This is a genomic window from Halomonas stenophila (genome assembly GCF_014192275.1).
In the GTDB taxonomy this organism is placed as follows: domain Bacteria; phylum Pseudomonadota; class Gammaproteobacteria; order Pseudomonadales; family Halomonadaceae; genus Halomonas; species Halomonas stenophila.
Map to the genome: position 1 here is coordinate 623,269 of NZ_JACHXR010000001.1, position 57,671 is coordinate 680,939.

Below are 57,671 nucleotides of genomic sequence, written 5' to 3' on the forward strand. Positions count from 1 at the left end.
TGATCCGCATTCTGTTCGCGATTTTTCTGCCTCCGGTAGGCGTGTTCCTCCAGGTCGGTCTCGGCCTGCATTTCTGGCTCAATATCTTACTGACGCTGCTGGGCTACATTCCCGGCATCGTGCATGCGGTCTGGATCATCGCTCGGCGGTGAGGCGATAGCCGCCAATCGGCGACACGACAGATCCCTGTGAAAGGAGACGGTCGGCATGTGTCGGCCGTCTTCTTGACGTTTCAGTTCTCGCGGCCTCGGGGTTCGCGCCCGGGTTAGCCGGGGAGCGTGCGGCGGCCGAGCCTCTCGGCCGCCTGCTGTTGGAAACGCTCGCTGTCCAGACAAGCTGCTGTGGGGGAGCCGGCGGATCTTCTCGACCATCCGGGGAGCGATCTGATGTCGGAAGCGTTCCCGGTACTGATCGTAGCGCTGCCCGAGGGGCGTCCCGAACGCTTCGATGGTGGGATGTGGCGTGATCAATCGGCCGGCTTCTCCCTGGGCGTTGGTGGAGGCTAGCGCTCGGGCAGGATTCGGGCCGTACTGTCCGTTTTTTCCTACAGCGGAGCATCTGCCGCCGGTCTATGCTTCTCATTTACTCAACATCCACACCTCCACCTGGTGCAGGGTAACCCATGAATGAGATCGTGATGATGCCGGAACCATGCGCCGGCGGATGGATCATGATGTGCCCATGCGGCACGACCGAGATTCGGCAGACATCACTCAAGACCTGGGAGGAGTTTCACGTTACCTCAAAGCGACAACATCGGTATCAACTGACATGTCTGAACTGCGGCCGTTCGACTGAATATCACATGATGACCGAAGAGGCTCCAGTGGAACCGCATTCCAGAGTGCTCGACACTCTGGACAAACTGCTCTTGCGCACGCGACGGCACCAATCTCGTGCGTGTACCACGATGGCATGGGCTCGCTCCGGCCATGGGCGGCGCAACTCCGATGACGGACAATCGGGGACAGACCCCAATGAGACTCGGCCTACCCGGTTCTGATGGGTGTCAAGGTGTGGCCTGGAGCTGTTCATGGGCAAACGCGAGAAGCGAGCGGTAATCGCGTTGGCGAATGATCCCCTTGACGATTTCGGCATCCAAGTTCGGGTAGTCGTGTACCAGGGCGTTACGCAGGCCAATGACCTTGTTCCATGGCGTTCCGCTGCTGTCATGGCCCAGGCTCTGGAGTTTGGTGAATGCCTGTCGTGCATCGCTCGGCACGACCATGCCGAGTGACTTCAGCGCATCGATATATTCGATTTCCATGTGAGATCGGCCCGTCCCTTCAAGCATGGTGGCGTTGATGATACAGGTGGTCGATCTCCCACATCGACGTGATCCGGTTTTCTTCCCGAATGAGTCGCAGTCGATCGTTGGCGTGAAGCACCTGACCGGTACGGATGACGGCGTGGGACAGGGGCAGCGGAGCCAGGTTGATATTGATGATGGAAAGCTGTCCTTCGTGCATGCCCAGGGCATCCTGCCAGTCTTGGGAAATTGGGGGCAGACCCCAGTTAACCCCCCCCCTCCAGGCTTGCGGCCGGGTTTGCCGGGAGTGGTGCGGCGGCCCAGCTGGTCGGCCACCTGCTGCTGGAAACGCTCGCTGCCCAGGACCAGGCCGCTGTGGGTGGTCTGGCGGATCTGGTCGACCATATCGGGGGCGAGTTGGTGTCGGAAGCGTTCCCGGTATTGACCGCAGCGCTGCTCGAGGGTCGGCCCGAGCGCTTCGACGGAGGGATGGGGGGTGATCAATCGCTCGGCCTCTTCCTGGGCGTTGGTGCGATAGCTGGACCAGCGGTAGTCGCCGGGGTGGGCGACCATCCCGGCGCGGACGGAGTTCAATTCGATATAGGCGTGGCAGGCGAGCAGGTAGGGCGTCTCTGCCACCAGGCAGGAGCGGAAGCGCCCCTCGAAGAGGGTGCCGGTCCAGGTAGCTTCGGCAGTCGTCATCCTCGGCAAAGCAGACACTGCGATTGTTGCCACGCTGGATCAGGTGCAGCGGCGTATCCGGCAGCAGAAGGCGGGCCTGGCGTGCCATGGGGATGATCTCCGAGGACCCTCGATGCCCTCAGCGTAGGCGTCAACCGCAGAGCCTCCTGTAGGCGATCGCCTACAGGAAGAGGGAGATCTGTACCCGTCCCCGATTAATCTTTTACGATGGATGATCGCCATTCGCCTGCATGGGTGTGATGTATGGTTATGTTTTTGCAGGATATTTGGTAAATGTGTCTGTGCTGTGAAGCTTGTTGTATCCTTCTTGACTCGAGCTTGGTTATTGTCTAATCCTTTTATTACCCCACAAGGATTTAGCGCGGTATTTGCCGTGCGCCGTTGGTTATTCTGCATTGTAACGAGTCGGCACATGCACCAGGATCCCATTCTCAAGGTGGAGGGCGACATGAATACCATGAAAGCGCTACTGTTCTGTATATGGATTTTACCAGTCCTTGCCATGGCGCAAGAGTCGGACTCCGAGAAAGCGACGACGTCACAGCAGGCTGGCACCGAGACATCAGAAAAGGCTCAAGGTGGCTCCAACGGTGGCAGCCAGGACCAACCGGAAGAATCCCAGGAGCAAGCAGCATCCGGCGGTCAGCAGGAGGAGCAAGCAGCATCCGGTGGTCAGCAGGAGGAGCAAGCAGCATCCGGCGGTCAGCAGGAAACGGAGGCGGCAACCACCAGCGGTGAACCGTTCATGACCGAACAGGCGAGTGACCAGATTCGCTCTGACCAGCTCGTGGGCAGCGCCATCCTCAACGTCTCGGGCGAGGAAATCGGCAAGATCGATGACCTGCTGCTGGATCAGGACGGCCAAGTGGTCGGCATCGTCGTGGGGGTCGGCGGTTTTCTGGGCATCGGCGAGAAGCATGTCGCCCTATCATGGCAATCCGTCGAGATTACCAGCGCTGAAGAAGGTGCTGGCTATCAGGTCAATACGACCGTGGACAAGGCCGCTCTCGAGAATGCGACGGCTTTCAAGACACAGGAGCAACAGGAGGCCGAACAGCAGCAACAGGAGACCGAACAGCAGCAACAGCAGGCTGAAGAGCAGCCAGCCGAGCAGGAGCAACAGTAATCATCCTTGGCGGGATGCCGGTACGAGCTGCCTTGTGCCGGCATCCTCCTTTGTCGTCAAGAAAGCTGTACCCGTCCCCGATTACGATCGTCAGTCTTGTTCATGACGATCGATTTTTGGTCAGCACGATGATGTTCCCATCGCTTGCCAGCCGAATCAGGTTGCGTGGCCTCTCGACGATATCGATGCCGATTGGGGTGAGGTAAAGCGCCGCTACGCCAGCGGTGCCCTGGAGAAAGCGGCGCCGGCTGAGGGTGGGTACCGAGCTGGTCGGTGCGCGGTCTGGCTTGTCACGATGTCGATCCATACTGTTAGTCTGCCACAGTCGGTACCTGGAGTCAGGTCGTGATGATGGTTTGAGTGCCAGGAACGGCGCAATCTTGTTGTGGGCCTTGTCGCTGCCGTCGTCGAACTTAGCCTGGGCAGTTGGTTATCAGTGCAGGCGATCAGGGCGCTGCCGGCGGGAGATCTGTATCCGTCCCCAATTCGTTTCTTGAATGCCAAAGGGCGGCCTCTCACACCAAGTGGTCGTAGGCGGTGGTGAATCCAGTCTTGGTGGCGATGCCATGAGAACGGTTCACAAACAGCGTATCGGCGGCATCATCCACCCATCCTTCGAGTCGCAGCGGCGCCGCATTGGTATTGAGGCTGGCCAGACCGGATATGTGTTGCGCATCTGGTACTACCGTATCTGTGGTGGTGGTCACGCTGAGGCTAATCGCCGTATCGCTCTCGACGACGATCTCGCATGTGGCACTCCAGGGTCCTTCGTAGCCGGCCGGCATGGTGATGCTGCCGAAGCCTTGCCCCTGAAACCGGAACTGGAAGCGCTTGGAATTCCCGGTACCACTGGCATTACCAGACGCATGGGCACGAATCACATCGCCCGGTTTCAGGCTGCCGGCTGGATAATTGGCGACAGCCAAGGGATTGGAAGGCGTGGTCACATTGATCCCCTGGCGCCCCACCTGATGGAAGTTGACCCCCGAAACGGCTAGCGATGCATCGGACGTATTCCCATGGATGGTGTTGTTTCGCAGGATGTCATCGGTCAGGCCGGATAAGCCGCCCGGGATGTGGTTGCCGGTTACCACGAAGCCAGTGATACCTGCCAGCAGATTCAGTGCGCCGCTCTCGAAGACATTGTCGATGATACGCCCATCAGTGCCGTCCACCTCACCGGCATCTACAGTGACTGCACCATAGAAGTTACACCCAACGATGAACGGCTTGATGATGTTCCCGTTCGATTGCTGCATGCGGAAGAACCGGTTCAGCGAACCTCCGTAGAAATCTACGTGCTTGACGCCATTGTCCTGACAGAGCGGGGTGGCCCCTGTCCCGCCGGATACATTCTGATCCTGGAAGAGAAGAAGATGCGTCGAGGCCTGATAGGCATAGATGGTTGAATGGCTGAAACTGTTTCGCCTCCCCGCCCCGAACTTCACCACACTGGTCGTTTCATTGAACGGGCCACAATTGATCGTGACATGGATGACGTGGCAATTCCGTGTGTTCTCATGGAAAGACAATAGCTGGTGGGCGGACTGTCCTCCTGGGACATAGCTCCAGTTGCCCCCATTGAACGTGCTGTCGTGACAGTTGTTGGCCAGTTCTAGGAAACGCTCTTTTGCTGAGCCGGATAAATTGCGAATGGAGACGAAGCTCAGCGAGTTGATCACCATTAGTTGGCGACCACCCGAACACTCGATGTCGACGAACTCTCCCCGGTATACGCCGCCCCGAGCGATGGTGACCGCAGCCTCTACCCTGATGTCGCGTACCTTGGTGTTGCGTGCGATGAAGAAGGGCACGCCCTCCGGTGCCGTTAAGGTCTCGGTGGTGATGTTGGCCATCTGCAGGTCGGTGACAGCTTCATCGAACGCATCGCGAAGTGTGACACTGCCGGATCCGACGGCAATCACCTCCGTCAGCATCTGGTAGAGGTACTTGCGATGGCCATTCTCTTCGTAGTAGCCGCCGCCTCGAATGACTACCAGATCACCGATGGTGTAGTTCGACTCCTCGCCTGGAATCTCCATGGTGGCCTGTTGCTCGCCGGCATTCGCATCGTCGATGCCGTGATAGGTAAGTAGGTTCCAGGTGTAGGGGTGGGCGGTGCCGGGGATGAGGCCGATCTTCTTGAAAAAGTCCGGCTCGCTCTCATCCATGGTGTTCTTGATGCTGGCACCACTGATCTTCGCTAGCGATGCCAGGAACAGCGCCTCCTGGGACTCCACGACACCGCGGCCACCGTCGACCGACCTTCCCGTGAGGGCCGCTTGATTGATGGAGGCCTGTAAGGTTTGCACGCTCAAGGGGTAGGGGATGCAAATGCTGTCGGCCAGTCGCCATTCATTGCCATCGAACACATAGTCGCCGTTGTTCGCGCCATCCGACGTGACACGGCCTGGCTGCCCGATTCTCAGCGTCTCGGCCGGTAGCGCATGAAGCTCGGCAAGCGTGTCCTTGGAGATCAGACGCTGGTTCAGGGCATCCTGCAGCGACTCCGTCCCCGTGGCCGAGTCGACTGGCAGCGTGCCGCCCTCGCTGGCATCGAAGAACTGCACCCCGATGCGGTGATCCCGACCCGAGCTCGAGACGCGAATGTCGTACTTGCCATTGGGCGCGGCGACCTTGATCTGGCCATCACTGTCGGCCTGAAAGGGATTGTCAAGGGGGTTACCATCTTCGTCCTCGAGTCCGGTGGCCAAGTCGGTGGTGCCGGGATAATAGACGTAGACGATGGCCCCAGGTATGACGTTGCCGTCGACGTTCTGGGCGAAGAATGTCTTTAATTCCATGGCTGATCTTTCCTCAAAGGACGATGGCCAGGTTGTTGGCGATAACACGTACTTCGCTGAGATGGGACCTCAAGGATTCGATAGGTTCAACCATGGTGGGCACCTAATCGATAATCTCGCCGTTGGTTCGGCTTGGTGATAGGTGATGGCCACCTCGGCGCCGAGGTGGGTGGCGATGCCGCGGTGGTGCTGTGACTCGCTGTCGGCCGAGACAGGTATCTCGTTGTGATGAGATCTTGATGACTTCGTTCACTCGAACAAGGTCAGCACTTGCTGGATGGCCCCGACGGCGGCCTGGCGGACCAGTTCGGCGTCGGGGGCGCCATCGTCGCTCGACCTGGAAGTTGGCGCCGATCCAGTCGAGGTTGCTGCCCTGGGGTTAGGCGAGCATGACGCCGCGGTTGGCCTCGTTGGGCCCGCTCTCACCAGACCAACAGCGGTAAGCGTTCTCCTGCAGGAGCCACAGCAGCTGTTCGGGGTCGATCTCGAGCAGCGCGGCCAGGTTGGCCGGCTCGTCCTCGGCGTAGAGAGATCAACGCCGACTTGCGCTGCTCAAGGTATGATCACGAAATCTCGATCCTCTTCCTGCTGAGGGGCCGAAATGTACCCGTCCCCGATTAATCCCAGCTGTCTTGGTAGTTTTCCCAGTAGCGGCCCATGTCACGGTCGTTGGTGATGCCGTACAGCTGGTACTGACGGCTCAGGCGGGCGCCGCCGTCACGCGTAAGGGGTTGCCAGGCGATGGTGGAGCGGCCACGACTGGAGCGCACGAAGAACGCATCCAGGGGAATGGAGACATAGAAGGCCTTGTCGAAGCTGCCCTCGCCGTAGGCATCGCCGGCGTCGGTGAAGGTCGTCCAGGCGCCGACGCGCACGCCGTTGTCGAACTCTCGCGATACGTCCAGGGTGGCGCCATAGTCGCCGGCGAGATAGCGGCCCACGCTGAGCTGGGCCAACATATCCTCGAAGCCGGTCTCCCAGTAGGCGGTGGCGTGCCCGGTCCAGGTCTCGTAGTCGCGCAGGCCGAACTGCTGGTCGAACTCACGCTGCTGAACCCAGTTCATGTCCAGGCCGAGTGCCAGGTCGCTGTTGAAGGGGCGGTAGAGCAGCTCGCCCCCTGCGCCGGCGTACATCGTCTCGAGCAGGCCGCCATAGCCCATGGCATACAGGTCGTCGCCCAGCTGCGCCGTGCGGGTGTATTGCAGGTTGCTGATCCCGACGTCGGCCTCGGCCAGGTAATCGCCGATATGGGTGCGTACCCGAGGTAGGTCCGACTCGGCGATGTACTCGTACTCGTCGAGGTTGTCGGCCAGGGTGGCGGTCAGGCTGCCGGAGAACCAGCCATTGGGGTCCGTCGTGTATTCGGCCGAGGCGAAGGCGGAGAGGCGATACAGGTAGCCATCCGGGCCACCGAAGTTCTGCTCGATGGCCGGCCCCGTGCTCCAGGAAAAGCGCTGTGGGTCATCCTGATAGAGGGTCTCGCCGGTGGGCTCGTTCAGCAGCGCTCGAGAGTAGATACCGTAGCGGTGGGCGGTTTCGGCCTCCTGAGAGCTGGTGGCTGCGACCAGTGCCGAGCGGTCGTGAACGTCCTCGCGTAGCCCCAGTCCACGGTTCTGCCAGCGATAGTGGAAGGTCTCCACGGCCTCGTCGGCATTGGCATGCAGGATGCGTCCGGCGCGGCCTTGGCTCTTTGCCAGGTTGCGAAAGGTCACGGGCTCGCCGGAGACGATCAAGTCCTCGCCATCCTGGCGAATCTCGTCCACCCGGATGCCGGCGTTATCCTGCAGCTTGGCGGCCACGGCCGGCCAGTCTTTCTCCGGTGGCGCGTTGATGGGCGCCGGCGGCGGATCGCGCTTGACCTGACTCAAGCCGGCGAGATTGGTGGAGAAGGTGATCCCGGCCATGGCGGTATTGCCCCGCTGCCAGCCGGCATGCAGCTCGAAGTTGTCCGTCAGTCGGTATCGCGCCCCCAGGTTGAAACGCGAGTCCTGGGGCTGGTCGTTGTCCAGCGGCTCGTTCGCATAGTCGTTGCCCTCGTATTCGAGCTGCAGCACCAGCGGGTCCCAGGGGGTCTGGTATTCGATGCCGCCAAAGAAGGCGGTGTTTCCGCTGAACAATTGATCGATCTGGAAATCACCCGCCTGGTCGCCACCTTCGCCTTCTGGTCGGTTCCTGAAGCGATTACTCACCAGCGAGAGGGGGGAGTCCATGTCGCCACGGTTGCCCAGGTAGCCCCATCCAAGACCCAGGCTGAAGTCGAGGGAATGCCAGCGCTTGCTCGCCACGATGAACTCGGAACCGAAAAATGTGGTACCGCCGAGATCGCGGACTCCCAAGGCCAGTTCCGGCAGGTAACGGCTTTCCTTATGAAGTCTTATCTTTGCATCGATGCTCTTGTCCAGGTAGTCGCGATCGCCTGCGATGCTGGGGCCGTACAAGCGATTCTCGATCGAGGTGTAACGAAAGCCGCCCTCCAGCCACTCGGTGGGTTGCATGAAGATCGAGTAACGTCGGTAGGGAGACGTTCGACTGGCATTGATAGCGAAATCACCGGCCGGGGCCATGCGGGCCGTCGGGGTCTGCATCAGGCCGATGCCGCCGAAGTCGCTCTGGCCGCTGCCCAGGTTATTGGCCGAGGCCGGGGAGGCCATCCATAGCAGCATCGGGGCCATGCCCCAGGGGAGAGTCCGTCCTTTCATTCCACATCCCTGATGGTGCAGTCATCGCCGGGAAGGCGGGTGGCGAGCCAGGCGGCCAGTTCGCGATTGACGAGGTCACCCTCCACCGTGCCGCCGAGGCCACGCTGGGGCAGTCGCGAAACCAGCCGTGAGCCGGGCGCGAGGGGGGCGGCCTCGTGGTTCCAGGCGGCGATGCCGAGGTCGCGGGTTTCGCCGAGTGGCGTGACCAGCGTGACCCGGTCGATGCCCCGGGTGGCGCCGGCCGGCAGTGATGCCAGCGCCTGGTCTGCGGTCATTCCCGGTGTCCAGGGGAGCCGCTCGACGCCCTCGAGCGTCCAGGTCTCGATCCAGGCGGGCGGTTGGCAGGTGCCCAGCGCGGCGATGTCGCCCATGGCCGGGTTGCGGCGCAGGTCGCTCGCCAGGTGCGGCAGGCCCAGCCGCCTCGGGGAGCGGGCGGGGAGTGCCGGCAGGGAAGACAGGGCCCGTTGCCAGTCGGTCAGGGCATCGGCCGTGTCGCTATCCCTTGCCAGCGCCAGGGCATTCGAGAGCACCTCGAGCTCGGCGACAAGGCGCCTGCGCCGCTGCTCCAGTCCTTGGGCATCGTTCGCCTTCAGGGCGAAGCTATAGGCCCAGTCGAACGCCGGCGCCTGGCGGGTCTGGCGCTCTTCCTGCCAGGCCAGCCAGGCCTCGAGCAAGGTGGGGGAGGCGGCGACGGGTTGCGCCTGCGCCAGGCCGGGAAGCATCGCCAGCCAGCCAAGGGCCACGAGAGTCAGGTTACGCATGAAATGGATGCCTTGCGAGTTACCACCAGTGGCGGGCCACTTGCCACTGCATCGTTGGAGCGCCGGGCCACGGGGTCTCATCGACGGCCCACAGCCGGTGGGAGCTCGGGTCGCGCCACAGGGTCGAGGTCGTCGTCGTGCCATCGGTCCACTCGAGCACGAGGGAGCAGCGCTCCAGCTTTCGCTCGGCGAGGGGCAGGGTCAGCATTTCGGTGGCATCGCACCTCAGTTGCCCCTGTCCGCTGCCCTGGATGACATGCCCCTCGGCGTCGCGCCAGCGTCGCGTGATCTCGACGCGTGCAGGCGCCTCGCGTCGCCAGGGCGGTGGCCCCCCGTAGTGCGTGCCGAGCAGGTTGGCCTCGAGCCCGCTGGTGGCATGGAGCCCGCCGTCCCTCAACTCCAGTACCACGCCCTCGGGAGAAGGCCAGTAGGTCATCTCGCCGGCCTGGCTGCCCATGACCATGAGGCCGCGGACATCGCCCAACTGGACGGACAGGGAGGCGTAGGGGATCTCGGTCGCCTGGCGAGCGGTGGCCTGGTCGTCGGGGAAGAGCTCCGCCAGCGATGCCGACAGCGGCGTTGTCCCGCCGCTGGCGCAACCCGCGAGCAATACTGCCGGTATGGCACACGACAAGACCGCCCGCAGGCGGCCTTGAAATCTGCCTTCACGTGGACGATTGGGCATGGTCAGAAGGTGCCGGTCGTCCCCGTGGTGCCGGTGGTACCGGAGGTGCCGCTGCTGCCACCGTCGTCATCGTCGGAGGCGATGGAACTGAGGCCGGCGCCGACGGCCACGGCCCCCACGACCGCAATGCCGGTCAAGGCGGCGGTGGAGAGGCCGGTCGCAGCCCCGATGCCGGCCGCCCCACCACCAGACGCGGCTCCGCCGGCGGCTGCGCCACTGGTGGTGGTTGTGGTGGTGCTCCCTGAACCAGCGGCGCCTTCCGTCTGGGCGCTCGCCAGCGGTGCGCCCAGCATCCCGACGATACCGATCAATGCAAACGTTTTACGTAACATCCTGATTTCTCCCGTCGCGTTGTGTGTTGCGGCCAGAGCTGCTGCTAGCCAATCCTAACCTCTCGACGGTTCGTATGGTAGGCGGTCAGCGCGTCCATGTCTTGTCGAGGACCAGATTTTTCATGAAATCATCATGAAATATATCAACCTTCTTACGCTGATGTAAGCGATCTCCTACAGGGGGGCTGCGCTAAGCTTTTAGTACTAGAGCAGACATGAGAATGTCATGTAGACTCGCTACTGTTGCTGCACGGCAACAACTATTCATTTTCATACGATACAAACACTTGCGCGTTGCCATATGGCGACAGGCCTCGGGGAAAGCCATGGGATCCCGGGGCGGTAGCGTGCCCGAACGTCCTGGCGTTTCACCCTACAGGCATTTCCTTATGCGTCATTCCTCGCCCCGTACCCTCTTGCTCGTCCTGTGTTCTGCGGCCTGGCTATCCGGCTGCGCCTTCGCGCCCGGTAGCCATGTGGATTACCAAAGCGAGAGCGCCCCCATCGATGACCTGGTCGACGTCGAGCCCATCACGCTCGGACTGATCAATGCCCAGCGTTCGACCGCCACCGGCACAGACTTGCGTCAGGCCGGCGAAGAACAGCGTGCCGCGCTCGAGGATTACGACTATCGCATCGGCAGGGGCGATGTGCTGAGCATCATCGTCTACGAACATCCCGAGCTGACCATTCCCGCCGGAGGAGAGCGCAGCGCCGAGGAAGCCGGCAATACCGTCCACCAGGATGGCACTATCTACTATCCCTATGTCGGGCGCCTCGAGGTGGCCGGCATGACCACGACGGAGGTGCGCGATGCGCTGACACGCCACCTGAGGTCGGTCATCCCCGAGCCCCAGGTGGAGGTCAAGGTGGCGAGCTTCAATTCGCAGAAGGTGCTGGTGACCGGCGAAGTCCAGGAGCCCGGGCGCCTGCCCATCACCAACGTGCCGATGACCGTGCTGGATGCCATCAGCCATGCGGGCGGCCCCCGTGAGCTGGCCAACTGGCACGAGGTGCAGCTGACCCGGGATGGCCAGACGCGCACGCTCTCCCTCTATGACATGCTCAATGATGGCCAGCTGGCCCAGGACCTGCTGCTGCAGGATGGCGATGTGCTGCATGTGCCGGATCTGGGCAACCAGAAGGTCTTCGTGATGGGCGAGGTGGGCGAGCCGCAGTCGCTGCCGATGGGGCGCTCGCGCTTGAGCCTCACCGACGCCCTGACCCAGGCGGGTAGCTTCGATGAAGCCCAGGCCGATGCCAGCGGCATCTTCGTCATCCGGCGCAAGCCGCAGGAGAGTGACAAGCTGGCCACGGTCTATCAACTGGATGCTCGCAACGCCACGGCCATGGTGCTGGGCACCGAGTTCCGGCTCCAGCCCACCGATGTCGTCTATGTCACCACCACCCCGCTGGGGCGCTGGAACCGCGTGATCAACCAGCTGCTGCCGACCGTGACGGCGTTCTACCAGGTCACCCGTGCGGCGAGGGATGCCAACGATCTCCGGGATGACATCTGATGTTCCGGCGCATCCTGGTCGTGTGTGTCGGCAATGTCTGTCGTAGCCCGGTGGCAGAGGCCAGGCTGCGGCGTGCCCTGCCGGATCGAGACATCAGTTCCGCCGGACTCGGTGCCCTGGTGGATCGGGGCGTCGAGCCCACGGCTCGCGAGTTCGCCGAGGCCGACGGGCTGGACGTGAGCGAGCACCAGGCCCGGCAACTGACCCCGGACATGCTGCAGGAGGCCGACCTGGTGCTGGTGATGACGGAAGGCCAGCGCCGCGCCGTGGCAGAACTCGCGCCGGCGGCGCTGGGCAAGACCATGCTGCTCGGGCGCTGGCTCGATGACGGCCAGGGGCGAGAGATTCCCGATCCCTACCGCAAGAGCCGCGAGGCCTTCGTGCATGTGCACCACTTGCTAGCTGAGGCAACCTCATCCTGGGTTGGCAAGTTATAGGTTCATGCTGGCGCAATCCCTCTCGCTCTTCGCTACACTTGGCACTTTTTCCATCTTCAACCGGTATTCGCATGTCTGACGCATCCCGTAGCCCTTCTCCTGCCGATGACGAGATCGATCTCGGTCGACTCTTCGGCCTGCTTCTCGATCACAAGTGGTGGATTGCCGGCACGACGCTGGTCTTTGCCTTGATCGGGGTGACCTACGCCCTGCTCGCCACACCTGTGTACCGGGCCGAGGCCCTGGTGCAGGTGGAAGAGGAAGCTCCCGGCATGAACCCGCTTGACGATGTGACCAGCCTGCTGGGCGGCGAACCGCCCTCCCAGGTCGAGATCGAGATCATCCGCTCGCGCATGGTGCTGGGGGACGCGGTCAATCTGCTCAACCTGGATATCGTGGTCGAGCCGCAGCGGTTGCCCCTGGTGGGCGATTTCCTGGTCCGCCATGATATCGAGCGGCCGGGCTTCGCCGACGGCTGGGCGAGCACCTGGGCCGGCGAACGAATCGCCATCAGCGAGATGCCGGTGACCGATGCCTGGCGCGGTGAGCCCCTGGAGCTCGAGGTGCTGGAGGGTGACCGCTACCGCCTCTTTTACGACGGCGAGAGCCTTGGCGAGGGGCAGGTCGGGCAACTGGAGAGCTTCGAGAACGGCGAGGTGTCGCTGCGGGTCACCGACCTGGCCGCCGCGCCCGGCGCCCGGTTCGAGATCACCCACGTCAAGCATATGACCGCCTTTCTCGATCTTCGCAGCCAGATCGCGATCAATGAGCAGGGGCAGGAGACGGGGATCCTGAACTGGTCGATGACGGGCCCCCAGCCCGAGGCCCTGCAGACGACCCTCAATACCGTGGCCGATATCTACGTCTCCCAGAATGTGCGCCGCCAATCCGAGGAGGCGCGCAAGAGCCTCGAGTTCCTGGATGAGCAGGTCCCCAAGGTCCGCGCCGACCTGCGGGCCGCCGAGAATCGCCTGAACGCCTACCGTGCCGACCAGGACAGCGTCGACCTCTCCCTCGAGACCCAGGCGGTCCTCGAGCGCCTGGTCAGCCTCGAGAGCCAGCTCAATGAGCTGGAGTTCACCGAGACCGAGATCTCCCGGAACTTTACCCCGGGCCACCCGACCTATGCGGCGCTGCTCGACAAGAAACAGCAGCTCGAGCGGGAGCGGGCCAAGCTCAACGAGCAGATCGACGGGCTCCCGGAGACCCAGCAGGAGATCCTGCGCCTGCAGCGCGACGTGGAGGTCAGCCAGGAGATCTACGTTCAACTGCTCAACAAGGTGCAGGAGATGGAGATCGCCGAGGCGAGCACGGTGGGCAATGTGCGCATCCTCGACCAGGCGGCCACCCTGCCGGAACCCGTCAAGCCCAACAAGCCACTGATCGTCGTGGTGGCGACCCTGCTGGGCGGCATGCTGGCCGTGGGCGGTGTGCTGCTGCGGGCCGCCTTCCACCGTGGCGTGGAGGCGCCGGAGCAGATCCAGGAGACCGGCCTTTCCGTCTATGCCACCGTGCCCCTCTCCGAGGAGCAGGGCAAGCTCGTCAAGCGCATCAAGCACCGCAAGGATGGCCATGGAAATGCGGTGGCAACCGCCGTGCTCGCTGAGCGAGCCCCGGCCGATACTTCCATCGAGGCCCTGCGCGGGCTGCGCACCAGCCTCCACTTCGCCATGCTGGAAGCGGGCAACAAGCGCCTGATGATCACCGGCCCCAGCCCCGGTATCGGCAAGAGCTTCATCACGGTCAACCTCGGCGCCGTATGCGCCCAGGCGGGGCAGCGGGTGCTGGTGGTGGATGCCGATATGCGCAAGGGCCATATCCACCATGCCTTCGGTCATCCCAGCGAAGGGGGGCTCTCCGACCTGCTTTCCGGCAAGAGTGCCCCGGACGAGCAGATCCGCTCCACCACGATGGATGGCCTGGATTACGTGGCCCGCGGCACGGCACCGCCCAACCCCTCGGAACTGCTGATGGGCGAGCGCTTCACCGCCTTCCTCGAGGAAGCCGAGGCCCGGTATGACCTGGTGATCATCGACACCCCGCCGGTGCTGGCGGTGACGGATGCCTCCGTGGTCGGCGCACAGTGCGGGACCACCCTGATGGTGGCGCGCTTCCAGCTCAACCCGGCCAAGGAGATCACCATCGCCAGGGAGCGGCTGGAAAACGCCGGCGTCACGGTCAAGGGCGCGATCCTCAACGCCATGGAGCGCAAGGCCGCCACCAGTTACGGCTACGGCTACTACAGCTACTCCTACAAGTAGGTGGATGGCTCGCCACTGGGTACATTTCGTGCCCAGTGGCCTTGGGAAGAACAGATAGAACAGAAAGAACGCTCGCGACATAAACCATATAAATGCGAGTGGATGCGAGACAGGGACGAAGGCACGCCAGCCGAAACGCGCTCGTCGGGAGAGTCCCGCCGAGCATGTGGCGTCGCGCACTTTGTGCGTCGCGCCTGACTGCCTGTGGCGAGCTTATGTCTCATTCTTCGCGCAATCATCTTTTGGATAGATAACCCATGGATTGGGACGCTTATCTCTCGATCGCCGTCGTCGTGGCGGTACTCGCAGGGCTCGTACTGACGCGCGTCGCCCCCGACGTGATCCTCATGGCGGCCCTGGCAACCCTTGCCATCACTGGCGTACTGACCCCCGTCGAGGCCCTGCAGGGCTTCGCCAACCCGGGGGTGATGACCATCGCCACCCTCTATGTGGTCGCCGCCGGGCTCAAGGAGACCGGTGCCGTCCAGTTCATCGCCCACCGGCTGCTCGGTCAGCCGGCCACGCTTCGACGCGCCCAGCTGCGCATGCTGGTACCGGCCGGCGGCCTCAGCGCCTTCATGAACAACACCACCGTGGTGGCGATGTTCATTCCCGCCGTTCAGGAGTGGGCCTACCGGCTCAAGCTCCCTCCCTCCAAGCTGTTACTCCCCCTGAGCTATGCCGCCATCCTCGGCGGCACCTGCACGCTGATAGGCACCAGTACCAACCTGGTGGTCGATGGCCTGCTGCAGAGCGAGCGCGGCATCGCCCTCGGCATGTTCGAACTGGCCTGGGTGGGCGTGCCGCTGCTGGTGATCGGCGGCGGCTTTCTGTGGCTGTTCGCCGGGCGGCTGCTGCCCGATCGGGAGAGTGTCATCGAGCAGTTCGACCAGGCCCGCGAGTATTGCGTGGAGGTGGTGGTCGAATCTGCTGGCCCGCTGGTGGGCAAGAGCATCCAGGAAGCCGGGCTGCGCCACCTGCGCCATGGTTACCTCGCCGAGATCCAGCGTGGCGACAGACTGCTGACCGTGGTCTCGCCGGATACCGACCTCCAGGCTGGCGATATCCTGATGTTCATCGGCGCCCCCGAGTGCGCCCGCGAGCTCCGTCGCGTGCATGGCCTGAAGCCCGCCAACGGCGACGTGCACAAGCTGGATGTGGCCCATCATCGGCGCTGCCTGGTGGAGGCGGTGATCGGCCCGGACTTCGCCGGCCTGGGCCAGACGATTCGCGAGTCGCGCTTCCGCTCGCGTTTCCAGGCGGTGATCCTCTCCATCTCCCGTGAGGGCCGGCGCCTGCCCGGCAAGGTGGGCGACATCAGGCTGAAGGTGGGCGACACCCTGCTGCTGGAGACGGCCCAGGATTTCGTCGACCAGTACCGCTACCGCAAGGACTTCCTGCTGGTCAGCGCGCTGCATGACTCCACGCCGCCGGATTATCGCAAGGCGCCGCTGGCGCTGGGCATCCTGGGGCTGATGGTGTCGCTGAGTGCCTTCGGCGTGCTGAGTATCCTGGAGGCGGCGATGCTCGCCGCGGGCGGCATGCTCACTAGCCAATGCATCACCCCCAGCAAGGCTCGTCGCTACGTCAACCTGCAGGTGCTGATCGTGATCGCCGCCTCCTTTGCCCTAGGCGCCGCCATGACCGAGACCGGCGCGGCCCGATCCATCGCCTCGCTGCTGGTAGGCGGTGTGACCGCTCCCTGGTTGGCACTGGCGCTGGTCTATGCGCTCACGGTGCTGTTCACCGAGCTGATCACCAACAACGCCGCCGCCGTGCTGATGTTCCCCATCGCCAGCGCTGTCGTCGATCAACTGGGCGTCGACTTCATGCCGTTCGCCATCGCCATCATGGTCGCCGCCTCCGCCAGTTTCATGACCCCGCTGGGCTACCAGACCAACCTGATGGTCTACGGCCCCGGGGGTTATCGGTTCAGCGACTACCTTCGTATCGGCTTCCCGTTGAGCGTGCTGGTCGGTGTCACCGCCGTTGCCCTGATCCCCATGGTCTGGGCATTTTAAACCCCATACTTCAAACGCCGAACCCTACTAAACCACATGCCCCAAACCCCACTATGCTAACCAAGCTCTCACAACGCCTTAAGGGCAACCTGATTCTCCCCCTGGCCCGCACTTTCATCGCCCGTGGCATCGCCGCTCTGGGGGGGCTCCTGCTATTGATGGTGCTCGGTCGCCTGTATGGCCCGGTGGGCGTCGGTGTCTTCGCCCTGGCACAGAGTGTCTATCTGGGTGCCGGCATCCTGGCCCGCTATGGCATGGACAACGCCCTGATGCGCTACGTAGGGCAGGACCACGCCTCCAGCGCAATCAAGACCTACCTGCGCTGGGCCGTGACCCGGTCCTTCGGTCTGAGCCTATTGGCGGCGGTGATGGTCTTCCTGCTGCGCAACCATTTCGCCGCCTGGTTCGATGCCCCCATGCTCGCGGGTGTACTGCCCGGCATCGCCCTGACCATCCCGGCCTTCACCGTGGCCTTCGTGCTGGGCGGATTCATGAAGGGCATCCGTAGACCTGCTACAGCCTGCCTACTGGAAAACGGCAGTATTTCTCTGATTGCTAGCGTCCTTGTGCTGGTTCTGCATCTCCTCTCGTCGTTGGGTATCGCTAATGCCGGCTGGGCCATGGCCCTGGCCGCCTGGCTGGTGTTGGGGCTGGGCGCCTGGCATGCTCGGCGCTGGTTTGCCCAGCAGAGCTTGCAAGTTGCACACAAGCCGACAACGCGTCAGGAGTTCGCGGAGAGTTCTCGTGCTTTCTTCGTGATGAGCCTCGCCCAGTTCATGCAGCAAGTCCTCGGCATCTTGATAGCTGGCTGGTTGCTGGGTAGCGCCGAGCTGGGGCTCTTCCGGTCCGCCGAACGCTCGGCCTTCCTGATCACCTTTATCTTGTTGGTCATCAATGCGGTACTCCCCCCGCGATTCGCCACTTTGTATCGGCAGGGCAACCTTGTCGGCTTGAATGCCTTGGCACGCAAGGGGGCTCTGCTGGGGGTGGCCATGGCCTCGCCTTTGCTGCTGGTTTGCCTACTGGTGCCACACTGGGTACTAGGCCTGTTTGGTCCAGAGTTCTCTGAGGCTGCCAACCTGCTGCGTATCATCGCCATGGCACAGCTGGTCAACGTGGCCACCGGCTCAGTGGGCTTTCTACTCAATATGACCGGGCATGAGAAGCTGATGCGGAACATCGCCCTGAGCTGTAATGCCTTGGGTCTCGCCATGTTCTTTATCCTGATTCCCTTGCTGGGTGCCTTGGGTGCCGCCGTGGCTTTGGCGCTGGTTCTGGTGTTGCAGAACCTTACCGCGTTGGTGTTCGTGTGGCGCAAGCTGGGTATCTGGATGCTCCCCATTCCCAATATTCTCAAATGGATGCAAATCGATCGCCAGGAGGCACTGTGATGAAACGCCCAAACCTTGAACAACGCCAGGCCTTGCTCACCGGCGTGGAAGCTGCCGGGTGGAAGGTGCTGGAGGTTTACCGCCGAGACTTCGACGTCGAGACCAAGGAAGACGAGAGTCCGCTGACAGAGGCCGACATGGCATCTCACCATGCCCTGGTGGCCCTGCTAGAGGGGATGACTCCCGAGTTACCGACCCTCTCCGAAGAGTCCGCCGAGATTCCGTTCTCTACCCGCCAGTCCTGGGAGCGCTACTGGCTGATCGATCCGCTGGATGGCACCAAGGAATTCATCAAGAAGAACGGAGAGTTCACCCTCAATGTGGCGCTGATCGAAAACGGCGTCCCAGTGTTCGGCATCGTGCATGCGCCGGCACTCGGGGTGAGCTGGTGGGGCCAGGTAGGCGAGGGCGCCTGGAAGGTGCAGGGCAACCAGTCCACCGCGATACAGGTGCGGGATCTCCCCGATCCCGAGCAGGCACCATGGAAGGTGGTGGGTAGTCGTTCCCATGGTTCCGAGGAGTTCGAGGCATTCTGTTCTCGTCTGCCACATCACGAACGCGTTTCCATGGGCAGCTCGCTGAAACTGTGCCTGGTCGCCGAGGGTGAGGCCGATTTATATCCCCGATTGGCGCCTACCTGCGAGTGGGATACCGCCGCCGCCCAGGCTGTGGTCATCGCTGCCGGCGGGGAAGTCCTGAATGCCCAGACATTCGAGCCGCTGCGCTGTAACCAGCAGGACAGCGTGCTCAACCCGTTCTTCATCGTCTGTGGACAGCGTGACGAGCGCTGGGAAGAGGCACTTCACGCGAGTCTGAAGAAGTAAGATAAAAGAAAGAAGGAGAAGGTGTTTCTTATCTCTTCGGCCGCGAAGCGGCGTCTTCCCTCTGATCGCCGATACATCCACTTTTTGAGGTCACTGTTATGCCTGAATTATCCGCCGAGAGGCAGACTCATCTGAAACAACTCGAAGCCGAGTCGATTCACATCATCCGTGAGGTGGCCGCCGAGTTCGCCAACCCGGTGATGATGTACTCCATCGGTAAGGACTCCTCGGTGATGCTTCACCTGGCGCGCAAGGCCTTCTACCCCGGAACGCCCCCGTTCCCGCTGATGCACGTCAACACCACTTGGAAGTTCCGCGAGATGATCGAGTTCCGCGACCGCATGGCCGCGGAAGCCGGGATGGACCTCCTCGAGCACATCAACGAGGAAGGGCGCGAGGCCAACATCAACCCCTTCGATCATGGCAGCGCCAAGTATACTGATATCATGAAGACCGCGGCGCTCAAGCAGGCGTTGGACAAGCACGGCTTCGACGCCGCCTTCGGCGGGGCGCGACGCGACGAGGAAGCCTCACGGGCCAAGGAGCGGGTCTACTCCTTCCGCGACAAGCACCACCGCTGGGACCCCAAGAACCAGCGCCCGGAGCTGTGGAGCGTCTACAACGCCAAGGTCAACAAGGGCGAGTCGATCCGTGTCTTCCCACTCTCCAACTGGACCGAGCTGGATATCTGGCAGTACATCTACCTGGAATCGATCCCCATCGTGCCCCTGTATTTCTCGGCACCGCGCCCGGTCGTTGAGCGCGACGGCATGCAGATCATGGTCGACGATGAGCGGCTGCCCCTCGAAGAGGGCGAGGTCCCTGAGGAGAAGTGGGTGCGCTTCCGCACGCTCGGCTGCTACCCCCTGACCGGCGCCGTGGAATCCAGGGCCGCGACCCTGCCCGAGATCATCCAGGAGATGCTGCTCACCCGCACCAGCGAACGCTCCGGCCGCGCCATCGACCACGACCAGGCCGGCTCGATGGAGAAGAAGAAGCGTGAGGGGTACTTCTAAGCGCGCGAATGGTCGTTGAAACCAAGGAAATCGCCGCCATGCTGTCAGGACTGATTCGCAAGCAGTCCGACTTCGACGCAGGCTGATCGGGTTTCCTTCCTTCTTCCCTTATCTCTCTTCTCTCTTATATCTAAGGTCATGACATGTCCCACCAATCTTCCCTGATCGCCGACAACATCGAGCAATACCTCCACGAGCACGAGAACAAGGACCTGCTCCGCTTCATCACCTGCGGCAGCGTCGACGACGGCAAGTCGACGCTGATCGGCCGGCTGCTTCACGACTCCAAGATGATCTACGAGGATCAGCTGGCCGCCATCACCCAGGCCTCGAAGACCAGCGGCACCACTGGCGACGCCGTGGACCTGGCGCTGCTGGTCGACGGGCTGCAGTCCGAGCGGGAGCAGGGCATCACCATCGACGTGGCTTACCGCTTCTTCTCCACCGACAAGCGCAAGTTCATCATTGCCGATACGCCCGGGCATGAGCAGTACACCCGCAACATGGCCACCGGTGCCTCCACGGCCAGCCTGGCGGTGATCCTGATCGATGCCCGCCACGGCGTGCAGACCCAGACGCGCCGGCACAGTTACATCGCCGACCTGCTGGGCATCCAGCACCTGGTGATCGCGGTCAACAAGATGGACCTGGTCGACTATAGCCAGGAACGTTTCGAGGAAATCGTCGCCGAGTACCAGAGCTTCGCCGAGAACCTCAACGCTTGTGACATTCGCTTCGTGCCGCTCTCGGCGCTGGCGGGCGACAACGTCGTCAACGAAAGCACCAGGATGCCCTGGTTCCATGGTGAGCCGCTCCTCTCGTTGCTGGAGACCGTCGAGATCGCTCATGACAGCAATCTCTCCGACCTGCGGTTACCAGTGCAGTACGTCAACCGCCCCAATCTCGACTTCCGCGGCTACTGCGGCACGTTGGCGTCGGGCATCCTGCGACCCGGCCAGGATGTCAAGGCACTGCCGTCGAAAAAGACCTCCAAGGTTTCCCGCATCGTCACCTTCGACGGCGACCTGGAAGCGGCCTATCCCGGCCAGGCGATCACCATGACCCTGGAGGACGAGCTCGACATCTCCAGGGGTGACTGGATTGTCGCTGTAGATGCTGAAGTACCTCTCTCTAACGCTTTCGAGGCCGATATCGTATGGATGCACGAGGTACCGCTGGAGCCAGGCCGTCTCTATGACTTCAAGCTGGCTACCCGGGATCTCTCCGGGCAGGTCCAGTCCATTGTGCATCAGGTCGATGTCAACACCCTGGCGCACAAGGAGGCGGAGCGGCTGGAGCTGAACGCCATCGGCCGCTGCCTGGTGGAGCTGACCGCCGAAGTGACGGTGGACGACTACCGTAAGTGCCCAGGCACCGGCAGCTTCATAGTTGTCGACCGGCTGAGCAACATCACCGTGGGGGCCGGCATGATCCGTGGCGTGTCGCAGGGCAGTGGGCAACTCGCCGGCAAAGTCGACTGGGAGGCCTTCGAGGTTGACCTTAATGCTCTAATCCGCAAGCATCTCCCTCACTGGGAAGCAAAGCATATTCATGACCTATTAGAGTGACAAACTCTAGGAAAGGTAGTGTGAATTAACTTAAAGCTGTTTTGGTGGTCTAAAGCTTCGTACATTTGCAGACTAATAGTTGATACTAATAATGGTCCCTATTTTTATATTTTCTCTTCCAAGATCTGGGTCTACACTGTTGCAAAGATTGATCAATAAGAGTGATCAAATCGCAACGTCCCCAGAGAGTTGGCTTTTCATAACGACCCTGTCCTGTAGAAGTGAGTTGATAAATAGTTATTCTGTTTACAGTTCTGTGCATGCAAAAAATGCTATCAACGATTTTATAAAAAACTACGTTGGGGAGTCTGAGTTTAATAGTAAGTGTAAAAATTTCTTCAATGACGTGCTCCAAGTGGCAGCTAAAGATAAGAGTTTTTTCATTGAAAAAACCCCAAGGAATTTGTTTGTCGCAAAAGATATTATGAGCATCTATGGAAATGGCGCCAAGTATCTATGTTTGGTTAGAAACCCTGCAGCAATCGCATGTTCTATGATTTCAACCTGGGGTAAAGGGAGGTGGAACATATATGCTTTCGAGCAAGACTTTATGCTTGGAATTGATTGCATGATAAAGGTGATGAGTAAAGATGCATGCTTGTCAATAAAATATGAAGATTTGTTAAGTTTCGAAGATCAGGAGACAGAAAGGGTTTCACGGTATTTAGGGATAGGGCTTTCTGAACTTAAAGATAAAAAAATTGAAGTTATTGAAGGCAGGATGGGTGATCCTGTCGGCCAGTATAAATATAGTAAAATTGAAAAAACAAGGAGTAGTGAATGGAAGAAGACGATAAATACATTTACAAAAGTGGCTATGCTGAAAAGTTTGATTAGGCGAATCGGAAACGACAAGCTGGAGAAATTAGGGTACAGTTATGCTGAAGTTTTAGAAAGTATTAAAATACATGGAAAGTATTCGGCGAGAGATGAGGTATTTGATGCCTCGCTGGTCGTTTATGGTGTTTTATATAAGATTTTTCAGCCGTTTATTTTAAAAGAAGTGATTGTTAATAAATTGAGGTTTGCCCTGAGGTGAATGATGAAGAAATATGCAATTGGGCTTATATATATTTCCTTAAAGCTAGTTTCGGTGATGCCTAGTCATCATGTCAGGGATTTTTTTTATAAATCCATGAGGTTGAAAAAAAGTAAAAGGTCAGTGATATATTCAGGTGTTGAGATTAGAAATCCATGGAAGATAACGATTGGAGAGAATTCAATAATAGGCGAAGGATGTCTTTTGGACGGAAGAAGAAAAATTGAAATTGGAAAGAATGTAAACATTTCCTCGGGAGTATGGATCTGGACGCTTCACCATGATTATAATTGTCCAAGCTTCTCAGCTATAGGTAGTAAAGTGACAATAGGTGATAGAGCATGGGTTTGTGCGAGGGCTACAATATTGCCAGGTGTTACTGTTGGTGAGGGGGCAGTAGTTGCTGCTGGAGCAGTTGTTACAAAAGATGTCGCAGCATATTCGGTTGTAGCTGGTGTACCTGCAAAAGAAGTTGCTGAAAGACGTCAAGACCTAACGTATCAAACGGGATACCGAATACCTTTTATATGATATGAAAATCGATAATTTGTTCTTTGCAAAAGCTTCCTTCTTTCTAGCGATTATATATTGCCTTGACCCAACAGGAAGAGGTTGGGGTACAGATAATATATTTATTCTAAAATTTTCACCTGTTTTGTTTTTGTTTGTGTTTTTTTGCGCCAATGCGCTGAAAAATATTGAGCTTCAGAATAGGAAGGCTGTAAAAAAATATCAAATCCCTTACTACATAATAACATTTGTTATGTTGTTCGGCTCTCTATTAGCATATTTTGAATATGGCCAAGTTAGTTCCTCATTTCTTTCAAGAGGTTTGTTGATAGCGCTTGTCTGTGTATCGTTCTTCCACTTGCCATTTAATCAGTTGGATGATCTTGTAAGCTTTTTAGGGAGGTTGTCATTTTACTCGTTGTTCTTTATATCATCTATGGTTGTTTTAAGTAAGCTTAATGTCAATGGGTTTTCAAATTTCAAAAACATATATCACGAAGAAGTTTCAATCATTTTCTTTGCTGGGCTATTTGCTTTTTTGTCAAAAAGCAACACTATCAAAGTGTTGGGTGTACTGTTAGCTATTGTTGCCTTGGGACTATCGGGTAAAAATACAGGCTACTTAACTTTAATGATTCTCTTAGTATACGTTTTTCTGGCAGTCTTAATGTATACAAAGAAACAGCAAAAATTATTTGTTACTTATATTATCGGTGCTTTGCTTATTTTTATGGCAGGTGCCGCCTTCATAGTTGTTTATTTTTATTCGCAATACTTGCCTTCAGGCTCTCCTGGGGTGCGCCTTGTAACTTATAATGAAAGGTTCAATCAGTTTTTGAGCAGTCCATTTGTGGGAGAATTTTTCACATTGAACATGTTGTTTGAGCTGCCTACTAAAAAAGGGAGTATTGTGGTTCCTTCTCACTCTGATTTGTTAGATATAGTTGCTGCAGGGGGTATAGTCACAATATATTATTTTATAGCCAAACCTGTGCTTTTATCTATATGGATGTCAATCAAATGTGTTATTGAGAAGAGGGGAGATAAAAATATATTGTTGGTTTCAGGGTTGTTTTTATCTAGTTTTATAGCCCTTTCCTTTAACCCGATCATCAACCAACCACGGCTTGCTATATTTCTTTGGTTTTCATTGATTTATGTGCTTAGAAGGAATAAAAGTTATGAAAATTCTAGTCTCCGGGATGCATAGGAGTGGAACGACTCATTTGGGTAATCTACTTCACGTGGCAAACCCTGCTCTTGGGTTATTGCATGAGCCTGCTAACAAATTCTTGGGAGTGAAAGAAATAAACCATTGGTATCCTGAAGTTAATGAAATTAATATGCCATCATGCTTTATCGAGAAGCTTTTTTCATTAAAGTTTAATAGAAGGAAGTGGCCTAAAAATGGCAATGAGAGCTTTTTTCGAACGTTAGGTAGAACGCTTGGAGGTGGAGAGTTTGTAAAAAGTGTCAGGGCGTCTAAAAAAATGGCAGGAAATGGGTTGATTATTAAAGACCCATTCTTGATGAATTTCTCACCACTGATGATTGAGCATGATATTCAAGTGGTAATAATTTACAAGCACCCTTTGTCAAACTTGTTCTCTATCGAGCGACAGCAATGGGATGTTCAGTTAAGGGATTTTTCGGAAAAGTATAAGTACTACCATGAAGAGCTAGAAGGACAACTAATAAAAGAGTTTTCTTTAAGTCAAGCAAAAATTCTAACTTTGTGGTACTATCTGCACAGGAATTTAATGGATAAGTACAATGAAAATATTGCAATTGTTTCTCATTCAGATTTTTGCAATAGCCCCAAGAAAGTAGTGAGCTTGTTGCATAAAAAAGGCTTTATAAAAAGTCATGAGCGGGCATTAGGCTATATAGATAAAACTATGCTCGTCGAAAGAAAAGAAAGGAATAATAAGCTTCATGACTTTGTTAGAAGTTCACAGGCCGTCGATGAAAAATGGAGAAGAACTTATAGCGAAGAACAGATAAGTGTTATTGATAACGTCTTTGGCGAGCTTATTAAGGAGCTTGATAACCAAAAGGTAAGCATATGATAACAATAATAACTGTCACGTATAATAATCTTGAAGGATTGAAGAGAACGGCTAGTAGTATAATCAGTCAAAGTTTCCAAGGGTTTTTTTGGGTTATCGTTGATGGTCTTTCAAGCGATGGTACAGCACAGTATATAGATGAGCTAAGCGTGCAGTGTTCTGGCAAAATATTAGCTGTGTCAGAAAAAGATTCTGGTCTTTACGATGCCATGAATAAAGGTTTACGTTTAGCTCCAAGTGACGGGCATATAATTTTTTTAAATTCTGGAGATAGTTTTTATTCAAATGATACGCTGTTATATGTATATGACAGCGTGATATCTAAGAAAAGTGTAAAGCTTATCGCTGGAGAGAGTGTAAGATATAGTAATAATGCTGAGATCAAAAAAAAACCAAAATCTATCGAAAAGTTGAATTATGGAATGTTTTGTGAGCACCAAGCAGCTTTCTTTGAAGCTGGGCTAGCGAAGTCGACTCTTTACGATACAAGATATTCATTGTCAGCGGATTACGATTTCTTTATCCAGGTTACAAAAAAAATCGAGAAAGATGATGTTTCTTTCATTGATTTCCCGGTGTGTTATTTTGAATTTGGTGGTGTTTCTTACAAGAAAAGATCTGAGGCAATACTGGAAGATGCCTTAATAAGAATAAGAAGATATGACATGGGTTTTTTAAAGTCATTTTTCGTCTGTTTCATACAATATTGGAATCATCGTGTTAAAAAAAAGCTTGGGGTTATAAGGTGAATAAGTTTGGTAGTGAAAAAATATTCGGCATTGATGTTTTCTCTGGAGAATATGGTGAGTTTTGTGACTTAGTGATTGATGAAGCTGCAAAGCTCAAAAGGCGAACGGTTTTTACACCGAATTCCGATTTTATAGTTAGAGCCAACCATGATAAAGAATTCAGAGAGGTTTTAAAAAGAAGTGATTTCATTGTAGCTGATGGCTACCCTTTAGTGTTAGCTCATAGGATGAAAAATTTCTTATTTCATTGCTCTAGTCAAAAGCCCCTTCAGCGTATTACAGGATCCTCTTTGACCTATGACTTGTCATTAAAAGCAGTGCGCTTAGGCCTCAGGGTTGCATTTGTTGGCGGGGATAAAGGCGTGGCTGAAAAAGCAGCTTCCAAGATTTTATCTGAATCCAATGGGGGTGGTCATAATGTGATGACATATTTCCCACCTTTTGGATTTGAGTCCAAAGTGGATGAGAATAAATTTGTAATTAACGCTATTAATGATTTTAGGCCTCATCTTTTATTTGTTGGTTTAGGTTCTCCGAAACAAGAAAATTGGATCGACAAATACAAGAGGAGTATGGATTTTGGTGTTGCTTTTGGAGTTGGGGCGTCTTTTGACTTTATCGCTGGAACTAAAGCAAGAGCTCCTGCGTGGATTCAGAACGTTGGGATGGAGTGGGTTTGGAGACTATTGCAAGAACCGAGACGTCTAGGGAAGAGGTATTTCTCTCTTATGCCTGTTTTTTTTGTCCTGTTTTTAAAGGAAGTGACTTTAAGGAGTAAAAGATGAGTTCTTTCAAAAAGGCGCTTATTACTGGTGTTACAGGCCAGGATGGCTCTTATTTGGCTGAATTTTTACTGGCCAAAGGTTATGAGGTGCATGGAATTAAGCGACGTGCATCACTTTTTAATACTGATCGAGTTGATCACTTGTATCAGGATCCTCATGTTTCAAATAGAAACTTTGTGTTGCATTATGGTGACTTGTCTGACTCGTCAAATTTGACGCGTATTCTTTCGGAAGTGAAGCCGGATGAAGTCTATAACTTAGCTGCTCAGTCTCACGTGGCAGTGAGCTTCGAGTCCCCAGAGTATACTGCTGATGTCGATGCGCTCGGTACACTGCGGTTGTTGGAAGCAATTCGCTTCCTTGGGTTGGAGAAAAAAACGCGATTTTACCAAGCCTCAACCTCCGAGCTATATGGGCTAGTGCAGGAAACACCTCAGAAGGAAACGACACCGTTTTACCCTCGATCTCCTTATGCCGTTGCCAAGCTCTATGCTTACTGGATTACTGTTAACTATCGTGAGTCTTATGGGATGTATGCCTGCAATGGCATCCTGTTCAATCATGAATCGCCGCGTCGTGGGGAAACATTCGTTACCCGCAAGGTAACACGGGGGCTGTCGAACATCGCTCAAGGCCTCGAGCAGTGCCTGTATATGGGCAACATTGACGCACTGCGTGACTGGGGCCATGCTCGAGACTACGTGGAGATGCAGTGGATGATGCTGCAGCAGGAGGAAGCTCGCGACTTCGTGATCGCTACCGGCAAGCAGATTTCGGTTCGTGAGTTCATTCGTCTGACAGCAAAAGAGCTGGGCATCACGCTGCGCTTCGAAGGCGAAGGCGTCGAAGAAAAGGCCATCGTCGAGCAGGTATTTGGCGACAAGGCACCGGCGGTCAAGAAGGGCGACGTAGTCGTGGCTGTGGATCCGCGTTACTTCCGCCCCGCGGAGGTCGAGACCCTGCTGGGCGATCCGACCCAGGCCAAGGAACTACTGGGCTGGGAGCCGGAAACCACCGTCGAGGAGATGATCTGCGAGATGGTCGCCAGTGACCTCGACGCTGCGAGGCGCCATGCCCTGCTCAAGTCACATGGCTATGACGTCCAAGTCGCCAGGGAGGCTTGATGCCATGACCATGGAGAGGAAACGGATATTTGTTGCCGGGCATAGAGGCATGGTCGGCTCGGCCATCGTACGTCAACTGGCTGTACATGACGATGTCGAGCTGATTACGCGAGACCGTCATGAACTGGACTTGATGTCCCAGGCCGCAGTGGACGAGTTCTTCAGCACGGCGCAGGTAGATGAGGTCTACCTGGCCGCCGCCAAGGTAGGCGGCATCCATGCCAACAACAACTACCCGGCGGACTTCATCCACGACAACCTCGTGATGGAGGCCAATATCATCGGCGCGGCCCATCGTTATGGGGTGCAGAAGCTGCTGTTTCTGGGATCCTCGTGCATCTATCCCAAGTTCGCCGAACAGCCGATTCGTGAGGATTCGCTGCTGACCGGTGAGCTGGAGCCCACCAACGAGCCCTATGCCATCGCTAAGATCGCCGGCATCAAGCTGTGCGAGAGCTTCAACCGCCAGCATGGCCGCGACTACCGCAGTGTGATGCCTACGAACCTCTATGGCCCTCACGACAACTTCCACCCCGAGAATTCGCACGTAATCCCGGCGTTGCTGCGCCGCTTCCATGGGGCGAAGGTCAATGGCGACGCGGAGGTCTCGGTGTGGGGCAGCGGCAAGCCGATGCGCGAGTTCCTGCACGTAGATGACATGGCGGCGGCCAGTGTACATGTGATGGAGCTCGATGGTTCGACATACGAGGCGCATACCCAGCCCATGCTGTCGCATATCAACGTCGGCACCGGGGTGGACTGCACCATCCGCGAGTTGGCGGAAACCATCGCCCGCGTCGTGGGCTTCGAGGGGGAGGTCACCTTCGATACCAGCAAGCCGGATGGCACGCCCCGCAAGTTGCTGGATGTTTCGCGACTCAAGAACCTGGGTTGGCAGGCAAGCGTCTCGCTGGAGGAAGGCTTGCGCGATGCCTATGACTGGTACGTCAACAATGTTGAGCAGGCGCGGGTATTCTGATAAGAGCAAGGCTAGTTGAACGCAAAATTTAGCTGTGAACTTTTGATGTCACCTAATTTGGAAACTCAGCTGAATCAGCTTATGAGCAGTTTTTCAGCCTTAGTGTTTCTCAATGTGGCTGAATAACGAAACACTCCGGCTAGTGGTGGGCTCATCCCCTTAGTATCCGTTGATTTAGTCGTGGCGAGTCAAGAGGAGAACATTCTTCTTGGCCAGCGATTGAACCGACCGGCGTAGGGTTACTGGTTCGTGCCGGGCGGACGCATCCTCAAAGGCGAAAGTCTGGACCAAGCCTTCGAGCGTCTGATCCAGCACGAGCTGGATGAAGCCTTCTACCGTGATAGTTCATGGCTGTTGGGAGTATACCAGCACTACTATTCGGATAGTGTCTTTGGTAGTGCGGGCAATCCCAGCAGCCACTATGTCGTGTTGGGCTACCAACTGGCGCTTGGCGCCGGAGAAGCGGTGACCCCCCGCTGGAGCAACATGGTCGATACCGTTGGTGGTCGGCGGATGATATGCGTAACAATGCCGACGTCCATGACAATACGTGCGCCTATCTGGGCGCACTAGCTGAACATCGAGTGAAAGGAGGCCAAGTATGTTAACCCCCGTGATCATGGCTGGTGGTACCGGCTCGCGTCTGTGGCCGCTGTCGCGTCAACTCCGTCCCAAGCAGTTCCTGAGCTTTACTGATGAAGCGACCATGCTGCAGCAGACGCTTTCACGCCTACAAGGGCTCAATCAGCAGTCACCCATCGTGATCTGCAACGAGGAGCATCGCTTTCTCGTGGCGGAGCAATTGCGCCAGATCGGCGGTGAAGGCGGGCGCATCCTGCTCGAACCGATGGGCCGCAACACCGCGCCGGCCATTGCCCTGGCGGCCATTGCCGCCACTCAGCAAGGCAAGGATCCCTTGTTGTTGGTACTGGCTGCCGATCACCTGATCCAGGATGTCGAGCGCTTCCATGCCTGTATCGAGCAGGCCATCCCGCTCGCAGAGCAGGGGCACCTGGTGACCTTCGGCGTGGTGCCGACGCATGCCGAGACCGGCTATGGCTACATTCACCAGGGGGCAGAGCTTGGCCAGGGCTTCAAGGTCAAGTGCTTCGTCGAGAAGCCGGATGCCGATACCGCCGCCACATACCTGGCCAGCGGCGAGTACCTGTGGAACAGCGGGATGTTCCTGTTCCGGGCAAGCCGTTATCTGGAAGAACTGGAGCAGCATCAGCCGGCGATGCTGGAGGCCTGCCGCGCCGCCATGGGGGATACCGCAGACGACCTGGACTTTACCCGCGTCTGCGCCCAAGCCTTCGCCAAGTGCCCGGATGACTCCATCGACTATGCGGTGATGGAGAAGACCGACAAGGCCGCGGTGGTGCCGCTGGATGCGCGCTGGAGCGATATCGGTTCCTGGTCATCGCTGTGGGATGTCAGCGACAAGTGTGATGCCGGCAACAGTTGCCATGGCGATGTGCTGCACGAGGAGACTCGCAATACGTTGGTGCGGGCGGACAGTCGCCTGGTGGCCACGGTAGGCATCGATGACCTGGTGATCATCGAGACCAAGGATGCCGTGCTGGTGGCCCACAAGGACAAGGCCCAGGACGTCAAGAAGATCGTCCAGCGGCTGAAGGAGCAGCAGCGGCCGGAGTTCGTGAATCATCGCGAGGTCTACCGCCCCTGGGGCATCTACGACTCCGTGGACAATGGTGAGCGCTACCAAGTCAAGCGCATTACCGTCAAGCCGGGGGCCAAGCTGTCGGTGCAGATGCACCACCACCGTGCCGAACACTGGATCGTGGTCTCCGGCACGGCGGAGGTAACCAATGGCGAGAATACCTACCTGGTCAGCGAGAACGAGTCCACCTATATCCCCATTGGCCAGGTCCATGCACTGAAGAACCCCGGCGTAATACCGCTGGAGCTGATCGAAGTGCAATCCGGCTCTTATCTAGGGGAGGACGATATCGTGAGACTCAAGGATAACTACGGACGCGCTTGATATCCCCGATGACAGTAGCGGTTGGCCACTAGTTATCGTCTTATCTTCCTTCTTCCTTCTTCCTTCTTCCTTCTTCCTTCTTCTGTCTTATAGTTGTAACGAGGGATCGTATTATGGCGTCAAATACCGTTTGGCATGCCCACAAGGTATGCCGCGACAGCCGTGAAATTTTGAATGACCACAAAGCTTGTTTGCTGTGGTTCACCGGATTGAGTGGCTCGGGTAAGTCCACCGTTGCCGGTCTGGTGGAGGAAAAGCTCCACGAAATGGGGAAGCGCACCTATTTGCTTGATGGCGATAATGTGCGCAATGGCATGAATCGGGACTTAGGTTTTACCGACTCGGACCGTGTCGAGAATATCCGCCGGATCGGCGAGATGTCCCGCCTGTTTGTGGATGCCGGCATTATTACCCTGTCGGCATTTATCTCGCCGTTCCGCTCCGAGCGACGCAGCGTGCGCGAGCTGATGCCAGAGGGGGATTTCATCGAGGTATTTGTCGACTCCCCACTGGCCACCTGCGAGCAGCGCGATCCCAAGGGACTGTACCAGCGGGCGCGTCAGGGCGAGATCCAGAACTTCACCGGGATCGACTCACCCTACGAGACGCCGGAGCAGCCCGAGATTCATGTGATCAATAACGGCATCACGCCGGAGGAGGCAGCCAACACCGTCATCGATTACCTGCTAACCCACGGCTACATCTAACAGTTATGAAAACCCGTTAGGGCGCAGGGCAGGCAAAATTAGGATAATACAAGGAGGGCCTGATGATGGACTATCTCTCAGCGGGAGACACCTTGCGTGCATCTGAGGCGAAGGGGCTACTGCAGCGGCATTCATCACACCTGGGAATGGCGCAGCGACATTTGGATGCGATCCTGATCATCGGCGGGGCACTGGTGATGGGGCGTTTTTATTCCACGGCTATCGGCCTGGAATGGCAAGTACTCTACGGGTGCCTGGGCTGGATCCTCTACCGTGCAGGGGCTGGCACCAGTAATTTCTATGGGTCATGGCGTGTGCATACACTGGCACGTGAGTTGTCCCGGGTTGGCATGTTGTGGGGGCTGGTGATTGCCTTGGTCGTAACGCTGGCCTTGTTCGCTTTCGGCCGATACCACCACATCAATGGCTTCCTGCTGCCCTGGGGCGTGGCGGTCGGCCTGGGCATGCTGTTCTACCGCAGTGCCCTGCGCGTCTGCCTGCACCGACTGCGCGAGATGGGCTTCAATATTCGTCGGGTGGCTGTCGTTGGTTGTGGGACAATGGCGGACCGGTTGATCCGTGACTTCGAAGCCGCTCCCTGGATGGGGTTCCGTGTGGCCGGCCAGTTTGTCACGCGACATACCCTTCAGAGAGAGAGCGACAGCCCCAGCGAACGGCTCGCGCGCCTGCGGGAGGTGCAGGAAGTCATCGACTATGCGCGCAGTGGCAAGATCGATCGTCTCTACATCACCTGGGGCATGAATCGTGAGCCGGATATCCGCAAGCTGATCGAGGCGCTCTCCGACAGCACCGTGTCGCTGTATCTGGTGCCGGACCTACTGGTGGCGGACCTGATGTACTCGCGGATCGAGCCGGTCAATGGCGTCTTGACCGTCAGCATCTACGATACGCCTGCGCAAGGGCCTTCCGGTTCCCTGAAGCGCATCGAGGATATCGTGGTGGGGGCGTTGATCCTCTCGCTGATCGCCATACCCATGCTGGTGATCGCCTTGGCGGTAAAGCTCACATCCAAGGGGCCGGTGTTCTTCAAGCAGAAACGATACGGCCTGGATGGACGCTCGATCGAGGTCTACAAGTTCCGCTCCATGAAGGTCATGGAGAACGGCGACAAGGTGGTGCAGGCCAAGCGCGGTGATGATCGCATCACTCCCGTGGGCGCCTTCCTGCGCCGGACTTCGCTGGATGAGCTGCCCCAGTTCATCAATGTGCTGCAGGGGCGGATGTCCATCGTCGGCCCCCGTCCGCATGCGGTGTCGCACAACGAGGAATACCGAGGCTTGATCCGCGGCTACATGCTGCGCCACAAGGTCAAGCCCGGCATCACCGGCTGGGCGCAGATCAACGGCTGGCGAGGCGAGACGGATACCCTCGAGAAGATGCAGAAGCGGGTGGAGTTCGACCACGAGTACATTCGTCAGTGGAGCCTGCTGTTTGATCTCAGGATCATCTTCCTGACTATCTTCAAGGGCTTCATCAACAAGAATGCCTACTGACACGCCCGCCAATCGCTGGCCATTGTGGTTGCTTGGCTTGGCGCTGTTGGCGTTCCTCGCTGGTGGCCTGATTCCCGGCGCGCTGCGAGCCGCCATCGAGCAGCGCCTGCACCTGCCGTTTGCCGTGCCGCCAGTGGCTCATTTCCTCCTCAGTGGCGTGATGGCCGCCGGCCTGCGCTGGTGCCGGCCGTACTGGCCACTGGCCGTGGTACTCATGGTGGTGCTGACCATTGGCGGCCTGGCGGAGGTCGCCCAGGTGTGGGTGCCGGGCCGCCAGCCGAGTTGGGGCGATATGGGGCTCGACCTGGCGGGGGCGGTAGCAGGGGTAGTGGTCATAGTTTTGACCAGGCGCCTGGGGGCATTACTCGCCCGGTGAACCGGGCGCCCATGGCCGCCATGATTTTGGCTCCTGAAGCCATCTGTCAGTGAACCTGCCTTGGTTACATTAGGGTTTTGGCTCGATGGAACAGGGCTCGAGGCCTTCGTTGACATTTTTTGTAACGATGTGGAAGAAGAATGACGGAAGAGGGCTCTTGCAAAAGGTAAGCACCGAATCCGCCCAACGGAGTGGTCGCTTGCCGAGGCGGACCCTTACCCCTCACGCCTCACTCCACACTCCGTACTTTCTTCCACTCCCCACGCACACCGCACCCCAAACGAACCGCTTGCAGTGAATCCATCATGGAGGAAGGACACATGGAACCAATTCCGGCTTCGATCTTTCGAGCCTATGACATCCGCGGAATCGTCGGCGATACGCTGCGCCCGGCGTGGGTGGAACTGATCGGCCGCGCCATCGGCTCGGAAGCCGCGGCGCGTGGCGAGGCGACGGTCGTCGTCGCCCGCGACGGGCGTCTCTCCGGTGAGGAAATGTGTGCGGCGCTGGTGCGCGGTCTGCGCGCGGTGGGGCGCGATGTCATCGACATCGGCATGGTGCCCACGCCCACCCTGTACTTCGCGGCCAAGACGCTGGAGGGCACCGATTCGGGCGTGATGGTCACCGGCAGCCACAACCCCGCCGACTACAACGGCTTCAAGACGGTGCTGGCCGGGGAGTCGCTCTCCGGCGAGGCCATCACCGCCCTCTACCAGCGCATCCAGGACAACGACTTCGTCGCCGCCGAGGAGGCGGGGGGCTATCGCCAGCTCGACGTCCGCGAGGCCTATCTCACGCGCATCCTCGACGACGTCCAGCCGGCCCGGCCGCTGCGGGTGGCGATCGACTGTGGCAACGGGGTGACCGGCGAGCTCGCGCCGCAGCTGTTCGAGCGGCTGGGCTGCGAGCTGACCTCGCTGTACACCGAGATCGACGGCACCTTCCCCAATCACCACCCGGATCCGGGCAAGCCCGAGAACCTCGCGGACCTGATCCGTTGCGTGAAGGAGGGCCGCGCCGACCTGGGCCTGGCCTTCGACGGCGACGGCGACCGGGTGGGGGTGATCACGCCCAGCGGTGCGCTGATCTACCCGGACCGGCTGATGATGGCCTTCGCCGAGGACCTGCTGTCGCGCAACCCGGGCGCGCGCATCCTCTTCGACGTCAAGTGCACCGGCAACCTGGCCAAGGTCATCGAGCGCGCCGGTGGCGTGCCCGAGATGTACCGCACCGGCCACTCGCTGATCAAGGCGCGCATGAAAGAGAGCGGGGCGCTGCTGGCCGGCGAGATGAGCGGGCATATCTTCTTCACCGAGCGCTGGCTGGGCTTCGACGACGGCCTCTATGCCGCGGCACGCTTGGTGGAGGTGCTGGCCAACCAGGAGCTCGATGCCGACGCCTTCTTCGCGCGCTACCCCCAGGACGTCAGCACCCCCGAGGTGAACGTCTCGGTCACCGACGAGAGCAAGTTCGCGATCATCGCTCGCCTCACCGAGGGCGATTTCGGCGGCGGCGTGATGAACACCCTGGATGGCGTGCGCGTCGACTACGACGACGGCTGGGGCCTGTGCCGGGCCTCCAACACCTCGCCGGTGCTGGTGCTGCGCTTCGAGGGCAAGGACGAGCCGGCCATGTCGCGGATCCGCGAGCGCTTCGTCGCCAACCTGACCGAGGCGATGGGCGAGGCCCCGGCGCTCTCCGCCCATTGAGCCCAGCGTATCGCCTGCAGCGTTCGATGCCTCGGCCGCGCCCTTGGGGGCGGCCGGGATGAGTGTCACTCGATAGGAGGCTTTACCCATGAATCCCTTACGCAAGGTCGTGATCCCGGTGGCCGGCTTCGGTACCCGCCTGCTGCCCATCAGCAAGTCGATTCCCAAGGAGATGGTGCCGGTAGTCGACCGGCCGATGATCCAGCACGTGGTCGACGAGGCGCTGGCCGCGGGCCTGAACGAGGTGGTGCTGATCACCCGCGGCGGCAAGTCGGCGGTGGAGGATCACTTCGATACCCATTTCGAGCTCGAGGCGAGCCTCGAGGCCAAGGGCAAGGAGGCCCTGCTCGACGAGCTGCGCGCCATCGCCCCGCCGGAGCTCAAGCTGACGGTGATCCGCCAGCCCCAGGCGCTGGGCCTGGGCCATGCTGTGCACTGCGCGGCGCGGATACTGGATGACGGCGAGCCGTTCGCGGTGATCCTGCCCGATGTGCTGATCAAGCCGCGCCCGCAGGAGACGGCGGTCGACCTGCAGGCCATGGCGGCCAACTGGGAGGCCACGCAGCGTGCCCAGGTGATGGTCGAGGCGGTGGCGCGGGACGAGGTGCAGCGTTACGGCATCGTCGACTGTGGCGGCGACGAGCCCAGGGCCGGCGAGGCGCGCCCGATGCGCGGGGTGGTCGAGAAGCCCGCTCCCGAGGCGGCGCCGTCGCGGCTCTCCGTAGTGGGGCGCTATATCCTGCCGTATCGCATCATGACCCTGCTCGAGGATCAGCCGCCCGGCGCGGGCAACGAGATCCAGCTGACCGACGCCATCGAGCGGCTGATCCAGGAGACCCGCGGCGTGGATGCCTTCCGCATGCGCGGCCGCTCCTTCGATTGCGGCCACATCGCCGGCTGGTTGCAGGCCAACGCGGTACTGGCCAGGGAAGCCGGTTACGTCGAGGACCTCGGCGAGCTAGCCGAGACGACGACTGCCTGATCGTGTCCTCGTGGAGGTAATGACGATTGCTGGTCGGTAGCGAGTGCCGTGACTCGGCCGGCCAGCGGAAAGACGTGAACGCTCCAATCCGCTGCGACGCGGCGGTTGCATTGCCGCCGAGCTGACCAAGTACGCGGCCAACGCCATGCTCGCCACCAAGATCAGCTTCATGAACGAGATCGCCAACCTGGCGGAGCGCCTGGGGGCGGACGTGGAGCAGGTGCGTCGTGGCATCGGCAGCGACCCGCGCATCGGCTATCACTTCATCTATCCCGGTTGTGGCTATGGCGGCTCCTGCTTCCCCAAGGACGTCCAGGCGCTGGCACGCACCGCCGGCGAGGTGGATTACCCCGCCGAGCTGCTCACCGCGGTGGAGACGGTCAACAACCGCCAGAAGGGTACCCTCCATGCCAAGCTGGCGCAGGCCTTCGACGGCGACCTGAACGGCAAGACCATCGCCCTGTGGGGCCTGGCCTTCAAGCCCAACACCGACGACATGCGCGATGCCCCCAGTCGCGCCCTGATGGAGGCGCTGTGGGCGGCCGGTGCCAGGGTACAGGCCTTCGACCCGGAGGCCATGAAGGAGTGCCGGCGGATCTATGGCGAACGCGACGACCTGGTGCTGGTGGCCGACCGCATCCAGGCGGTGAAGGGCGCGGATGCGCTGGTCATCTGCACCGAATGGAAGGAGTTCCGCACCGTCGACTTCGCCTGGCTGAAGCAGCAACTGGCCATGCCGGTGGTGATCGACGGCCGCAACCTCTACGAGCCTGCCGCCGTCAAGCAGGCCGGGCTGCTGTACTACGCCGTCGGCCGTGGCGACTCATTGATGGCGGTGTGATTCCTCCGCCAGGTGGCATCCGCCATCTTGCGATCGGTGATGCCTCTGCCGCGGGGAGGCGAGGTAGATCCGGTCGTGACGGACTGAGCGGTGGGGGCCATGAGGGCTACCCCGTTGCCGCTCAGTGGATCGATCTGACGGATTCGTGATCAAGGGAGTGAACATGGACGAACAGACCGTATCGCCACGCGCGAGCGCCGGCGAATCCCAGGGATGGCGTGAACGCCTGGCCGACAAGGCCGAGGCGTTGCAATCGACCCCGCTGGCCATGTGGCTCGATGAGGACTCCCCGGCATGCCGGGCGCGGGCCGAGGCCCTGAGCTGGCAGTGGGGCCCGCTGACGCTGGACGCCAGCAAGCAGCGCCTGGATCAGGAGACGCTGCAGCTGCTGCTCGACTGGGCCGAGAGCCGTGAGCTCCATCGCTGGCGCGAGGCGCTGTTTGCCGGGGAGATCGTCAATCCCTCAGAAGGCCGCCCCGCCTGGCATGCCGCCTCGCGCTGGGGGCGGGAGTGCCCGCCGCCGAGCGGCAGTGAAGCGGCCGTTGCCGAGGCGCAGGCTCAACACCGCCGGATGGCGGAGATCGTGGCGTGCATCCGGAACGGGCGCTGGCAGGGGGCGACCGGCCTGCCGATCCGCCACCTGGTGCATATCGGCGTGGGCGGTTCCGACCTCGGCCCGCGGCTGGTCAGCGAGGCCCTGGCCGAAGCGGGGGCGGCCGGCGCCATCGGGGTGCATTTCGTCTCGAGCATGGACGGGGGCCAGCTGCTGCCGCTGATGGAGCGCCTGGACCCGGCGGCCACCCTGCTGGTGGTGGCCTCCAAGTCCTTCACCACCGCGGATACGAGTTTCAACCTGCGCACGGCGCTGACCTGGCTGGAGGAAGCGCTGGCGACCGATGAGGCCGAGATCCGGCGTCATCAGCTCGTCGGCGTGTCCGCCCATCCCGAGCGCATGGCGGCCTTCGGCATTCCCGAGGCCCACCAGCTGACCTTCAGCGAGGGCGTCGGCGGGCGCTTCTCGCTGTGGTCCGCCATCGGGGTGAGCCTGGCGGTACGGATCGGCATGCCGGCCTTCGAAGGGTTGCTGGAAGGGGCCCATGCCATGGACCGGCACTTCCTGGAAGCGCCGAGCCGCGAGAACCTGCCGGTGCTGAGCGCGGTGATCGGGGCCTGGAACAGCCAGTTCCTGGGCATTCCCAGCCATGCCATCCTGCCCTATGACAGTCGTCTGGCCTCGCTGCCGGCGTACCTGCAACAGCTGGAGATGGAGTCCAACGGCAAGAGCTGCATGCGGGACGGGCGGCCGGTGGAGAGCGCGACCTGCCCGATCCTGTGGGGCGAGGTCGGCCCCAATGCCCAGCACGCCTTCTACCAGCTGTTGCATCAAGGCAGCCATACGGTCAGCGCCGAGCTGTTGGCGGTCGCCCACCGGCATGGGGCCTGGGGCGGTCGCCTCGTGGCACGCCTGCGCGATCAGCAGCGCCTGACGCTGGCCAACTGCCTGGCGCAGTCGCAGTTGCTGGCGCTGGGCGACGAGGCGATTCCCGCCTCCCTGCAAGGCTTTCTCGCCCAGGGGTATCGGGGCAATCAGCCGCATTCCGTGTGGCTGCTGGAAGCCCTGACGCCCCAGGCCCTGGGCAGCCTGCTGGCGCTGTACGAGCACAAGGTGTTCGTGCAGTCGCTGCTGTGGGGGCTCAACCCCTTCGACCAGCCCGGCGTCGAGCTGGGCAAGCGCCTGGCCAGCTCACTCTATCGACGTCTCGGCGAAGAGGCCGTCGCGCCGGAGGAGACCGTTCGCGATATCGCGACCGAGCGCCTGGTGTCGCGGCTGACCGGCGTCATGGCGCCCTGAGCACGCCCCCCTTCGCCGACGCCCGGCTCAGTGCCCTGAGCCGGGCGTCGGCGTGTCTGGGGGCCGAGCCGGCCAGGTGTCGCGCTGGCCGGAGAGCAGTAATCGGTGCCTGTCCCTCGTTACTCAGCATGCCTGCTGATGAGATCTTTGGTCTGTATGGTGGGATTGAGCTTGATGGTCTCAGAGTGTTCGCTGGGAAGCGAAGAGAGCCAGCGCCTATTGGGCCATATTCGCTTTTAAGAGCTCATCAAGCCATTCCGGTGCCAGGGCTGTGATGAGCTCTCTCGCGAGCGGTTCAGGCATGTGGAGCGACTCGATGGCATGCTTGATATGTGCATGATGACGCGCCTTTAGATCCCTGAGTGCTTCGCCCAAGGCGGTGGCAATCACTCGCTGCCCGTACTCATCGCATGCAATCTCCCATGCCGATGGAGGGATCTGGCCCCATTCGCGACGCATCATGCATAGATCCAGGATATCCTTGATGTGATTCTGATATCTATCGGCATTGGCCGTCAATTTGGTTGCAAAGCAGCCTTCGTGGTTCACGCAGGGGATGGGGAAGCATGTCTGTTGGGTGTCGGGCAGCAACCTGTCATTGGCAAAGTTGATGATTTCGAGCTTGATGGGGCGCTGTGGGCCATCCAGTAAGGCACGAATGGCATCCCGGTCAGCACGAATGTCCCGGTTGTCCCAGAGCGGCAACTTCTCTCCTTGGCGTAGTAGCTTGCCAAAGCTGATGTTTGTCACTGTGGATCTAGCGGCCCGATAAGCCTCCTTGCCGATACAAAAAAGGTCGATATCCACCGATTCACGAAATTCGTCGAGTTCGAGTGCAATACGTGTATCTCCTCCGAACAGGATGTGGCTATCGCGGAGGAAATCAGGGTCAAACCGGGAGAGGAGCGCACCAATGGCTTGGTGGTGGGGGCGTGTAAACATCATGCCACGAGCATATGGCCGTGGCCGTAAGTCCGGGCCAGCTCGGCAATCAGGGTGCGCTCGTTGTCGAGTAGGCGATCTTGCGCCACGAAACGCCATCTCTCTTCATAGAGATGGAAGGCCACCTCGGGGTTGATATAATCGTCGGCACGGTCCCAAAGGATGGCATCGAGTTCGGGATAATCGCGTCGATTGATGAGAGCGGGTTTCATAGGTTCACCAGTGAAAGACTGGGTGATGCTTCTAACTCCTTGATATTCTAGTCTCCTGCAGGCAGGGCGTCAAAACGAGCCTAGCCCCTCAGGTCAGGGGCATCATGACACGCTAACCCCTATGGCGTCGATGCCCTTTCCGCCTTGAGGCGCGGGGTGTCGTCGCTCCTTGACGCGGTTTACCCCTCCCTATCGACAGCACCCGGCTCTGGTTGGCCGGGTGCTGTCGTTTGGGCGGGGTGATGGTCGAGGCGGTGGCGCCGGAGGAGGTGCAGCGCTACGGCATCGTCGACTGTGGTGGCGACGAGCCCAGGGCCGGCGAGGCGCGCCCGATGCGCGGCCGTTCCTTCGACTGCGGCCACATTGGCGGCGGGCTGCAGGCCAACGCGGTGCTGGCCAGGGAAGCCGGTTACGTCGAGGACCTCGGCGAGCCCGCCGAGACAACCGCCTGATCGTTCCTCGTGTGTGTACGAACGGTGATCGACGGCCGCAACCTCTACGAGCCTGCCGCCGTCAAGCAGGCCGGGCTGCTGTACTACGCCGTGGGCCGCGGGGCATCACTACGGGCCGTGTAACCGATAGTGACAGCCGGGGTGGTCTGCGAGTGGCCCTGTAGCCTCGGGGGCTGCCCTCGATCATCCCTCAGTGAACCAAAACGCCCGATCCTTCCTGGATCGGGCGTTTTGGTTTCTGGGCCTTGGCTCGTCGGCCGCTGATCCAGCATCCTGAAATTTGCCTTGGCCTGGGGGTGTGCCGTAGCGACCTCTAATGTTTGACGGCACGCGGCCACTGGCGGGCCAATCGGGTGTGGATTTTAGGTACCTGTCCCCGATTGTTTTGGCGCAGTATCTTTTTTTCATATCAAGATATCGGCGCTGCTTTGTTGAAATTCAATCATTTTGAAAACTTCTTCTACAGTGGTCGCGTGATGCCCTTCTGGTATTGCTCTGGTTATTTTTTTCTCGAAGAAGCTTCTCTGGTTGCTCAAGTCCAGGAAGGTTCCCTCTGAGATGGGTTGCGTTTCTTTCTTTGGAAGGATGAAGATTTTAGGTTGAAGCTTTCTTTCAGGGGCTTGTTCGATCACTATGGCAGTCTCCCCTGTGTCTAGCTCTACGGACGATCCGGGAGGGTAGATTCCAATGCATTCAATGAATTTAACGCTCAAGAGCTTGTCAAAGAGCTCTCCAGCGTTCTCATATATTACCTTCAGGGCATGTGTAGGCGGTTCGGCTGGGCTGTATACCCGATCACTTGTGATGGCATCATAGGTATCTACAATGGCGATGAGCTTCGCCTCATCGGATAAGTCTCCCCCTTTTTTTCCATAGGGGTATCCTTGGCCGTTCATTCGCTCGTGGTGATCGCGACTCGTGTTCAAGACTGTTTCGGGCAGCGTGTTGTCGCTGCTGAGAATCTTGTAGCCTTCCAGGACATGCTTCTTTATTATTTCGTATTCGTCAACGTTCAGCTTTCCCGGTTTGTCCAGTATCTCAAGAGGGATGTTCATCTTCCCCACGTCATGCAGCATTCCTGATAGACCCACTTCTTCAATTCTATGCATTTCCCATCCGAGGTGCCTGGCGAATACCATGGCTAGAATGCCGACATTCAAGCAGTGCTCGGCAGTGTACGCGTTCTTGTTCTTGATTCTGGTTAGCCAGTAAAGGGCGTTTTGGTTTCTTGCAATGGAAGCGGCAAAAGTTTTCACGACCCTTCTGGTTTCGGGGATATTCTTGTGCCAGTTCTGCTTGTCTGACATCAATTTTTTGATCATTCCCTTGGCGCCGCTGTGTTCTTCTTTTATCCTCCTGATCTCTTTTCCAACACAGGGGCTGGCTTTGATTTTGGCACGGTCGCCTGTTTCCGTGAGCGGTTTCCCTTCTAATTTAAAAGCAGTGTGGCGTGTAGGGGGGGATGGGAAGTTATATGATTCCTCAACAGAAATATAAACGGTGCTGGCGTATTTTCTGACTTCCTTGATATCGCTTTCGGTTGCTATGAGGACCCCTTCTAATGGAAAGGGGGTTTCGAGCCAAGGGCGATCTAACCCGGCAACATACATCCCGATTTTTAATTCGGAAGCAGGAATGTTGATCAAGCTCCTGTGTGCCGGGATATCATTATTTACCATTATAGTAATACCCTTGCGTCCGAGGTGGCCCTGACCCCGCCAGCTACCCAGGTGATATGGCCGCTAGCCCTTTTGTATTAGCAGGCTCGGCGTCACTAAGCAAGAGGTTTGTTACGGGATGTTACGAGCGCTTTTTCTTAAAGGATTGTTATTTCAGGTTTTTGCTAGATGGTCGCCAGGCAGGCGGTGAGCAGGGGCGTTTCTATACATCTCGTGCCGTCAGGTTGAAAAATGTCAACCAAGCGTCATCCGTGGTGCCCCCATATGGCCTGGAAGGGCACCGGGTGCGCTTCCCCGTCGACGACGTGCTGGCGCTGGTGGTCAGCCACGTGCATATCGACCATATCGGCCGGCTGCCCTACCTGCTGGCCGCCGGCTATCGCGGGCCCATCCTCTGCTCGGTGCCCTCGGCGCGCCATGCTCGCCGCTTTTGCCGGCGCCACGCTCGCCGTGGCGGGCCGACGTGCTGGTGCTGGAGAGCACCTATGGCGACCGCCGCCACGAGGATCGCCGCCAGCGCCGGGCACGCCCTGGAGGTGATGCTCGCCACCGAGACCCACTGAGGCTATCCCGGTTCCACGCGGGAATCTGTACCCGTCCCCGATTACCGGGCCGCGTCTGCTCAACTCGGCTGGAGCTTGGTGTCGTGCACCATATAGAATGGCGCCCTCACAAACAGTGCCTGGCGGCGTATCTCGATGCGTGTTCGCGCCGCCGGAGCGCCAGCCGGCGAGGGCAGGGGAATGCGCCCGAACATTCTGATTTTCCACTCTTCGATGTGCCTTGAGCCAGGGACGGTCATGATGGATTTGCTTGACGCAGGACCAGGTCACGCATGACCTGGCAGATGCTGCTTTCCTTGGGGACCGTGCTCGCGGTCCTCGCCACGCTTGCCTGCAGTCGGATCGCGCCCGACGTGATCCTGGTCGGGGCCCTGGCGTTTCTGATGGTCGTCGGTGTGTTGACGCCTGCCGAGGCGCTGAGCGGCTTCTCCAACCCCGGCGTGATGACCATCGCCACCCTCTACGTGGTGGCGGCGGGGCTCAAGGAGACCGGCGCCATCCAGTGGCTGGCCCATCGGTTGCTGGGCCAGCCGCAGCGCCTGCGGCAGGCCCAACTGCGGGTGTTGTTGCCGGCCTCTGGCCTCAGCGCCTTCATGAACAACACCACGGTGGTCGCCATGTTCATTCCCGCCGTTCAGGAATGGGCCGGACGCCTCCGCCTGCCTCCCTCCAAGCTGCTGCTGCCGCTGAGCTTCGCGGCCATCCTGGGCGGTACCTGCACGCTGATCGGCACCAGTACCAACCTGGTGGTGGATGGGCTGTTGCAGAGCGAGATGAATACCCACCTGGCGATGTTCGAGCTGGCCTGGGTCGGGGTTCCCCTGCTGATCGTGGGGGGCGGCTTCTTGTATCTGTTCGCCGACCGCTTGTTGCCCAACCGCCAGGGGGCCCTGGAGCAGTTGGAGACCGCGCGGGAATACGCCGTCGAGGTGTCGGTGCTGGAGAAGGGCCCGCTGGTCGGCAAGACCATCGCCGAGGCGGGGCTGCGCAACCTCAGCCATGGCTACCTGGCGGAAATCGAGCGGCATGACCACCTGCTCACGGCCGTGCCGCCGGACACCGAGCTGCAGGCCGGCGATGTGCTGATCTTCATCGGGGCGCCCGAGTGTGCCCGGGAGCTGCGTGGCATCCATGGCCTGCGACCCGCCGGCGGAGACGTGCGCAAGCTGGACATCGCCCACCATCGCCGCTGTCTGGTCGAGGCGGTCATCGGGCCGGATTTCGCCGGCCTCAACCAGAGCGTGCGGGAGTCGCGCTTCCGCTCGCGTTATCAGGCCGTCATCCTGTCGATCTCCCGCCACGGCAAGCGGCTCCCGGGCAAGCTGGGCGATATCTCTTTCCAGGTGGGCGATACCCTGCTGCTGGAAACGGCCCAGGACTTCGTCGACCAGTATCGCTACCGCAAGGATTTCCTGCTGGTCAGCGCCCTCAACGACTCCACGCCGCCGGACTTCCGCAAGGCGCCCCTGGCACTGGGGATTCTGGCCAGCATGGTGCTGGCCAGTGCCAGCGGCTGGCTGAGCATCCTGGAGGCGGCGCTGCTGGCGGGAGGCGCCATGCTGGCGACACGCTGCGTGCCGGCCAGCAAGGCCCGCCGCTATGTGGATCTCTCCGTGTTGATCGTGATCGGTGCCTCGTTCGCCCTGGGCGCGGCGATGACCAAGACGGGCGCGGCCAGCCAGATCGCCCAGTGGCTGATGTTCCGCGATGACCTGGCCCCCTGGCTGGCGCTGGCGCTGGTGTACCTGATGACGGTGATCTTCACCGAGCTGATCACCAACAATGCCGCGGCCGTGCTGATGTTTCCCATCGCGATCGCCATGGCCGAGCAGCTCGGCGTGAGCTATATGCCGTTCACCGTGGCGATCATGTTCGCCGCCTCGGCCAGCTTCATGACCCCGCTGGGGTACCAGACCAACCTGATGGTGCTGGGGCCGGGGGGCTATCGGTTCCTCGATTATGTCCGCCTCGGCGCGCCCCTGAGCCTCATCGTCGGGACGACGGCGGTGGTGCTGGTGCCGGTGGTATGGCCGTTCTGACCCCAATATCGTAACGGACGACCGAGCCGCCGCCTGATCGCTGGCGTCTAGGCGGCGGGCCTGGCGGTTCTCGATAGCTACCGGCGGCGTGCCCCCGATCATGAGCGCGGGTCTTTAGGTGCCTGTCCCCGATCAGGGGCGGAGCCAGCGCGCACCGGGCTACACTGACGGGGAATCGCGGGCATATCATCCGGCAGGGAGGCCGTGCCATGGCGTATCCGAGTATCGAGCATCACGGCGGCGCCGACGGCGTGACCGGTAGCTGCCATCGCCTGCGCTTGGCCGAGGATCGTTCGCTGCTGGTGGACTGCGGACTCTTCCAGGGCCGGGACGCCGAGGGGCGGGATGGCCTGGAAGGGCACCGGGTGCGCTTCCCCGTCGACGACGTGCTGGCGCTGGTGGTCACCCACGTGCATATCGACCATATCGGCCGGCTGCCCTACCTGCTCGCCGCCGGCTATCGCGGGCCCATCCTCTGCTCGGTGCCCTCGGCGCGATTGCTGCCGCTGGTGATCGAGGATGCGCTCAAGATCGGCTTCACCCGGGACGCGGCCCTCATCGAACGTTTCCTGGCCGAGGTGGAGGGCCGCCTGGTGGCGCTGGACTATGGGGCCTGGCATACGCTGCTCGATGACCACCGTCATCGCCTGCGGGTGCGGCTCCAGCGTGCCGGCCATATCCTCGGCTCCGCCTACGTGGAGGTGGACGCCCTCGATCGTGCCGACGGGCAGGCACAGCGCACGGTGTTCAGCGGCGATCTCGGCGCGCCACACTCGCCGCTGTTGCCGGCGCCACGCTCGCCGTGGCGGGCCGACGTGCTGGTGCTGGAGAGCACCTATGGCGACCGTCGCCACGAGGATCGCCGCCACCGCCGGGCACGCCTGCGTGCCGCCATCGAGGGGGCGCTGGCCAACGACGGCACCGTGATCATCCCCGCCTTCAGCATCGGTCGCACCCAGGAGCTGCTCTACGAGCTGGAGGGCCTGATCCATGGCGACGGGGGCGAACGCTGGCGCGCGCTCGAGATCATTGTCGACTCGCCCCTGGCAGCGCGTTTCACCGAGGTGTATCGCGAGCTCAAGCCCTGGTGGGACGCCGAGGCGCGTCGCCGCCTGGACCATGGCCGCCACCCGCTGAGCTTCGACAGCCTGTATACCGTGGGCAGCCACGAGGAACACGAGCGCGCCCTGGACTACCTGGCCGAGAGCGGCCGGCCGGCGGTGGTGATCGCCGCCAGCGGCATGGCCAGCGGGGGCCGAGTGGTCAACTACCTCAAGCGCATGCTCGGCGATCCGCGCCACGCCGTGGTGTTCGTCGGCTACCAGGCCGCCGGCACCCCGGGGCGTGACATCCAGCGCTACGGCCCCCGGGGTGGCTGGGTGAGGCTCGATGGCGAGCGCATCGAGATCCGCGCGGGTGTCGAGAGCGTGGCGGGCTACTCGGCCCATGCCGACGGCCGCGACCTGCTCGCCTTCGTGCGGCACATGCGCCACTCGCCCCGGGAGATCCGTCTGGTGCATGGCGAGGCCGAGGCGAAGCGGGCGTTGAAGGCGAGCCTCGAGGCCTGGGCCGAGGAGGCGGGGCACGCCCTGGAGGTGACGCTCGCCACCGAGACCCACTGACGCTACCCCGGTTCCTCGAGGCGCCTGAAGGTGCCAGCGCAGCCTGGTCGCCGGCACCGGCAAAAAGATCTACCGCCGCCATGCTCGCCAGGGCGTGGAGCCTCTCGCGCAGCGGGTGCGGTAGATGTCGTCTCGCGATATGGCCTTCCACGAACACCCGTCTGTCGGTTATCGGTGCCTGTTCCCGGTTATCCGGGTCCCCGATTATGCCGTTGGTTCTGGGGCCGTCTCGCTGGCAATTGCCAAGAACCAGGGCGTTGCATGGGAATCTGTACCTGTCCCTGATTTTCGTTGAAATCAAGATTGCCCGAAATTGATGTTCCAGGTGATAGTCCGGCTTGTACCAGAGCAGATGGCTCTCACCACTGTGGTTGGCTGCATATCGAGGTAGCCCACGCTCTTCCAGCCTAAAACAGGCTCCTCCTGGCCGCGGATGCTGTCAATCTCGCAATCATTGTCTTGAAGTCTTGCGCTAACCAGTTCTCCATTTGTCAGTCGCACTTCAAATCCTTTTTCATTCAGTTCAGGGGTGAGGCTGGGAGCTAGATGTAGGCTGCTGACAAAGGATTGTTCGCTCTGTGATGAAACAGTGTCTTTAATCACCAGGTTTTCCCCCGGTGTATACTCTATCTCTCGTTGTTGCGTAAAAAGTCCCGGTCGTTCAAGTTGGCCAGAAATAATGAAAGAACTTTCATCATTGGTGATGGAGTTCAACAAACTGCCATCCATGCTTATGTCATCTCTGCTGATTGTATGGTTTGAAAGGCTGATGGTGTTATGTGCAGCGGCGCTTCTCGTGTAGTCCCACCATTTGTCTCTCTCGTAACCATATTTCCCGCTATCTATAAAGACATGCTCTCCATTTTCGAGTAATGAAAAGCTAAGCCCATCTGCATGCTTGTGTGTTGTTGAATATGCCATGCCCGTTACGAAAATCATCGAGGGCTGATCATCCTCTCCTGGGTTGGAGCGAATAATGGCATAACCAGATTCTGTGTAATCCCCCACAGCGTAACAACGCTCATCATTTAAGCACTGAAGGCTGTTTTGCCGGCGTAGCGGCGTGGTTTCGCCTTCGGTATCACCAGCTTCAACAAAATGACCATCTGGCCATGCCAGCCAAGGACGAACGTCTATAGCTTTCTCAACCAATGATAAAGCTCTATCGCTATTGAATTTTGAGGCGTCGTATCTATTTATCGCGACTGTGGTGAAGTGATGGTAGAAGGGGGAGTGCTCCTTATGGACCCCTTCAGCTGTATATGCGTGGTCAATTATCTTTTCAAACATCCTTTGTGCAAAGTCTTGCCCATTATCACATGAAGGACTGTCGTCAATGACTGAGCAAAGCACGCTCAATCCGAAAACCTGGAATACTCCATGGTTTCCAAGGCTGATAAATTCCTCGTCTTGCAAGCGAGTTGCATGTTGATTTGCCATTTTTAGCAGGGCTGCAACCTGACTCTCAGGGACTTCTACCTTGCCTTCATAGATGTCGTCCAGGATAAGAGCAATTCGCATTGCTCTAAGTCCTGTCGCCATGTCATACCATGAAAACTTCGCGGCGCCATTTTGTTGATGGAAGTTCTTCCAGTCTAGTATGAAGCCTAAGGCTTCGTGGAAAAGAGCCGGGTCTTTGGTTTGGTAATATTTGACGAGGATTGGGTCAATGCCTCGCCATGCATGCAGCTGGAATTGCCAATTCCTGTCGTTAAAAGGATCTGCGCCCCATTCCACCGGCGTGTTGAATGGCCATGGGGGAACATCGTCTCGTGGTTGAAAGCCTTCTTCTACCAAGTCGTCATAATCTTGCCTGGCGTTAAGGTTGATGTCTCTCTCGGTAACTTTTCCAGAATAATGGGAATCGATCGCTAGTGATTCTTTGTTGTCGCTGTATAGCCAGGTGAATGTAATAGCCAGTAAGATAAAGGCCATTGTCGAGAAAGTTGCTTTATTGTTTAGTCGCATACCCTGCTCTGCCTCAGTGATTTTTTAAAGTGGGTTGATTTTATCATCGGCTCTTACAGGCGTCGAACGAATGCCTGGCTTATGTGTGGCCCGATCAGCGGGGCACCCGCCATGCTCTATACCGGGCTGGATGATCCTAAGTGTCAGGATGAGTATCGTGCCCGATGATACCCTGCTCTTGAAAATCCGAGTCGCTCATGCCTCGCTACTCCGAAGAGCGCCGCCAAGCCGTGGGTCGCCGAGTTGGACACCTTTCTCGCCCAGCACTCCGCTGTGCCCGGGCTGCCGATCGCTTGAACGCCACTCCGGGGTCGGCCTGTTGGCCTGTCTTGTCTGGGGTGGCCGCGGCTTCGTGCCCTCCCTTCGACCTATCAGGCCCTACTGCCGCGTTGTGACCTCGGCGGCGGGTCTGTATCCTTCCTGATCCAAGTCGTCTTAGCTCCTGACCATCGTTCTTGGCGTACGGTTAGCGGTGAGCGTAGAGCCCTCACGAGCACTTGCGTAGAATGGCGACACCATCGACGGGTGTCGGGACGGGGAGCGAAGCTCGCCCGGCGATCCCCCTGTATCTGAAGGGCGTGGGAACAAGCCCGGGAGAATCCCCGGGCGGTAGCGTGCCCGCGTCCGGCCCCCGCTCATCGCCGTGCCACTGTGTGGCATCTTGGCTGCCGGCCTCTACGGTGGCGCCTTGAGACTGCCACCGGCATGACCGTGCCTTCATCAACCGAGACAACCTCCGCCTACTATGCCCATCAAGACCCTCTGCGTGTTCGGTACGCGTCCCGAAGCCATCAAGATGGCGCCGCTTGCCCTGTCCCTCGCCGCCGATGATCGCTTCGAGGCCCAAGTGTGCGTGACTGGCCAGCATCGGGAGATGCTCGATCAGGTGCTGGACCTGTTCGACCTGGTACCCGATCACGATCTCGACATCATGACGCCCGGCCAGGATCTCACGGACGTGACCACGGCCATCCTGCAGGGCATGAAGGGCGTGCTGGGCGAGGTCAAGCCGGATATCGTGCTGGTGCATGGCGACACGGCGACCACCTTCGCCACCACCCTGGCCGCCTACTACCAGCAGATTCCCGTGGGGCACGTGGAAGCCGGCCTGCGCACGGGCAACATCTACAGCCCCTGGCCGGAAGAGGCCAATCGCAAGCTCACCGGGGCCCTGGCCGAGCTGCACTTCGCGCCCACCGAGCGCTCCCGGCGGAACCTGCTGGAGGAAGGCATCGCCCCGGCCAAGGTGCATGTCACCGGCAACACCGTGATCGACGCGCTGCTGGATGTGGTGCGCAAGCTCGAGGCTAGCAGCACCTTCCAGCAGCAGTTCAGCGAGCAGTTCGACTTCCTCGATGCCGACCGCAAGCTGATCCTGGTGACGGGGCATCGGCGCGAGAGCTTCGGCGGCGGCTTCGAGCGCATCTGCCAGGCCCTGTACGATACCGCCGCCGCCCACCCCGATTCCCAGATCGTCTATCCGGTGCACCTGAACCCCAACGTGCTCGGGCCGGTCAAGCGGCTGCTCTCGGACATCGACAACGTCCACCTCATCGAGCCCCTGGATTACCTGCCGTTCGTCTACCTGATGAACCGGGCCCACCTGATCCTCACGGATTCCGGCGGCATCCAGGAGGAGGCGCCGTCTCTCGGCAAGCCCGTGCTGGTGATGCGCGATACCACGGAGCGCCCCGAGGCCGTGGATGCCGGTACCGTCAAGCTGGTGGGGACCGATGTGGAACGCATCGTCGGTGAACTGCACAGCCTGCTGACCGACAGCAGCGCCTACGAGGCGATGAGCTATGCCCACAATCCCTATGGCGACGGCAAGGCCTGCAGCCGTATTCTCGAGACGCTGGCCGGCACGCTCTAGGCGCTAGCGCCGCGTTGCCACTCTTTTACTAACAATACGTTAACTGTCATTGGATCGATTCATGAACTACGACACCATCTCCGTTATCGGTCTCGGATACATCGGCCTGCCCACGGCGGCCGTCATCGCCTCCCGTCGCCAGCGCGTCATCGGCGTGGATGTGAACCAGCATGCCGTGGATACCATCAACCGCGGTGACATCCATATCGTCGAGCCGGAGCTGGATATCGTGGTGCACGCCGCGGTGAGGGAGGGGTATCTTCGCGCGGCCACCAGCCCCGAGCCGGCGGATGCCTTCCTGATTGCCGTGCCCACGCCGTTCAAGGCCGAGAACGGCAACAGCCATGTGCCGGATCTCACCTACATCAAGTCGGCGAGCCAGTCGCTGGCGCCGGTGCTGAAGGCGGGCGACCTGGTGATCCTGGAATCCACCTCGCCGGTGGGGGCCACCGAGCAGATGGCGGCCTGGCTGGCCGAGGCACGCCCCGATCTGACCTTCCCCCAGACCCACGGCGAGGAATCCGATATCCGCATCGCCCACTGCCCCGAGCGGGTCCTGCCGGGCCATGTGGTGCGCGAGCTGGTGGAGAACGACCGGGTGATCGGCGGCATGACCGCCAAGTGCTCTGCCGCCGCGACGGCGCTGTACCAGATCTTCGTGGAAGGGGAGTGCATCACCACCACGGCCCGCACCGCCGAGATGGCCAAGCTCACCGAGAACAGCTTCCGTGACGTGAACATCGCCTTCGCCAACGAGCTTTCCATCATCTGCGACAAGCTCGATATCAGCGTATGGGAGCTGATTCGCCTGTCCAACCGTCACCCCCGGGTCAACATCCTGCAGCCCGGCCCCGGGGTGGGCGGCCACTGCATCGCCGTGGATCCCTGGTTCATCGTCAGTGAAACCCCGGACGAGGCGCGGCTGATCCGCACGGCGCGGGAAGTGAACGATGGCAAGCCGCAGTGGGTGATTGACAAGGTCAACGAGGCGGTAGGCAAGTTCCTGAGTGCCAACCCCGACAAGACCGCCAGGGACGTGACCATTGCCTGCTTCGGGCTGGCCTTCAAGCCGGATATCGATGATCTCCGGGAGAGCCCGGCGCTGAAGATTACCGAGTCCATCGTTGCCAAGCATCCCGGCAAGACTCTGGTGGTGGAACCGAATATCGCCGAGCTGCCTGTCGGGAAGTTAGGCGATGCCCAACTGGTCGACATGAATGATGCGCTGGGGGCGGCGGATGTGAAGGTGATGCTGGTGGATCACAAGCCATTCAAGACCATCACGGTAAACGACGCCGGTCGCGACTACCTGATTGATACCAGAGGCGTTTGGGCGGAAAAGACCTGAGGCTGCCGTCTCGACAAGCTAATTCTCTGGTGACAAGGCTATAGGTATTGCGATGTTGATGAAGCTAAGGATGACGGCAAGAGGAAAAACAGCCTCGCGGAAAATTGCGGAAAGATTGGGTGTGTACTCAACTCTTGTGACTGCAAGAAAGCGAATGCGAAGAGCGGCTGATTTGGCCTCTTCGCCACAATCCTTGGTTTCCTATGCAAGAAGCAAAGCCTATCGCAGCCACTTCTCACGTGCGAGTCAGGCATTCTATAAGCAAGGTAATATCAGTGGTGCCTTGAGACTCCTGGACGACCTTCGGAGTAAAGGCGTCGCATTCAGTCAAAAGCATCAAGATTTATATGGTTTCATCCAGGGGCTCGAGCGCCTGAAAGGTGGCGCCTCTATCCCCCCGCGTCAGCCCAATCCCGGCGTGTTTACGCGTCGCCAGACTGTCCTTTACTGCCTGCACCAGTCGGTGCCCCACGCCACCAACGGTTACTCGACCCGCTCCCACGGTGTGGCGGCGGGCCTTCAGCAGGCAGGCTGGCAGGTGCGTGCCACCACCCGCCCTGGCTTTCCCTGGGATGTCGGCGCCAAAGGGCTCGACAAGGGCTACTACGAGGCCGAAGTGGAAGGGGTGACGTACGCCGCCGTGGCCGGCTGGAACCTGGCCAAGACCCCGCTGGATCACTACCTGGCCGAGGCCGCCGATCACTATCTCCGTGAGGCCCAGACCAGTGGCGCCGAAATCATCGCCGCCGCCTCCAACCATATCACGGCACTCCCCGCCCTGTTGGCGGCTCGCCGCCTGGGGCTGCCCTTCGTTTACGAGGTGCGCGGCCTTTGGGAGGTGACACAGGCCTCCACCCAGCCGGAGTGGGCCGGCTCCGAGCGCTATCAGCTGATGCGCGAGCTGGAACAGCAGGCGGCCCGCGAGGCGGACCTGGTGATCACCCTGACCGATGAACTCGCCGATGAGCTGATGTCGTGGGGCGTGGCCCGCGAGCGCATTGTGGTGGTGCCCAACGCCGTCGATGCCGAGCGCTTCCAGCCCATGTCAGCCGATGCCGAGGTGGCCAGGGAGCTCGAGCTCGAGCCCGGCGTGCCGGTGATCGGCTATGCCGGTAGCGCCGTGGCCTACGAAGGGCTGGAGCTGTTGATGGAGGCCCTGGCTCAGCTCAAGGCCCAAGGCCAGGACTTCGTCTTCGTGCTGGTCGGCGACGGCAAGGTGATCGATACCGTCAAGACCAGGGCCAAGAGACTGGGCATTCAGGACCACTGCCGCTTTACCGGGCGGGTGCCCTTCGATGCCGTGCCGCGCTACCTCTCCTGCATGGATATCATGCCGGTGCCGCGCCTCTCGTCTGCCGTCACCGAGATGGTCTCGCCGCTCAAGCCCCTGGAAGCCATGGCCATGGGCAAGGCCGTGGTGCTCTCCGATGTCTCCCCCCACAAGACCATGGCGGGAGATGATCGGCGCGCCCAGCTGTTCACCAAGGATAGCGCCGATGACCTCTGCCGCGTTCTCAAGGCGCTGATCGACAGCCCCGCGGAACGCAAGCGCCTGGGCCAGGCGGCCCGCGCCTGGATCGAGCAGGAGCGCACCTGGAACCATGTGACCAGCCTCTACGCCGAGAGTCTGGAGCGCGTGCGGACTACCCAGCGCCAGCCAGACCCGGCTCACCCCGCCGCCCCGGCCAAGCGCCTGGAGCAGATCACCCTGGGCCTGATCGCCGATCAGTTCACCACCGATACCCTGGCCAGCGCCGTCAAGGTGGTGCCTCTCTCGCCGGACAACTGGCGACAGGAACTCGCCCGGCAGCCCATCGATGCCATGTTCGTGGAGTCGGCATGGAAGGGCAACGACGGGCAGTGGCACCGCAAGGTGGGCTACTACAGCGACGAAGAATTCGCTCCGCTGACTGAGCTGCTGGAATACTGCCGCCGTCAGGGCATTCCTTCGCTGTTCTGGAACAAGGAAGACCCGGTCCACTTCGAGCGCTTCCGCAAGGCGGCGAGCCTGTGTGATCACGTCTTCACCACCGATAGCCGTCGGATCATTCCCTACCTGGCCACTCCCGGTGCGCTGAGCCAGACGGCCAGCAGCTGCCCGTTCTACGCCTCACCCAAGCTCCATAACCTGCTACCATCCACCCGCGAATGGCAGCCCACCGCCGCCTATGGCGGCACCTACTACGGTTCACGCTACCCCGAGCGCACCGAGTACATGGACAAGATCATGAGTGCGGCCGCCCCGCTGGGCCTCACGATCTACGATCGCCAGCACGATGACTCGGCATCCCCCTACAAGTATCCCGGCGGCCTGGGCGGTTATGTGGCTGGCAGCCTCGCCTACGATGAGATGATCCAGGCCTACAAGGCCCACCCGGTGCAGATCAACGTCAACTCGGTGCTGGATTCCCCGACCATGTTCTCGCGCCGAGTGATGGAAGCCACCGCCTGCGGTTCGCCGATCATCTCCGGCCCCGCGCTGGGCATGAATCGCTACCTCGAAGGGGCAGGGCAGGTCGTGCGCACCGAGAGCGACGCCGCACAAGCGCTGGAGAACCTGCTGCATCACCCGGCCTACCGCTGGCGGATGGCCCTGAAGGGTGCCCGTGCGGTGATGCGCGCGCACACCACCGAGCTGCGGTTGACGCAGATGCTGCGCACGGCCGGCCTGGTGATGAAGGCTCCCGAACCGCCGGCGTTGAGCGTCCTGGCTTCAGATATCAGCATGGCTGCCACCCAACGTTTGCTCGCCCAGACGCTGCGCCCTCGGCGCGTCGTCGCCAGCCATTGGCAGGCCGGCACCCAGGCTCGCCTGGAAGCCGCCGGTATCGAATGTGCCGCGCCGGATGGCGAGACCACCCAACACGATGCCCTCTGGCTGCTGGCCGAGCCCCGTGCTTTGGAAGCGCTCGAGCCAGAAGATCTGGAAGATTTGGCCTGGCCGACTCGTTACGCTCCGCAAACGCGCATCGGTTATAGGCGTGACGCTACCCTCGAAAAAGGCCAGTGGCCCGGCGTGGCCCTGGAGAGCGACGCCGTTGCTCCCGATTTGGCGCTGATCCGCCCGCCGGCAGGCATGGTACTCGAGGCCCTCGACGAGTGGGCGGCGCAGCAACCGACGCTGGCCCTGCGCAAGCCCGCGCAGACTCACGAGCAGGCACCCAATGTCCCACCAAGGAAAACGGTGGTGATTGCCGGGCATGACCTCAAGTTTATCAAGCCGTTCTATCCCTACTTCAGCCAGGGGGGTATGCGACTCCTGCTCGACTTCTGGAGCGGTCATAAGCAGCACAATGAAATGGCCAGCAAGCGCCTGGTGCGCCAGGCCGATACGGTGTTCTGCGAGTGGATGCTGGGCAACGCCATCTGGTACGGCAAGCACAAGCGGGAAGGGCAGAAGCTCGTCGGGAGGCTGCACGCCCAGGAACTACGCAGCCCGCTGTTCGACAAGGTACCGTTCGAGCAGTTTGAAACGGTGATCTTCGTTGGGCCGCACATGCTGCGCAATGCCCAGCGGCGCAACCCTGCACTGACAAAGAGCGGCGTGGTGATCTACAACGGCGTGGATGTGGAAACACTGAAAGCCGTCCCGCGCAACGACACCAACGGCAAGGTGCTGGGCTTTGTGGGCATGGTGCCGCAAAGCAAGCGCCTGGATCGCGCACTGGATATCCTCAGGGAGCTGCGCAAGGTAGACGACGGTTACACGTTACGCATCAAGGGCAAGCGCCCGGAAGAATACGTCTGGATGGCCAACCGCCCGGAAGAAATGGCTTGGTACGAAGCCCAATACCGTCGGCTGGAAGAAGACTCACTGCTGAAAGGTGCGGTGCTTTTCGATCCCCACGGCAACGATATGCCCGAGTGGTACGCTGGCATCGACTATGTGTTGTCCGTCAGTGATCACGAAAGTTTCCACTTGGCCGTGGCAGAAGGTGCTGCTGCAGGAGCGTCTCCGGTGATTCTGCCTTGGGAAGGAGCAGATGAGATTTATCCCTCGCAGTGGGTGAATTCGAATGTTGCCGCTGCGTCGAACTCTCTCTCGCTCCACGCGAACGAGCCGGTGTCACGCTTAGAGACCAGAAAACGCTCAGATGCTTTGTTTGTTGAGCAAAATTTCAAGCGCGATTTTGTCGTGAATCAGATTATACGCACCCTTTAGTATAAGGAGTCCTTGTGCTTTTGAATAGTCGGCAGCTACATTTCAAGATCACTGTCAATGGTCGAAATGTAAGCTATCTTTATATACGTAAGAATGCGTGCTCGAGTTGGAAAAAATTCTTTGCGGGAGTATCTCCATACAGAGAGCATGCTAAAGAATATCAAAACCTGTTAGGGTTTATGGGTAAGTATCACAAGATAAAGACAGTGGCGGGTCTCAAGACAATACAGGAATCAATTATTGTGGTGAGGGAGCCAGCGGAGAGGCTTTTCTCTGGATTTGTCAATCAATATTTGATGCGTCTTGATCGTCGGTCATTACTTCATGAATCTGTTGAACAGCATACTGGGAAGCGGGCTGAAGATGTCACGTTTCATGATTTCTTGTACGCCTATGTAACAGACATAGGTGATGAAAAAGTCGATGCTCATTTCTGGTCTCAAAGGTCACACATGGCAGATGTTCGCTATCATCATGTTTGGCCGATATCTCAGATACATGGCAATGCAAAAAAAGTATTTGGCGAACAGATTGCAGATAGATATTTCCTGAAAAAATCCAACTCTACTCATCAAATAGAGAGGCAGGAGATATCAACGCCCTATAGCTCGTCAAGGGATATGTTTGATATTTATGAAAAAACAAAGGAGCTTCCAAAGTTTGAGTGCTTGGTGGATCCGAGTGCATCACGGCACATAAAAGACTTGTATTCTGACGATTATGCTCTCTATGAAAGAGCCATCAGAGGCTAGCTTGTCCAATAAAGGACAGGATGCTCGTGATTCATGTATTGCGGATGATGGTTTTCTGCAGCTTCTATCCGGTTGAAGGGCTATAAGAATGTTCGCAGGGTTTGGTTCGGCTAAAAGAATTGAAAGGCTCCTGGGTGATATCAAGAATAATGTTGCGAATGATGACAATGAAATTGCCGCGCTACATGATGCTATAAGTGAGCTTGATGCCAAGGGTGAGAAAAATGCAAGATCAATCAAGCATTACGTTGTCAATTCGCTAAAGAGTGCCGAAATCAGAAACTATCGCCAGATGGAAAGCCTCCACTGGTTAACCTATGGCCTGACCACTCGGCACCGTCTTCCACCTTTGAGAGGATGGGCCTCTTCACCTGATTTGTTGTTGGAGTTGCAAGACTTTATTTTTTCGACTAAGCCAGAGCTAGTGGTCGAACTTGGAAGTGGAGTCTCCACTCTAGTCATCGCTGATGCCTTGAGGCAAAATGGAGCAGGCAAGCTGATTTCACTAGAGCATTCGAGTCATTATGGCTCGAAAACTCAGTTGATGTTGAAAAGGGAAGGGCTGTCAGATTGGGTTGACTTGAAAATTGCTCCTTTAGAACCTTGGGAGGGTGAACATTTAAGTGATGGTTCTGAAGAGAAGCTGTATTGGTATTCTCAAGAATGTTTGAAAGATGCTTGTGATGTTGACCTGTTATTGGTGGATGGCCCTCCAGCATCAACTTGCAAGTTTTCACGTTACCCGGCTATGCCAGCCATTGTCAGTAGCTTAAAAGATGGCGCCCAGGTATGGATGGATGACACTACGCGTGAGGAAGAATCGACTATTTGCTCTGCCTGGGGTGAAAAGTATGGTTTTTCTATTGAGTTTTTAGAGCTCGAAAAGGGGTTGGGTATTCTAAAGAAGCAATAGCATATTTTCATGTAATGGCATTGTTGCGAAATGAGTTGTTGTCTATTATTCAAGGCATAGTTGACGACCTGTTGCCCAAGGAAGTGTAATTTGTTTGAGAAAATCCTGACCACCTTAAGGTGGTCATTTTCGGTTGGGAATAAGTTTTTTAGTGTGGTGCCTGGCACAACACTGCTTATCATTGCGTCGACACTTGTATCACAGTTGTCCATTCTTTTTGCATTTCTCTTGCCCCTCAAGATTATAATGCTGTTGGGATCGCCAGGTATGCCTGGCTATTTCCCATCATTCTTTTCTGTTTTCAGCCGCGATGTGCTGGTGTTGCTGCTTAGCTTGTGTGCTGTGCTCTTTTATGTGGTACACATGACGTCTGAACGGATTATTTTGAACATCTCTAGAAGTGGGGCTGATGCCTTGTTGTTGAAGAGTCAAAAAATGACTCTTTTTGAAAATCAAGAAGAAGTGGCAAGACGCGCTTTTCAGCGGTACTCGAGAAGCGTGGCAAGTGG

Annotated in this window: 46 protein-coding genes and 1 pseudogene (2 of these 47 only partly in view); 37 read left to right on the forward strand and 10 right to left on the reverse strand. The window is 59.0% G+C overall.

The genetic code is table 11. The features are described 5' to 3' along the window. Positions 1-152: the 3' portion of a YqaE/Pmp3 family membrane protein gene (locus tag FHR97_RS02795; RefSeq protein ID WP_183382224.1), read on the forward strand. It extends 7 nt beyond the left edge of the window; 152 of the gene's 159 nt are visible here — the last part of the coding sequence; its start codon lies off the left edge, out of view; it ends in the stop codon at positions 150-152. An 857-nt stretch (positions 153-1,009) separates the two neighbouring features. Here FHR97_RS02795 and FHR97_RS20115 read toward each other — a convergent pair. Next, positions 1,010-1,951: a HepT-like ribonuclease domain-containing protein gene (locus tag FHR97_RS20115; RefSeq protein WP_221187645.1), complete on the reverse strand. Its 942-nt coding sequence runs from the start codon at positions 1,949-1,951 to the stop codon at positions 1,010-1,012. A 412-nt stretch (positions 1,952-2,363) separates the two neighbouring features. On the opposite strand from FHR97_RS20115, the gene FHR97_RS20250 reads away from it, so the two are divergent. After that, positions 2,364-3,077 carry a PRC-barrel domain-containing protein gene (locus tag FHR97_RS20250; protein WP_183382225.1) on the forward strand — a complete coding sequence of 238 codons (714 nt, stop codon included), beginning with the start codon at positions 2,364-2,366 and terminating at the stop codon, positions 3,075-3,077. 515 nt (positions 3,078-3,592) lie between these two features. Here the strand turns inward: FHR97_RS20250 and FHR97_RS02815 are convergent. From FHR97_RS02815 to FHR97_RS02835, 5 genes are all read right to left on the reverse strand, one after another. Next, positions 3,593-5,881, reverse strand: coding sequence for a hypothetical protein (locus FHR97_RS02815; RefSeq protein ID WP_183382226.1), 2,289 nt, complete (start codon positions 5,879-5,881; stop codon positions 3,593-3,595). A 617-nt stretch (positions 5,882-6,498) separates the two neighbouring features. Further along, positions 6,499-8,580 carry a YjbH domain-containing protein gene (locus FHR97_RS02820; protein WP_183382227.1) on the reverse strand — a complete coding sequence of 694 codons (2,082 nt, stop codon included), beginning with the start codon at positions 8,578-8,580 and terminating at the stop codon, positions 6,499-6,501. Continuing rightward, entirely contained in the window at positions 8,577-9,341 is a 765-nt protein-coding gene (locus FHR97_RS02825; RefSeq protein ID WP_183382228.1) for a capsule biosynthesis GfcC family protein, read from the reverse strand. Before FHR97_RS02825 ends, FHR97_RS02820 begins: the two co-directional genes overlap by 4 nt. A 19-nt stretch (positions 9,342-9,360) precedes the next feature. Then, positions 9,361-9,975 (reverse strand): YjbF family lipoprotein, encoded by a 615-nt coding sequence (locus FHR97_RS02830; RefSeq protein ID WP_183382229.1) that lies wholly within the window; start codon positions 9,973-9,975, stop codon positions 9,361-9,363. Between the two features lie 53 nt (positions 9,976-10,028). Further along, positions 10,029-10,358 carry a hypothetical protein gene (locus FHR97_RS02835; RefSeq protein WP_221187646.1) on the reverse strand — a complete coding sequence of 110 codons (330 nt, stop codon included), beginning with the start codon at positions 10,356-10,358 and terminating at the stop codon, positions 10,029-10,031. A gap of 389 nt (positions 10,359-10,747) precedes the next feature. On the opposite strand from FHR97_RS02835, the gene FHR97_RS02840 reads away from it, so the two are divergent. From FHR97_RS02840 to pgi, 25 genes and pseudogenes are all read left to right on the forward strand, one after another. After that, positions 10,748-11,878, forward strand: a complete 1,131-nt coding sequence (locus FHR97_RS02840; protein WP_183382230.1) for a polysaccharide export protein — start codon at positions 10,748-10,750, stop codon at positions 11,876-11,878. Then, positions 11,878-12,315, forward strand: a complete 438-nt coding sequence (locus FHR97_RS02845) for a low molecular weight protein-tyrosine-phosphatase (RefSeq protein WP_183382231.1) — start codon at positions 11,878-11,880, stop codon at positions 12,313-12,315. Before FHR97_RS02840 ends, FHR97_RS02845 begins: the two co-directional genes overlap by 1 nt. 71 nt (positions 12,316-12,386) lie before the next feature. Then, complete coding sequence (locus tag FHR97_RS02850; RefSeq protein ID WP_183382232.1) at positions 12,387-14,576, forward strand: polysaccharide biosynthesis tyrosine autokinase; 2,190 nt, start codon at positions 12,387-12,389, stop codon at positions 14,574-14,576. Between the two features lie 257 nt (positions 14,577-14,833). Continuing rightward, positions 14,834-16,597: an SLC13 family permease gene (locus FHR97_RS02855; RefSeq protein WP_183382233.1), complete on the forward strand. Its 1,764-nt coding sequence runs from the start codon at positions 14,834-14,836 to the stop codon at positions 16,595-16,597. 53 nt (positions 16,598-16,650) lie between these two features. Then, positions 16,651-17,988, forward strand: coding sequence for a lipopolysaccharide biosynthesis protein (locus FHR97_RS02860; protein WP_183382234.1), 1,338 nt, complete (start codon positions 16,651-16,653; stop codon positions 17,986-17,988). Next, positions 17,988-18,812 (forward strand): 3'(2'),5'-bisphosphate nucleotidase CysQ, encoded by an 825-nt coding sequence (cysQ, locus tag FHR97_RS02865; protein WP_183382235.1) that lies wholly within the window; start codon positions 17,988-17,990, stop codon positions 18,810-18,812. Before FHR97_RS02860 ends, cysQ begins: the two co-directional genes overlap by 1 nt. A gap of 98 nt (positions 18,813-18,910) precedes the next feature. Then, complete coding sequence (gene cysD / locus FHR97_RS02870; RefSeq protein WP_183382236.1) at positions 18,911-19,828, forward strand: sulfate adenylyltransferase subunit CysD; 918 nt, start codon at positions 18,911-18,913, stop codon at positions 19,826-19,828. Between the two features lie 143 nt (positions 19,829-19,971). Next, positions 19,972-21,396, forward strand: coding sequence for a sulfate adenylyltransferase subunit CysN (gene cysN, locus FHR97_RS02875; protein WP_183382237.1), 1,425 nt, complete (start codon positions 19,972-19,974; stop codon positions 21,394-21,396). Between the two features lie 91 nt (positions 21,397-21,487). Further along, a complete protein-coding gene (locus FHR97_RS02880; RefSeq protein WP_246403682.1) occupies positions 21,488-22,435 on the forward strand; it encodes a sulfotransferase family protein in 948 nt (315 codons plus the stop codon). A gap of 3 nt (positions 22,436-22,438) precedes the next feature. Further along, positions 22,439-22,966: an acyltransferase gene (locus FHR97_RS02885; protein ID WP_183382239.1), complete on the forward strand. Its 528-nt coding sequence runs from the start codon at positions 22,439-22,441 to the stop codon at positions 22,964-22,966. Position 22,967: 1 nt separating this feature from the next. Continuing rightward, positions 22,968-24,155 carry a hypothetical protein gene (locus tag FHR97_RS02890; protein WP_183382240.1) on the forward strand — a complete coding sequence of 396 codons (1,188 nt, stop codon included), beginning with the start codon at positions 22,968-22,970 and terminating at the stop codon, positions 24,153-24,155. Continuing rightward, positions 24,127-25,014 (forward strand): sulfotransferase domain-containing protein, encoded by an 888-nt coding sequence (locus FHR97_RS02895; protein ID WP_183382241.1) that lies wholly within the window; start codon positions 24,127-24,129, stop codon positions 25,012-25,014. Before FHR97_RS02890 ends, FHR97_RS02895 begins: the two co-directional genes overlap by 29 nt. Then, entirely contained in the window at positions 25,011-25,763 is a 753-nt protein-coding gene (locus tag FHR97_RS02900; RefSeq protein WP_183382242.1) for a glycosyltransferase, read from the forward strand. The genes FHR97_RS02895 and FHR97_RS02900 overlap by 4 nt, the downstream gene beginning before the upstream one ends. After that, positions 25,760-26,548, forward strand: coding sequence for a WecB/TagA/CpsF family glycosyltransferase (locus tag FHR97_RS02905; protein WP_183382243.1), 789 nt, complete (start codon positions 25,760-25,762; stop codon positions 26,546-26,548). Before FHR97_RS02900 ends, FHR97_RS02905 begins: the two co-directional genes overlap by 4 nt. Further along, positions 26,545-27,672, forward strand: coding sequence for a GDP-mannose 4,6-dehydratase (gmd, locus tag FHR97_RS02910; protein ID WP_183382244.1), 1,128 nt, complete (start codon positions 26,545-26,547; stop codon positions 27,670-27,672). Before FHR97_RS02905 ends, gmd begins: the two co-directional genes overlap by 4 nt. A gap of 4 nt (positions 27,673-27,676) precedes the next feature. Continuing rightward, positions 27,677-28,651 (forward strand): GDP-L-fucose synthase, encoded by a 975-nt coding sequence (fcl, locus tag FHR97_RS02915; RefSeq protein ID WP_281380443.1) that lies wholly within the window; start codon positions 27,677-27,679, stop codon positions 28,649-28,651. 249 nt (positions 28,652-28,900) lie between these two features. Next, positions 28,901-29,224, forward strand: a complete 324-nt coding sequence (locus tag FHR97_RS20125; protein WP_221187647.1) for an NUDIX hydrolase — start codon at positions 28,901-28,903, stop codon at positions 29,222-29,224. Positions 29,225-29,252: 28 nt separating this feature from the next. After that, complete coding sequence (locus tag FHR97_RS02920; RefSeq protein WP_183382245.1) at positions 29,253-30,656, forward strand: mannose-1-phosphate guanylyltransferase/mannose-6-phosphate isomerase; 1,404 nt, start codon at positions 29,253-29,255, stop codon at positions 30,654-30,656. A gap of 113 nt (positions 30,657-30,769) precedes the next feature. Continuing rightward, positions 30,770-31,363 (forward strand): adenylyl-sulfate kinase, encoded by a 594-nt coding sequence (gene cysC, locus FHR97_RS02925; RefSeq protein WP_183382246.1) that lies wholly within the window; start codon positions 30,770-30,772, stop codon positions 31,361-31,363. A gap of 62 nt (positions 31,364-31,425) precedes the next feature. Continuing rightward, positions 31,426-32,877 carry an undecaprenyl-phosphate glucose phosphotransferase gene (locus FHR97_RS02930; RefSeq protein WP_281380444.1) on the forward strand — a complete coding sequence of 484 codons (1,452 nt, stop codon included), beginning with the start codon at positions 31,426-31,428 and terminating at the stop codon, positions 32,875-32,877. A gap of 46 nt (positions 32,878-32,923) precedes the next feature. Next, positions 32,924-33,253, forward strand: coding sequence for a VanZ family protein (locus FHR97_RS02935; RefSeq protein WP_183382247.1), 330 nt, complete (start codon positions 32,924-32,926; stop codon positions 33,251-33,253). Between the two features lie 320 nt (positions 33,254-33,573). Next, positions 33,574-34,962, forward strand: coding sequence for a phosphomannomutase/phosphoglucomutase (locus tag FHR97_RS02940; RefSeq protein WP_183382248.1), 1,389 nt, complete (start codon positions 33,574-33,576; stop codon positions 34,960-34,962). An 88-nt stretch (positions 34,963-35,050) separates the two neighbouring features. Next, positions 35,051-35,944, forward strand: a complete 894-nt coding sequence (locus tag FHR97_RS02945; RefSeq protein WP_183382249.1) for a UTP--glucose-1-phosphate uridylyltransferase — start codon at positions 35,051-35,053, stop codon at positions 35,942-35,944. A 112-nt stretch (positions 35,945-36,056) separates the two neighbouring features. Next, a pseudogene (locus tag FHR97_RS02950) lies at positions 36,057-36,785 on the forward strand (UDP-glucose dehydrogenase family protein); the annotation flags it as partial. A gap of 163 nt (positions 36,786-36,948) precedes the next feature. Next, a complete protein-coding gene (gene pgi / locus FHR97_RS02955; RefSeq protein WP_183382250.1) occupies positions 36,949-38,637 on the forward strand; it encodes a glucose-6-phosphate isomerase in 1,689 nt (562 codons plus the stop codon). A gap of 216 nt (positions 38,638-38,853) precedes the next feature. On the opposite strand, the gene FHR97_RS02960 is transcribed toward pgi, so the two are convergent. Then, entirely contained in the window at positions 38,854-39,579 is a 726-nt protein-coding gene (locus FHR97_RS02960; protein WP_183382251.1) for a nucleotidyl transferase AbiEii/AbiGii toxin family protein, read from the reverse strand. Continuing rightward, entirely contained in the window at positions 39,579-39,791 is a 213-nt protein-coding gene (locus FHR97_RS02965; protein ID WP_183382252.1) for a hypothetical protein, read from the reverse strand. Before FHR97_RS02965 ends, FHR97_RS02960 begins: the two co-directional genes overlap by 1 nt. Positions 39,792-40,021: 230 nt before the next feature. On the opposite strand from FHR97_RS02965, the gene FHR97_RS02970 reads away from it, so the two are divergent. Beyond that, the gene (locus FHR97_RS02970; RefSeq protein ID WP_246403685.1) at positions 40,022-40,243 is read left to right on the forward strand and encodes a hypothetical protein; all 222 of its coding nucleotides are present in this window, start codon (positions 40,022-40,024) and stop codon (positions 40,241-40,243) included. Positions 40,244-40,647: 404 nt separating this feature from the next. On the opposite strand, the gene FHR97_RS02975 is transcribed toward FHR97_RS02970, so the two are convergent. Beyond that, a complete protein-coding gene (locus FHR97_RS02975) occupies positions 40,648-41,922 on the reverse strand; it encodes a cyclic di-GMP phosphodiesterase (protein WP_183382253.1) in 1,275 nt (424 codons plus the stop codon). Between the two features lie 251 nt (positions 41,923-42,173). Between FHR97_RS02975 and FHR97_RS20610 the strand changes: the two genes are divergently transcribed. The 3 genes from FHR97_RS20610 to FHR97_RS02990 all read left to right on the forward strand — a co-directional run bounded on the left by FHR97_RS20610 (position 42,174) and on the right by FHR97_RS02990 (position 46,146). Further along, complete coding sequence (locus FHR97_RS20610; RefSeq protein WP_425486058.1) at positions 42,174-42,485, forward strand: MBL fold metallo-hydrolase; 312 nt, start codon at positions 42,174-42,176, stop codon at positions 42,483-42,485. Positions 42,486-42,757: 272 nt separating this feature from the next. Next, positions 42,758-44,524, forward strand: coding sequence for an SLC13 family permease (locus tag FHR97_RS02985; protein ID WP_183382254.1), 1,767 nt, complete (start codon positions 42,758-42,760; stop codon positions 44,522-44,524). Between the two features lie 209 nt (positions 44,525-44,733). Then, positions 44,734-46,146: an MBL fold metallo-hydrolase RNA specificity domain-containing protein gene (locus FHR97_RS02990; protein ID WP_183382255.1), complete on the forward strand. Its 1,413-nt coding sequence runs from the start codon at positions 44,734-44,736 to the stop codon at positions 46,144-46,146. 297 nt (positions 46,147-46,443) lie between these two features. Here FHR97_RS02990 and FHR97_RS02995 read toward each other — a convergent pair whose 3' ends face one another. Beyond that, on the reverse strand, positions 46,444-48,114 hold the full coding sequence (locus tag FHR97_RS02995) for a heparinase II/III family protein (protein ID WP_183382256.1): 1,671 nt from the start codon (positions 48,112-48,114) through the stop codon (positions 46,444-46,446). Between the two features lie 751 nt (positions 48,115-48,865). Here FHR97_RS02995 and wecB point away from each other — a divergent pair. The 6 genes from wecB to FHR97_RS03025 all read left to right on the forward strand — a co-directional run. Next, on the forward strand, positions 48,866-49,987 hold the full coding sequence (wecB, locus tag FHR97_RS03000) for a non-hydrolyzing UDP-N-acetylglucosamine 2-epimerase (RefSeq protein WP_343065550.1): 1,122 nt from the start codon (positions 48,866-48,868) through the stop codon (positions 49,985-49,987). Between the two features lie 61 nt (positions 49,988-50,048). Then, the gene (gene wecC / locus FHR97_RS03005; RefSeq protein WP_183382258.1) at positions 50,049-51,335 is read left to right on the forward strand and encodes a UDP-N-acetyl-D-mannosamine dehydrogenase; all 1,287 of its coding nucleotides are present in this window, start codon (positions 50,049-50,051) and stop codon (positions 51,333-51,335) included. Positions 51,336-51,618: 283 nt separating this feature from the next. After that, the gene (locus FHR97_RS03010) at positions 51,619-55,497 is read left to right on the forward strand and encodes a glycosyltransferase (RefSeq protein ID WP_246403687.1); all 3,879 of its coding nucleotides are present in this window, start codon (positions 51,619-51,621) and stop codon (positions 55,495-55,497) included. A 20-nt stretch (positions 55,498-55,517) separates the two neighbouring features. Then, entirely contained in the window at positions 55,518-56,249 is a 732-nt protein-coding gene (locus tag FHR97_RS03015) for a sulfotransferase family 2 domain-containing protein (protein WP_183382260.1), read from the forward strand. 88 nt (positions 56,250-56,337) lie between these two features. Further along, complete coding sequence (locus FHR97_RS03020) at positions 56,338-57,162, forward strand: class I SAM-dependent methyltransferase (protein ID WP_183382261.1); 825 nt, start codon at positions 56,338-56,340, stop codon at positions 57,160-57,162. 90 nt (positions 57,163-57,252) lie between these two features. Then, positions 57,253-57,671, forward strand: partial view of a hypothetical protein gene (locus FHR97_RS03025; RefSeq protein WP_183382262.1) — the start only. 1,327 nt of this gene lie beyond the right edge of the window; the window shows 419 of its 1,746 coding nt (coding positions 1-419); it begins with the start codon at positions 57,253-57,255; the stop codon falls past the right edge of the window.

Excerpts from the sequence above, each read along its gene's own strand:
- FHR97_RS20115 (WP_221187645.1), bottom strand. The coding sequence starts at position 1,951 with ATGACGACTGCCGAAGCTACCTGGACCGGCACCCTCTTCGAGGGGCGC.
- FHR97_RS20250 (WP_183382225.1), top strand. The coding sequence starts at position 2,364 with ATGCACCAGGATCCCATTCTCAAGGTGGAGGGCGACATGAATACCATG.
- FHR97_RS02815 (WP_183382226.1), bottom strand. The coding sequence starts at position 5,881 with ATGGAATTAAAGACATTCTTCGCCCAGAACGTCGACGGCAACGTCATA.
- FHR97_RS02820 (WP_183382227.1), bottom strand. The coding sequence starts at position 8,580 with ATGAAAGGACGGACTCTCCCCTGGGGCATGGCCCCGATGCTGCTATGG.
- FHR97_RS02825 (WP_183382228.1), bottom strand. The coding sequence starts at position 9,341 with ATGCGTAACCTGACTCTCGTGGCCCTTGGCTGGCTGGCGATGCTTCCC.
- FHR97_RS02835 (WP_221187646.1), bottom strand. The coding sequence starts at position 10,358 with ATGTTACGTAAAACGTTTGCATTGATCGGTATCGTCGGGATGCTGGGC.
- FHR97_RS02840 (WP_183382230.1), top strand. The coding sequence starts at position 10,748 with ATGCGTCATTCCTCGCCCCGTACCCTCTTGCTCGTCCTGTGTTCTGCG.
- FHR97_RS02845 (WP_183382231.1), top strand. The coding sequence starts at position 11,878 with ATGTTCCGGCGCATCCTGGTCGTGTGTGTCGGCAATGTCTGTCGTAGC.
- FHR97_RS02850 (WP_183382232.1), top strand. The coding sequence starts at position 12,387 with ATGTCTGACGCATCCCGTAGCCCTTCTCCTGCCGATGACGAGATCGAT.
- FHR97_RS02855 (WP_183382233.1), top strand. The coding sequence starts at position 14,834 with ATGGATTGGGACGCTTATCTCTCGATCGCCGTCGTCGTGGCGGTACTC.
- FHR97_RS02860 (WP_183382234.1), top strand. The coding sequence starts at position 16,651 with ATGCTAACCAAGCTCTCACAACGCCTTAAGGGCAACCTGATTCTCCCC.
- cysQ (WP_183382235.1), top strand. The coding sequence starts at position 17,988 with ATGAAACGCCCAAACCTTGAACAACGCCAGGCCTTGCTCACCGGCGTG.
- cysD (WP_183382236.1), top strand. The coding sequence starts at position 18,911 with ATGCCTGAATTATCCGCCGAGAGGCAGACTCATCTGAAACAACTCGAA.
- cysN (WP_183382237.1), top strand. The coding sequence starts at position 19,972 with ATGTCCCACCAATCTTCCCTGATCGCCGACAACATCGAGCAATACCTC.
- FHR97_RS02880 (WP_246403682.1), top strand. The coding sequence starts at position 21,488 with ATGGTCCCTATTTTTATATTTTCTCTTCCAAGATCTGGGTCTACACTG.
- FHR97_RS02885 (WP_183382239.1), top strand. The coding sequence starts at position 22,439 with ATGAAGAAATATGCAATTGGGCTTATATATATTTCCTTAAAGCTAGTT.
- FHR97_RS02890 (WP_183382240.1), top strand. The coding sequence starts at position 22,968 with ATGAAAATCGATAATTTGTTCTTTGCAAAAGCTTCCTTCTTTCTAGCG.
- FHR97_RS02895 (WP_183382241.1), top strand. The coding sequence starts at position 24,127 with ATGAAAATTCTAGTCTCCGGGATGCATAGGAGTGGAACGACTCATTTG.
- FHR97_RS02900 (WP_183382242.1), top strand. The coding sequence starts at position 25,011 with ATGATAACAATAATAACTGTCACGTATAATAATCTTGAAGGATTGAAG.
- gmd (WP_183382244.1), top strand. The coding sequence starts at position 26,545 with ATGAGTTCTTTCAAAAAGGCGCTTATTACTGGTGTTACAGGCCAGGAT.
- fcl (WP_281380443.1), top strand. The coding sequence starts at position 27,677 with ATGACCATGGAGAGGAAACGGATATTTGTTGCCGGGCATAGAGGCATG.
- FHR97_RS02920 (WP_183382245.1), top strand. The coding sequence starts at position 29,253 with ATGTTAACCCCCGTGATCATGGCTGGTGGTACCGGCTCGCGTCTGTGG.
- cysC (WP_183382246.1), top strand. The coding sequence starts at position 30,770 with ATGGCGTCAAATACCGTTTGGCATGCCCACAAGGTATGCCGCGACAGC.
- FHR97_RS02930 (WP_281380444.1), top strand. The coding sequence starts at position 31,426 with ATGATGGACTATCTCTCAGCGGGAGACACCTTGCGTGCATCTGAGGCG.
- FHR97_RS02940 (WP_183382248.1), top strand. The coding sequence starts at position 33,574 with ATGGAACCAATTCCGGCTTCGATCTTTCGAGCCTATGACATCCGCGGA.
- FHR97_RS02945 (WP_183382249.1), top strand. The coding sequence starts at position 35,051 with ATGAATCCCTTACGCAAGGTCGTGATCCCGGTGGCCGGCTTCGGTACC.
- pgi (WP_183382250.1), top strand. The coding sequence starts at position 36,949 with ATGGACGAACAGACCGTATCGCCACGCGCGAGCGCCGGCGAATCCCAG.
- FHR97_RS02960 (WP_183382251.1), bottom strand. The coding sequence starts at position 39,579 with ATGTTTACACGCCCCCACCACCAAGCCATTGGTGCGCTCCTCTCCCGG.
- FHR97_RS02965 (WP_183382252.1), bottom strand. The coding sequence starts at position 39,791 with ATGAAACCCGCTCTCATCAATCGACGCGATTATCCCGAACTCGATGCC.
- FHR97_RS02975 (WP_183382253.1), bottom strand. The coding sequence starts at position 41,922 with ATGGTAAATAATGATATCCCGGCACACAGGAGCTTGATCAACATTCCT.
- FHR97_RS02985 (WP_183382254.1), top strand. The coding sequence starts at position 42,758 with ATGACCTGGCAGATGCTGCTTTCCTTGGGGACCGTGCTCGCGGTCCTC.
- FHR97_RS02990 (WP_183382255.1), top strand. The coding sequence starts at position 44,734 with ATGGCGTATCCGAGTATCGAGCATCACGGCGGCGCCGACGGCGTGACC.
- FHR97_RS02995 (WP_183382256.1), bottom strand. The coding sequence starts at position 48,114 with ATGCGACTAAACAATAAAGCAACTTTCTCGACAATGGCCTTTATCTTA.
- wecC (WP_183382258.1), top strand. The coding sequence starts at position 50,049 with ATGAACTACGACACCATCTCCGTTATCGGTCTCGGATACATCGGCCTG.
- FHR97_RS03020 (WP_183382261.1), top strand. The coding sequence starts at position 56,338 with ATGTTCGCAGGGTTTGGTTCGGCTAAAAGAATTGAAAGGCTCCTGGGT.